The organism is Agrobacterium sp. DE0009, assembly GCF_007680755.1.
Taxonomy (GTDB): Bacteria; Pseudomonadota; Alphaproteobacteria; order Rhizobiales; family Rhizobiaceae; genus Agrobacterium; species Agrobacterium tumefaciens_B.
Map to the genome: position 1 here is coordinate 1 of NZ_VEIU01000012.1, position 57,671 is coordinate 57,671.

Here is a 57,671-nt window from a genome sequence, read left to right on the forward strand (position 1 = left end):
ATAAATCCATCACCTCAAACAAGTCAACACACCCACCGTCAAAAAACTGACATTTTTAGCAAATCATTGAAATGTAATGATAGTTTCGGGTTCGACCTAAAATACGGCCGGGAAACCGCCGATAACATCGCGTCTGGTCCTGTATCGGGAAACATGTAATAGCATCCTACAGGAGTTTTAGAGCCATGAGGGCGTCTGACGCCCTATAGAGACAAGAATTGGAGAGCCCGTGCGCATTCTCGATGAAGCCGTCATTCCCGAGCTGCCGAAATATTACCGTGGCAAAGTGCGCGAGAATTACGACCTGCCAGACGGCAATCGCATTATTATTTCCACCGACCGCCTGAGCGCCTTTGATCGAATCCTCACATGCATCCCTTACAAGGGACAGGTCCTGACGCAGACCGCGCGCTACTGGTTTGACCGGACGATGGACATTTGCCCCAATCATGTTGTCAGCTATCCGGACCCCAATGTCGTCATCGGCAAGCGGCTCGATATCCTGCCGGTCGAGATCGTCGTGCGCGGTTATCTCGCCGGCACGACCGGCACCTCCATCCTTACCCTTTATAAGAAGGGTGAACGACAGATGTACGGCATGAGCCTCCCTGACGGGATGAAGGACAATCAGATTTTGCCAGAGCCGGTCATCACACCAACGAGCAAGGCATTTGACGGCGGCCATGACGAGCCGCTGACGCCGGCCGAGATCGTGGGGAAAAAACTCCTGACCCAGGAGCAATGGGACAAGCTGTCCCGCTACGCGCTGGACCTCTTCAAACGTGGACAGGAGATTGCCGCAAAGCAGGGTCTCATTCTCGTCGACACGAAATATGAATTCGGCACCGATGAAAACGGCAACATCATCCTGGCTGACGAAATCCATACGCCGGACAGCAGCCGCTACTGGATGGCCGACAGCTATGACGAGAGCTTTCGGAGTGGCACCCGCCCGGCAAGCTTCGACAAGGACTTCGTCAGAGCCTGGGTCGCCGAGCGCTGCGATCCCTATAAGGACGACATTCCCGAAATCCCGCAAGATCTCGTCCTCCAGACCTCCAGGGTCTACATTGATGCTTACGAGCGCATCACCGGGCAGAGCTTCGTTCCCGATGACAGCGGTGAAACGCCGCTTGCAAGAGTACGTCGGAACCTGGAGCCGTTTTTCCCCGGAGTCTGACCGTGAGCAAGATGATCGAACACGCGAGCAAGGTAGACAGGAAGAATGACCGTCCTGTCAAACGCCGGCCTCGCCGTTCCGCCGAGGAGACCCGGCGGGACATTTTAGCAAAAGCGGAAGAGCTTTTCCGCGAGCGTGGCTTCAACGCCGTGGCGATTGCCGATATTGCCGCAGCGCTCAGCATGTCTCCTGCCAATGTCTTCAAGAATTTCAGCTCGAAGAACGCCCTCGTCGACGCGCTTGGTTTCGAACAGATCGGCGTTTTCGAACGGCAGATCTGTCCGCTCGACAAAAGTCACCTGCCGCTGGAGAGGCTGCGCCATCTCGCGCACAACCTGATGGAACAGCACCATCAGGATCTCAATAAAAATCCCTACGTCTTCGAGATGATCCTGATGACCGCCAAGCAGGATATGAAATGCGGCGATTATTATAAAACCGTCATCGTGAAACTGCTGGCCGAAATCATAGAGGATGGCGTTGAGGCTGGAACCTACGCAGCAACCGACGCTCTTTCTCTTGGCGAAACCGTGCTGCATGCGCTGACCAGCGTCATCCATCCCGTCCTCATCGCCCGGGAAGATATCGGCAATTTAGCAACACGTTGTGATCAACTCGTCGATCTGATCGATGCGGGATTACGCAATCCACTTGCTAAGTGACGATTCCCAATTTACGTCACCTTCTCGCAATTGCTTGCGAAGCGCATTAGCCTGCGCTTCTATGCGCTTGGCGGTTCGGACGAAATGAGCGAATCGGGTCCCTGTTAAGGCCTTCGCCTGTCACGTCGGTCCTCGGACGCGCATCCGCCGAGCGACATTGCGCTTATAGTTGAATGCGATCAGGACGCAGGGAAGAACGATGAGCCGACGTATTTTACCCCTATTTGCTTCTCTGTGTGTCACCGCGCTTCTGGCCGGATGCAGCGATGGCGGAGAAAGCAATCAGGCGCCCGGCCAGGGTGCCGCGCGTCCGCCGTCTCCCGTCAGCGTCATCGTGATGAAGAACAGCGAATATCCGCTGACCACGGTGCTGCCAGGCCGCGCCAGCGCGTTCCAGACCGCGGAGATCCGCCCACGCGTCACTGGCATCATCCGCGAAATCCCTTTCAAGGAGGGCAGCGAGGTCAAGCAGGGCGACGTTCTCTACCAGATCGAGGACAATACCTATCTGGCGGAAGTGGCGCAGGCCAAGGCCAATGTGGCAAAGGCCGAGGCAAGCATTCCGAGCGCCGAGGCAAATCTTGCCCGCTATGAGCGGCTGGTCAACAGCGGCGCAACGCAGATCGAATATGAAAATGCCAAGGTAACGCTGCTGCAGGCGCAGGCGGATGTGGCCCAGACGAAGGCGGCGCTGGAAACGGCGGAGATCAATCTCGATCTCACCAAGGTCCGCGCACCTTTCGACGGCATTACCAGCGCTACCGCCTTCAGTATCGGCAACGTGGTGACCGCAAACCAGACGACGGCGCTGACCACGCTACGCCGCATCGATCCGATCTACATCGACCTGATGGAGTCCAGCATCAACCTGCTGCGTCTGAAAAAGGCGATCTCGTCCGGTCAGCTTGGTGGCGACACGAAGGAGACAGGCATTCATCTGACGCTGGAAGACGGCACCGAATACAAACACGACGGCAAGATCGACATGTCGGACATGGCGGTGAGCGAAACGACGGGCACCTTCTCCATCCGCGCCCTGTTCGAAAACCCTGACGATCTTCTGCTGCCCGGCACCTATGTTCGCGCCACACTGACGATCGGTAAGGAAAAAGGCTTCCGCATTCCGCAGCGCGCGGCGAGCCGCAACGCCAATGGTGACCTGACCGCAAAGTTCGTATCGGCGGAAAACAAGGTGGAGACCCGCACCTTCCCGTCCAGCCAGCAGTCTGGCAACGCCTGGCTGGTGACGGAAAATGTCAAGGATGGCGACAAGCTCATCGTTGATGGCTTCCAGTGGATCGCCGATGGCGCGACCGTGGCACCGGTCGAAGTAACCATCGACGATCGCGGTATCGTCGTTCTGCCGCAGCAAGCTCCGCCTGCCGCCGCCCCAACGAAATAAGCATGAGCAGCAAACCCTCGGTCGAAGCTCGCACAAGGTAAGGCAGGACTGCCATGGCCCATTTCTTCATCCGGCGCCCCGTTTTTGCATGGGTTATTGCCATCGTCATCATGCTGGGCGGTGCCCTTGCGATCTGGACCCTGTCCATTTCGCAATATCCGGACATCGCGCCAACGACGGTTCGTGTCAGCGCCACCTATAACGGCGCCAGTGCCGAAACCGTCGAAAAATCGGTGACGACCATCATCGAGGACGGCATGACCGGTCTCGATGACCTCACCTATATGACCTCGTCATCCTCGACGGGAAGCGCCGAAGTGACGCTGACCTTCGGCAACAGCATCCTGCCTGACATCGCGCAGGTTCAGGTACAGAACAAGCTCCAGCTCGTTCAGTCGCAGCTGCCCGATACCGTGCAGCAGCGCGGCATCCAGGTCAGCCGCTCGACATCGAGCATCCTCATGGTCGGCGCGCTCATTTCCACCGATGGCAAGCGCAACTCGGCCGACCTTGGCGACGTCTTCTCCTCCCGCGTCGAAGACCAGATCAAGCGTCTCGAAGGTGTCGGCAGCATCAACGTGTTCGGTTCGGAATATGCCATGCGTATCTGGCTGGACCCGTTCAAGCTCAACAAGTACCAGCTGACCACGGCCGACGTCACCGGCGCCATCGAAAGCCAGAACACCCAGGTTTCCGTCGGCTCTCTCGGTGCTGTGCCCGCGGTCAAGGGTCAGCAGCTGAATGTTACGGTCACGGCACAGAGCCAGCTCACCACCGTTGCTGACTTCGAAAAGGTCATTCTGAAAGTCGAGAAAGACGGTGCGACCGTTCGCCTGAGTGACGTCGCGCGTATAGAGATCGGCCAGGAAACCTATGGCGGCGATTCCCGCTCCAATGGCCGTCCTTCGGCCGGCTTTGCGGTCAACCTCGCGACAGGCGCAAATGCGCTCGACACCGCGGCCCGCGTCAAAGCGGCTTTGACCAATGTCGAAGGTTCCCTGCCCGAAGGCGTCTCGATCGAGTATCCCTACGACACGACCCCCTTCGTCAAGCTGTCTATCGAAAAGGTGGTCCACACACTGATCGAAGCGATCATCCTCGTCTTCGTCGTGTTGCTGGTCTTCCTCCAGAACCTCAGGGCCACCTTCATTCCGATGATCGCCGTGCCGGTCGTGCTTCTCGGCACCTTCGGTGTTCTGGCACTCACCGGATATTCCATCAACACGCTGACCATGTTTGCCATGGTTCTGGCCATCGGCCTCCTCGTCGACGACGCTATCGTTGTCGTTGAAAACGTCGAGCGCATCATGTCGGAAGAGGGTCTGTCACCGGTCGAGGCGACCGAGAAGTCGATGGGCGAAATCACTGGTGCAATCATCGGCATCGCACTCGTCCTGACCGCCGTCTTCATTCCGATGGCTTTCTTCGGCGGGTCGACGGGCATCATCTATCGCCAGTTCTCGATCACCATCGTGTCGGCGATGCTGCTTTCGGCCGTTGTCGCCATCGTGCTGACGCCGGCGCTGTGCGCCACCATGCTGAAGCCGATCGACCACCACAAGAAGCAGCGCGGGCCGGGTGCGTGGTTCAATCGAGGCTTCGGCAGAACGACGGATGGCTATGTCTCCACCATCGGCTATCTCCTGAAACGCCCGTTGCGCGTCATGATCATCTTTGCGGTCGTCATCGGTGGCTGCGTCTGGTTTTTCAGCAAGCTGCCAAGCTCGTTCCTGCCACAGGAAGACCAGGGCGTGCTCCTGACCATCATCCAGACCCCGACGGGTTCGAACATCGAACGCACCAATGAGGTGGTAAAACAGGTCGAAAGCTACTTCCGCGAAAAAGAAGCCGCCAATGTCGAATCGGTGTTTGGCGTGCTTGGCTTCAGCTTCAGCGGTTCCGGCCAAAACAACGCCATCGTCTTCACCAAGCTCAAGGATTTCGAGGAACGCACGGCGCCGGAGCAACATGCCGGGGCCATCGTTCAACGCGCCATGGGCACCTTCTTCGGTTTCCGCGATGCGCAGGTCTTCCCGCTTCTGCCGCCGGCCATTCAGGGCATGGGCACGTCGAGCGGTTTCTCGATGTATCTGGTGGATAGCGGCCGAAACGGCACCGATGCCCTGACGGCCTCATCGAAAGAACTGATCGCGCTTGCCACAGGCAATCCGAAGATCAGCTCGCTCAGAAGCGACAGCCAGGACAATGAAACCCAGATGAAGATCGTTCTCGATCAGGAAAAAATGGGTGCCATGGGGGTCGACCTGTCCTCCGTGAACCTCATGCTGTCGACGATCTTTGCGGGGCGCGATGTCAATGACTTCACGCTCAATGGCGAGTTGAAGCCCGTCTATGTCCAGGGTGACGCCCCCTATCGTATGCAGCCCGACGATCTGAAGTTCTGGTATGCCCGCAACACCAATGGCGAGATGGTGCCTTTCTCTTCCTTTAGCGAAGTCAAATGGATCAATGCCCCGCCATCGCTGGCGCGCTTCAACGGCACGGGGGCGATCTCGCTGGAGGGCACTGCCGGAGCGGGCGTCGCCTCGGGCGACGCAATGGACGAAATGGAGCGTCTGACAGCGAGCCTGCCGGGTGGTTACACGGTGGCCTGGCAGGGCATTTCCTATCAGGAACGCCTCTCGGGTTCGCAGGCGCCGATGCTCTACGCGCTGTCGGTGCTGATCGTCTTCCTGTGCCTTGCCGCCCTTTATGAAAGCTGGTCGATCCCGTTCTCGGTCATCATGGCCGTTCCGGTGGGTGTTCTCGGTGCTTTGACGGCGGCGCATTTCTTCGGTCAATCGAACGACGTCTACTTCAAAGTCGGCCTTCTGACCACGATCGGGCTTGCGGCAAAGAACGCGATTCTGATCGTCGAATTCGCCAAGGAGAGGCAGGAGCACGGACTGAGCCTGATGGAAGCGACGCTGGAGGCGGCAAAGCTGCGCCTGCGCCCGATCATCATGACCTCGCTCGCCTTCATCCTCGGTGTCGTGCCTCTCGCCATTGCAACCGGAGCGGGTTCAGCTGCGCAAAATGCAATCGGCATTGGCGTCCTGGGTGGTATGCTTTCTGCAACACTGCTCGGAATTTTCTTCGTTCCGTCCTTTTTCGTCATCATTCGCCGCCTTTCAAGGCGTTAACAAAACAAAAATGGGCTGTGCCAACCGTTAATACGCTGCTAGAAATATCGCCGATTTGGCAAGTGCACGTTTCTACGGCATATCGACCGCGCAGCCCATTTGTCAGCCACGCTCGGTAAGCCAACCTAAGAATTGGGAAAATTACATGCTGTCTATTCGCGCTATCGCTCCCCTGACAATGCTGCTGCTTGCAGGCTGTGTCGTCGGGCCCGACCAAAAGACACCGGAAATCCAGTTGCCGGGCAAGTTCGCGGAAGGCGGCAAGACCAGCAACGGTGACATCAGCAGCGTCGCGTGGTGGACCGCATTCAACGACAGCCGCCTTAATGGCTATGTCGCGACCGGCCTTCAACAGAACCTGACCGTGATGCAGGCTATCGAGCGCATCAATCAGGCGCAGGCAAATGTCATCATCGCCGGCGCCGGTGCGCTTCCGAGCCTGAATGCCCAGGGGCAGCATACGACCAGCCAGACATCTGGCAGCCTGCGCGATGTGCCGGTGACGAACACCTCGTCCGGCGGCCTCAGCGTTTCCTGGCTGCTCGATCTTTTCGGCCGCTACCAGCGTGCCCGGGAAAGCGCCAGCGCAGATCTTGATGCCGCATACTCGACCGTTGATGTTCAGCGTCTGACGCTGATCTCTGCGGTGGCGTCAGCCTATATTGACGTTCGTTATTATCAGGAGCGACTGGCGATTGCCCGCCAGAACCTCGGTTCGCGTCGCGAGACGCTGGATCTGACGAAGCTGCAGCTTGAAGCTGGTGCTGCCTCCCGTCTCGACGTGGTTCAGTCCGAGGGTCTCGTCAATTCGACCCTGTCTGAAATTCCGGGACTGGAAACCAATTTCCGCAAGGCCGCCCATCGCATCGCGACCCTGCTGGGCATGCCGGCATCGTCGCTCATTACGGAATTGCAGAAGGGCGCTCGTCAGCCGGTTGCCCGCAGCATCCCGCGCACAGGCATCCCCGCTGACCTCATCCGCAACCGACCGGATATTCGCGTTGCCGAGCGCAATCTTGCCGCGGCGGTCGCTGCCATCGGTGTAGCTGAAGCGCAGCTTTATCCAAGCATCGAACTCAGCGGCTCGATCACGCCGAGCTATAGCTTCATCAGTGGTGGCAGCCGCGGCTCGGCCAACAGCTGGTCCTTTGGCCCGTCGCTGGTTCTGCCCATTCTGGACGGTGGTCGCCTGCGCGCCAATGTCGACATTGCGAACTCGCAGGCACGCGAGCAATACCTTGCCTGGAAGGCGACGGTTCTGAACGCGGTCGAAGAGGTTGAAAACGCTCTTGCCGCCGTCAACCGCGACCAGCGCACCGCAGACGCCCTTCGCAGGACCGTGGCTTCCTATCGTGAAGCACTTCAGCTTTCGACGGCAAGCTACCGCGATGGCGCTTCGTCCCTGCTCGACGTTCTGGACGCGCAGCGCCAGGTTTCCACTGCGCAGGCGAGCCTTGCTCAGGCCGTACAGCAGACGGCCCAGGATTATGTCGCCCTCAGCATCGCGCTCGGTGGCGGTTATGCTGTCGGCCAGACGACGGCTCCCAACAGGGGCGGCCCGACCATTGCCGCTGCCGCCGTTGCCAAGGGCATGTGACAGCATCCAAAATGACAAACAAAAAGCCCGCGTCTCGACGCGGGCTTTTTTATTGCGGACATAAAAAGCACCCGTCATCAGGTGCTTTTTATGTCATCAGCCGTCAGGCTCAGTTCTTGGCGCGCTCGACGTAGGAATTGTCTTCCGTCGCGATGACCACGCGGATGCCGGCATCGATATGCGGCGGTACCATGGTGCGAATGCCGTTGGAAAGAATTGCCGGCTTGTAGGACGACGAAGCCGTCTGGCCCTTCACGACCGGCTCGGTTTCCATGATCTCGAGCGTGACGTGACGCGGCAGTTCGACCGCCAGCGGATTGCCTTCGTGGATCGAGAGAACGCAGGTCATGCCTTCCTGCAGATAAGCCTTCTGGTCACCCATCGTCTCGGCATCGACCACGACCTGATCGTAGTTTTCGGGGTTCATGAAGTGGAAGCCTTCGCCGTCTTCATATAGGAACTGGAAGTTCAGGTCCTCAACGAAGGCGCGCTCGACCTGTTCGGTGGTGCGCCAGCGCTCGGAGACCTTCACGCCGTCGACGATGCGGCGCATATCTACCTGGGTGACCGGCGTGCCCTTGCCGGGGTGAAAGTTCTGCGCGGTGAGAACGACGTAAAGCTTGCCGTCGACGTCCAGAACATTGCCCTTGCGGACGGATGAGGCGATAACCTTGACCATATGACTTCCTTGTAACTCGATGAAATGCGTCGTAAAGGACTGCACGGCAGCACCTGCCCCGGCAGACGTTTTGTCTGTTTTCTGGGGCGCAACTACCTTAAATCCGCACGAATTGCCAGCCTTCTACAGCAATTCGCGGAAGAGTGCCTAGCGGTTTTCCGCCCGGGCCTGCTTTAAATGACCCGATCAGGCGCTTTGCGGGCCATGTCCTGACGATCGAGCGCCGCATGGAAGACGGAAAAGAACTGAACATGCGCGAAAGCAACGAAACAATGTCGCCATGGTGGACGCCCGACGTCCATGCCGATCGCCGCGCGTTTCTGCTTGGTCGCAATCGTATCCAGTCCGCCTTCCGAAACTATTTTACTGACGAGGATTTCCTGGAGGTGGATACTGCGACATTGCAGATCTCGCCCGGCAACGAGGCGCATCTGCATGCTTTTGCCACGCGAGCCCTGACCCCGGCGGGCGACGCCGTGCCGCTTTATCTCCACACCTCGCCGGAGTTTGCCTGCAAGAAGTTGCTTGCAGCCGGCGAAACACGCATTTCCTGCTTCGCCCATGTCTACAGAAATCGAGAACGAGGCCCCCTCCACCACCCGGAATTCACCATGCTGGAATGGTATCGTGTGGGCGAAACCTATGAGAGCCTGATGAGGGACAGCGCCAATCTTCTGGCATTGGCAGCGGAAACCGCAGGCACGAAGACGTTCACCTATCGCGGTCGCAGCGTCGACCCCTTTCTCGAACCGGAGCGGATAAGCGTCGCCGAAGCCTTTCTGCGCTATGCGGGCGTCGATCTTCTGGCCACCATCGACCAAAACGGCGAGACCGACAGCCGCCAGCTTGCCGCGCGTTTGACCGATGCCGGCATTCGCGTGGCTGAGGACGATACCTGGGCCGATATGTTCAGCCGCGTCATTGTCGAGCGGATCGAGCCCGAACTGGGCTTCGGCAGGGCGACGATCCTCGACGAATATCCTACCTGTGAGGCGGCCCTCGCCCGCAGGTCGCCGAAAGACGGCCGCGTCGCGGAACGTTTCGAGCTTTACGCCTGCGGTGTTGAACTGGCCAACGCATTCGGCGAATTGACCGACGCCAACGAGCAGAGACGGCGTTTCGACATGGAGATGGCGGAGAAACAGCGGGTTTACGGCGAAACCTATCCGCTGGACGATGATTTTCTGGCGGCACTCGCAATCATGCCGCCCGCAAGCGGCATCGCACTCGGCTTCGACCGGCTTGTCATGCTGGCAACCGGCGCGCCCCGCATCGATCTCGTCATGTGGGCACCCGTTGCGGATTATGGCCGATGAAGCATTCGGAAGCCATCAAGACACCGGAGGCGTTGCTCGAAGCCGGCCTGATAAAGGCCGGAGCGCTTGATGATCTGCGCGCTGTGACAGAGCGTTACGCGCTTGCGATAACGCCAACAATAGCAGCGCTGGTAGATGACAGCGATCCTGACGATCCGATAGCCCGGCAATTCGTTCCCGACGTTGCGGAACTCGTTCACCTTCCCGAAGAACGCGACGACCCGATTGGCGACCACGCGCATAGCCCGGTCCACGGCATCGTCCACCGCTATCCCGACCGCGTCCTGCTGAAGGCGGTGCATGTCTGCCCGGTCTATTGCCGTTTCTGCTTCCGCCGTGAAATGGTTGGGCCGCAGGGCAATGGCATGATGAGCCCGGAGGAACTCGACGCCGCATTCGGCTACATAAGCGCGAGCCCCTCCATCTGGGAGGTCATCCTGACAGGTGGCGATCCACTCGTTCTTTCCGCACGGCGTTTGTCGGAGCTGATGAAGCGCCTCAAAGACATCCCACATGTTAAAATTGTCCGCTTCCACACGCGCGTTCCAGTGGTTGACCCCGGTCGAATCGACGCGGCATTGATCGATGCGCTGAAAGCCAGCGGCAAGACGACCTACGTCGCGCTGCACGCCAACCACGCCCGTGAGCTGAGCGAGGCGGCGCGACAAGCCTCGGCACGGCTGATCGACGCCGGTATCGCCATGGTGAGCCAGACGGTGCTGTTAAAAGGCGTCAACGACGATCCCGCCGTTCTCGCTGACCTGATGCGCGCCTTCGTCGAGGCACGGATCAAGCCCTATTATCTTCATCATCCCGATCTCGCACCGGGCACCAGCCATTTCCGGCTGACGATCGAGGAAGGCCAGCGAATCGTTTCCGCTTTGCGCGGCCATGTCTCCGGTCTATGTCAGCCGACCTATGTTCTTGACATCCCCGGGGGTCACGGCAAGGCAGCAATTGGCCGAAATGCGGCAGCAAAGACTCGCGATGGCTGTTATGCCGTTTCAGACTTCAACGGCAACGATCATATTTACCCGCCACGAACGACAGACATCGATTAAAAAATGACATACCGGCCCTGCGCCGCAAGGCTTTTGAGGGTTCAGGCATGTGGAAACAAAAATTTCACATTTCCGCCCCTGTCCTGTCATCATAAAGAAAAATATTCTACCTATAACAATCAGCATTGATTTTAACGCTGGTCTGGATTATCAGTGTGGGACTGGAGAACGAGTCTCCTGATTCTGGGCCAACACCAACACAGGGAGTGTGTCATGTCAAAACATAGTGCCATTAACGCAATCCTTGGTCTTGAGTCCTGGAATGCTGGATTTAAATCCACGTGTTCCCGCTGCTGTCGAATGTGACCTGACGGTCACAATTTTCAGAAAATCTGTTCGACAACATGCTGTGTGAAGTAGCCACAGCGGGAGTATACCTATGCAAAAGCAAGTAATTGAATTCGCTGGCGAACCCGTCGGCATCGTCATACCGGACAACGACCGGCTGAAGTTTATCGCGGTGAAGTTCCACGTCCACGACCTGGACGAACAGAAGTTCGACAGTGCCGACGACGTGCGGATCGCCATCCGTGATCTCGTGCGTAACCGGAACCTGGCCGCAGTTGCCTGATGCGGCTTGCGTTCCAGCTTCTCATCGAAACGCAGAAAACAGAGTGCGCCCGATATTGAAGCCGCATGACCGGCCGATGGCGCACTCTTTTATTGCCTGAGATTATAGCTGCGCCGCCTGTCGCGCGCATATCCTCGGATGGCTTCACCCGAAAGCCTTACAGAATTATCCCTTGAGCCACTGATGGCGCTGGCGCCTTAAAACGCCGTGAAAGTCAGCGTTGTCAGGGACCGCACGATCCCCGGAATATTGACGATGTTCTGGTTGATGAACTTGCCTATGTCCTCTTCCTGCGGCAGGTAGATTTTCAGCAGCAGATCATACTCGCCGCTCGTCGAGTAAAGTTCCGAAACCAGTTCGGTCTTATAAATGGCATCGGCGACATCGTAGGTCTTGCCGGGTTCGCATTGAAGCTGAACAAAAATGGGCTTCACGGACATCTCCCGTATTGAACGTGCAGTGTGTGGCGCCGTCCGCCACCTGTCATGAGGCACTATTGGCTCAGCCGCGCGCCTCTTGCAAGACCGACACCGCGTTGACGGTGAAAACTCTTCAGCTGCCGCTACCTGCCGATTGCCGCTTGGGAAACGATCCAGTCCCGAAAACTGTCGAGCGGCGGATAGCCTGCACGATCAGGCATGCAGGCGAGATAATAGGCTTCTTCGCTCTCCACTTGCCCGGCAACTGCCGCGACGAGGCGACCGCTCTCGATTTCTTCCTCAATCATGAAAGAGGGGATGAGAGACGCCCCGACGCCGGCGCTCGCCGCTTCCGCTATCGTCGTGAATTGGTCGAACAACATGCCATGCACATTGTCAAAATCCACATCGTGGCTGCGAAACCATTGCTCCCAGGCATCGGGGCGGGTCGTCATGTGCAAAAGCGGCACATGCAGGAGATTTTCCGGGCGCGTAAGCCCGTGACGTTCCTTAAACGCCGGGCTGCACACCGGAATAACTTTTTCATGCATCAGGAAAATCAGCTCTGTGCCCGGCCAGTGCGGCAGCCCGAAGTGGATCGCCGCATCGACCGTGTCAGTACGGAAATCGAAGAGTGACGCCCGCGTCAGCAGATTGACCGAAACCCCGGGATGCCGGGCGATGAAATCAGGAAGCCGCGGCACGAGCCAACGGGTTCCGAAACTCGGGAGGACGCCGAGATTGAGCGTGCCGCCATCCGGATTGGCGCGCAGGTTGAGCGAGGCCGTCGATATGCGCCGCAACGCCTCGCGGATGTCGCGCGCATATCCCTCTCCCGCCCGTGTCAGCCGGATCGTCTGACGCTCGCGCAGGAACAGCGCGACGCCGAGCTGCTCTTCCAGGGCGAGGATCTGTCGGCTCACGGCACCCTGCGTCAGGCCGAGTTCTCTCGCCGCTGCAGTGACGCTGCCGGTGCGCGAAGCGGCCTCGAAGGCGGCGAGCAGCGAAAGCGACGGCAGAAAACGGCGGGGTGGCAGCACCATATTCCCTCGCGGAATGAACTCTTGACGATATGTCGATATTCAACAGACGCCGCGGCTTGTAAAGTCTCATTAACAAGGGCTTGTCACCCATACGGAAACCAAATGAACTTGCCCGCACCATGGTGGAACGATGTATAACGACCCCCGCTCCCACGGTCTCTGGGAAAAGACCGCGCCGCAACCGCCCGTAACACCCGCCTTGCAAGGCGAATCCGTTGCCGATGTCGTCGTCATCGGTGGTGGTTTCACCGGACAATCCGCCGCCCTTCATCTGGCCGAAAAAGGTGTCGACGTCGTTCTCCTGGAAGCAAAAGAGATCGGCTTCGGGGGCGCCGGGCGCAATGTCGGGCTCATCAATGGTGGCATGTGGGTCATGCCCAAAGAATTGCCCGGCGTGCTGGGTTCAACCTATGGCGAACGTCTTCTCGGCCTGCTGGGCAATGCGCCGCTTCTTGTCCGAGAACTGGTGGAAAGACACGACATCGCCTGCGAAATCGAGAAGAACGGTACGCTTCATTGCGCTGTCGGCGAAAAGGGACTTGCTGAAATCCACGAGCGCTGTGCGCAGTGGGCCGCGAGGGGCGCGCCGGTGCGTGTTCTGGATGCCGAGGAGACAGCGAGACGAATCGGCAGCACCGCGTATTCCGGCGCCCTTCTCGACACGCGGGCAGGCACGATCCAGCCGCTCGCCTATGTTCGGGGCCTTGCCGCAGCTGCCCGGAAGAATGGTGCGCGTCTGCATACCGATAGCCCGGTGATCGCCACCGAGCGCAGCCATGGAAAATGGCTGGTCAAAACCGAGCAAGGCTCGGTAACTGCCAACTGGATCGTTGTTGCCACGGAAGCCTACAGCACCGGTCCATGGCGGATCGTCCGCGATGAGCAGACCTACCTTCCCTATTTCAATTTCGCCACCAGACCGCTTGGCGACAACCTGCGAAAGAGTATCTTGCCGGGGTGTGAGGGTTGCTGGGACACGAAGGAAATTCTCTCCTCCTTCCGGATGGACAAAGCCGGCCGGTTGGTCTTCGGCAGTGTCGGCGCCCTGCGCGGCACCGGCGCCGCCATTCATCGCGCCTGGGCAAAACGATCGCTGAAGCGGCTTTTTCCGCAACTTGGTGAGACTGAGTTCGAATGTGAATGGTATGGCAAGATCGGCATGACCGACAACGCCGTGCCGCGCTTCCACAAATTCGCGGACAATGTCATCGGATTCTCCGGCTACAATGGCCGCGGCATCGCGCCCGGCACGGCATTTGGCAAGGTGCTCGCGCAACATATTCTCGGTGAGATCGGCGAAGCCGAAATGCCCCTGCCTTTGACAGAGCCGAAAGCACAGGCCTTGCGAGCGGTGAAGGAAGCCTATTACGAAGCCGGCGCGCAGATCGCTCATTTCGCCGGCGAGCGTTTTTGATCCTTAACAGGTTCGACCATATGCAGCGCAAGGGATTCTTCAGCAGCTAGTGGTTCGCCCGAACCTCTGCGATCGTCACGCCCTTTTTACGCGATGTATCCATGAAAATATAATGCTTGCCCTTTCGCCATATCGATATATTCATACGAATATCACGTATCGAGGACACGCATCATGAGACCTTCGCGCCGCAGCTTTTTCAAAACCATTGTCGTGGCTACGTCCTTCTCCATCGCAGCGTCCTTTGTGAGCGTTCCAGCTTATGCCGCCGAAAAAGTGACCGTGTTTGCCGCGGCGAGCATGAAAAACGCCCTCGACGCCATCAACGCGGAATGGGCGAAGGACAGCGGCAACGAGGTCATCGTCTCCTATGCCGCGAGTTCCGCGCTCGCCAAGCAGATCGAGCAGGGTGCGCCGGCCGACATCTTCATTTCCGCCGACCTTGCCTGGATGGACTATGTTGCCGAAAAGAAGCTGATCAACGCTGACAGCCGCTCCAATCTTCTCGGCAACCGCATCGTTCTCGTCGCCCCGGCAGACAAGGCAAAGCCAGTCGAAATCAAGCAGGGCTTCGATCTTGCCGCTCTGATGGGCGACGGCCGTCTGGCCATGGGCGCAGTCGACTCCGTGCCGGCAGGCAAATACGGCAAGGCCGCTCTGGAAAAACTCGGGGTCTGGTCCTCGGTCGAACAAAAGGTCGCCGGTGCGGAAAGCGTGCGTGCCGCGCTGCTGCTCGTCTCTCGCGGCGAAGCCCCCTATGGCATCGTCTACCAGACCGATGCCGCCGCCGATCCGGGCGTGAAGATCGTCGGCGCCTTCCCGGAAGACAGCCATCCGCCGATCATCTACCCGGTCGCCATTCTTTCGGAAGCCAAGTCCCCGGCAGCAAAGGCCTATCTTGATTTCCTGAAGTCGGCCAAGGCAACGCCCTTCTTCGAAAAGCAAGGCTTTACCGTTTTGAAATAAACTGCCTTTCGTGAGCCCAGCATATTGGCCGCGAGAGATGACGTTTGCAGGACACGGACATTGCATTGGTGGACACTCAGCCCTGAAGAATGGACGGCGATCCGGCTCAGCCTGTGGGTCTCCTCCATCGCCATGCTTGCCAGCCTGCCTTTCGGTATTGCGGTCGCCGTGGCGTTGGCGCGCGGCCGCTTCTGGGGAAAGTCGCTGCTGAACGGCATCGTTCACCTGCCACTCATTCTGCCGCCCGTCGTCACAGGTTATCTTCTGCTCGTCCTGTTCGGCCGCAGGGGCGCGATCGGACAATTTCTCGACAGCTGGTTCGGTCTCGTCTTTTCGTTTCGCTGGACGGGAGCAGCGCTCGCTTGCGCCGTCATGGCTTTTCCGCTGATGGTGCGCTCCATCCGCCTTTCCGTCGAAGCGGTGGACCGCAAACTGGAGGAGGCAGCGGAAACCTTGGGCGCAAGTCCGCTCTGGGTCTTCCTCACGGTTACGCTTCCCCTCACATTGCCCGGCATCATCGCCGGCATGATTCTCGCTTTCGCAAAGGCGATGGGCGAATTCGGCGCGACTATCACCTTCGTTTCCAACATCCCAGGTGAAACGCAGACGCTCTCAGCCGCCATCTATACCTTCACCCAGGTTCCGGGCGGAGACGCCGGCGCATTGCGGCTGACCGTCGTCTCCGTCGTGATCTCCATGCTCGCCCTGCTCGTCTCGGAGTTTCTGGCGCGCATCATCGGCAAACGGGTGAGCATGGAATGACCCTTTCAGTCACCACCCGCCATCGCCTCGGGTCATTCGAGCTCAATGCGTCCTTCACCTCAGAAGGCGGCGTTACCGCCCTGTTCGGTCGGTCCGGTTCTGGCAAGACGTCGATCATCCGCATCATCGCTGGCCTTCTGCGGCCGGACGAAGGTGAAGTCACGTTGGATGGGGAGGTTTTTGCCAACAGCAGAAAGCGGCTGTTTCTGCCGGCCCATAGACGCCGGTTCGGCTATGTTTTTCAAGAGCCGCGGCTCTTTCCCCATCTCAGCGTTGCGCAAAATCTGCAGTACGGCAAATGGTTCACCAAAGACAAATCCAAGGTGGCGCAGGAAGGTCCTGTCGTCGACATGCTCGGCATTCGCCATTTGTTGCATCGACGTCCGGACAAACTCTCGGGCGGTGAAAAACAGCGTATCGCTATCGGCCGCGCCCTGCTTTCTTCTCCAAGGCTGCTGCTGATGGACGAACCGCTTGCCTCTCTGGACGAGCAGCGGAAGGCCGAGATTATTCCCTATCTCGAACGGCTGCGCGACGAGACAAAAATCCCCATCATCTATGTCAGCCATTCCATCCAGGAGGTCGCCCGCCTTGCAGACCGCATCATCGTGATGAAAGACGGCAAGGTGGAAGCGCAGGGCATAGCGGCAGACGTGCTGGCGAGACCGGATTTCAGCACCCACCTCGAAAGGCGCGAGGCAGGCAGCATTCTCTCCGGGCAGATTGAGAGCTTCGACGAGCGGCATGAACTCGCCGCCGTACGGTTAAAGACCATGCTGCTTCATGTTCCGGCAAAAAAGGGAATGTCCGGCAGCCCCGCGCGGGTTTTGATACCGGCACGCGATGTGATGCTGGCAACCGTCAAACCCGAGGGGCTTAGCGCCCTCAACATTCTCGAAGGCCACGTCGCGACGGTCTCTCTCAGCGAAGACGGCATGATGACGGTTCAGGTGGATTGCGGCGGCGATCTCATACAGTCGCGCATCACAGCCCTCTCCCATGAGCGGCTGCAACTGGAACCGGGAAAACCGGTGCATTTGATCATAAAGTCGGCGGCTCTCAATCCCTATTGACGGCCGCATCGGGATTGCGGTTTTTCTCCAGCCAGTCAATATCCGCGCGCAACGCGTCGGCGATCCGCTTTTCCATGCCACGATACCGATCCAGCAACTCGGTTCCGAAAGCCGTCAGCGACGCGCCGCCACCCTGTTTTCCACCGCGTTGTGATTCGATGACCGGCTGCGCGAACATACGGTTGAGCGCATCCACCAACAACCATGCGCGACGATAGGACATATCCATTGCCCGCCCGGCGGCGGAAATGGACCCGGTTTCGGCAATGAGCGCCATCAACTCGATTTTGCCATGCCCGAGACGGTCCCCGGGTGGAAAGTCGATACGGAAAACGGGTTTCAGGGGGGAGCGGGCTTCACTCATCGGTCGACCTCAGCCCATGAAGATCACGATAGGCTTTTTGCGCCCCCTCCACCGGCAGGGCTGTCGCCTCATAGACGCCGCGCGCCACTGCCCTCGCCATGGTGAGCGTGGCGAGGTGGCAAAGCTCGGCGAAACGAATGCCGCCTTCGAGCGGTTTTTCCCCGGTCGCCGCTGCAAACATGGTGTCGCCGTCACTCGGCAAATGGGCGGGAAGCACGGCGCGGGCCAGCCCGTCATGCGCCATAATGGAAAGGCGATGCGCCTGCGCTTTCGTGAGTACGGCATCCGTCACGACCGCGCCAATGGTCGTTGCCGTGAGGTTGACGCCCTTCAGGCGCAAGGCGGTATCGTCCGGTTCAAAGCTTTGCGGAAACCCGCTTCCGCCAAACTCCCCAGACACTTCAAACGGCGCCGACCAGAAGTGGCGGCTCGCGCCAAGGGTTGCCGAGCCAAGCGCGTTGACGGCGACAATAGCTGCCACTTTATAACCGCTGGAACTGATAGCACTTGCCGAGCCGAGCCCTCCCTTGAAGGTCGCGGTCGTCGCCCCGGTTCCGGCGCCGACCGTCCCGAGTTCGAAAGGCGCCGCACGCGCCGCCTTGAAAGCGGCATATCCCATCTCGCGATAGGGCGAATGCACTCCCCAATTTTTGTCGCCGCCGTTCAGCAGATCCATGAGGATCGCCTGTGGCGCGATGGGTACGCGGGTAGAACCCACCTGAAGTCCGCGGCCGATCTCCCGCAGCCCGGCCTGAACACCGCCTGCCGCATCCAACCCAAAGGCCGAGCCGCCCGACAGCACGAAGGCATCCACCGTTTCCACCGTCATCGCCGGATCGAGCAGGCCGATATCACGCCCGCCCGGCGCGCCGCCCAAAACAGAACCCGAGGCAATGACCGGCTTTTCGAAAACAATCGCCGTCACCCCGGAGCCAAGGGAAAGATCGGTGACATTGCCGACCGAAACACCTGAAATATCCGTCAGAAGATTGGTGAGTAGCGTCATACCGTTTCCCTTTTCTCCCGGTATCTCGCCACCATCTGACGCTGTCAACGCCAAACGTCACGTGCTTGATGTCGACCCCGAACGATAATCAGGAAAAAACCGCTGTCCCAATAACAGGTGTCGAAGGAACGGCCATATCCCGTGGCTCCAGCGGAGTGGCGAGGTATGCCTGATGGCCGGCCTCAATTGCGCGGGCGAAAGCCTTGGCCATGCCGACCGGGTCTCCTGCACCCGCCACCGCCGTGTTCAAGAGAACGGCATCGTAGCCAAGCTCCATGACAGTGACGGCGTGAGACGGCCGACCAATGCCGGCATCGACAATCAGAGGCACATCAGGAAAACGCGCCCGCATCGACTTCAGCGCCATCAGATTGAGCGGCCCCATGGCGCTGCCGATTGGCGCGCACCAGGGCATCAGCACCTGGCATCCCGCCTCCAGCAGCTTTTCCGCCACGACCAGGTCATCGGTCGTATAAGGAAACACCTCGAACCCTTCATCACAGAGGATTTTCGCGGCTTCGACAAGCGCAAAGACATCAGGCTGCAGCGTGTCGTGATGACCGATGACCTCCAGCTTGATCCAGTTGGTACGAAAAACCTCGCGCGCCATCTTTGCCGTCAGCACCGCTTCCTTGGCGGTGTGGCACCCGGCGGTGTTGGGCAGGATATGGCGGTCCAATTCGCGTATCAGCTCGAAAAACTGGCCGCCCTTCTTAGCCCCCGCCATTTCCCGGCGCAGCGAAATCGTCAGAATATCCGTATCGCTCGCCCGAACCGCATCCGCGAGCACGGCGGGCGATGGATAGCGCGCCGTGCCGAGGAGAAGGCGGGAAGATACCGCGCGGCCATAAAGCGTGAGCATGGTCTCAACCTCCCTGCATCGGCGAGAGGATTTCGACACGGTCGAAAGCTCTCAGCACGTAGCTGGCGCGTTCTTCCGAATGCACCAGATCGCCATTGACCGCCGTTGCCAGCCACTCGCCTTCGTAATCGAGGCGGGCAAGCAGACCAGCCAGCGTTTCAGCGGCGATATCAAGCTCGTCGCCGTTGACCAGAAGTTTCATGATCCCGTTCCTTATGAGATAGATTTTAGCAAATAATCCGCGCGACCTGCCGCGCCATCGCGGGCGAGAGCAGAAAACCGTGTCGGTGCGCGCCGTTTATGCAGATGGTCCGACCATCCTCCGTGACTTTGGGAAGATTGTCGGGATAGGCGGGACGCACGCCCGTGCCGGTCTCGATGATGCCCGCTTCCGCAAAGGCCGGATGCACGGCATAGGCGGCATTGAGACATTCCATCATCGAGCGGGCCGAAATGGCGCCCGCATCCTCCGTCTCGATCATCGTCGCACCCACCATGAAACGCCCCGGCTCGCGCGGCACGATGTAAAGCGGAATGCGCGGATGCAGCAGGCGGACGGGACGGGAAAGCGAAACCTCCGACGTGGCGAGGTAGAGCATCTCTCCCCGCACGCCGCGAAGGTTGGGAATTTCTCCCACTGCCGCAGATCCGGTGCAATCTACCACTCGGTCGAACCGCTGTTCATCCACCGAAACGCCCATATGAAACAGCACCCCCATTCCGCAAAGCTGCTCGTAGAGTGACTGCAGTGCAAGGCGCGGATCGAGATGCCCCTCATCCGCAAAGTAGAGCCCTGATCGGAAGCGACCGGCAAGATCGGGCTCCAGATCGGCGATTTCGGCCTCATTCACCGAGCGATAGCCGCTCGTCCTGGATGCGAAACGAGAAAGCTCCGCTTTGTCACGAGCGGGCGCGATGACCAGCGTTCCGTTGCGAACCACCAGACCGGGTGTCGCGTCATCCCACCAGCCAAGCGCGGCCTTGCCCAGCGTCAGAACCCGTTCTTCCGCGCTTTCGCGCTCACACCAGGGCGCCAGCATGCCGCCCGCATAAAACGACGCCCCGCGAAAAGGCGCGGCAGCGCGCTCAGACACCGCGACAACAACGCCCCTCCGCGCCAGTTCGAAGGCCGCCGTCAAACCGGCGACCCCCGTTCCCTTGACGAGAACACGCATTTACTCGGCGCTCGCGGGAGTCGGAAGCGGCATGTAAAGCTCGCCGCCTTCCTTGAAACGTGCGGCCATGGCCTCCAGCCCCTCCTTCTGCGCCTCAGCGCGGATATCGTGGGAAATGCGCATAGAGCAGAATTTCGGTCCGCACATGGAGCAGAAATGCGCGACCTTATGCGCTTCCTTCGGCAGGGTCTCATCGTGGAAGGACCGCGCCGTATCGGGATCGAGCGACAGGTTGAACTGATCCTCCCAGCGGAACTCAAACCTTGCGCGGGACAGCGCGTCGTCCCGCACCTGTGCGGCGGGATGGCCCTTGGCGAGATCGGCGGCGTGGGCGGCGATCTTATAGGTGATGACACCGACCTTCACGTCGTTACGATCAGGCAGGCCAAGATGTTCCTTCGGCGTAACATAGCAGAGCATCGCGGTACCGAACCAGCCGATCATCGCCGCGCCGATGCCGGATGTGATGTGATCGTAACCCGGCGCAATGTCCGTGGTCAGCGGTCCCAGCGTATAGAAGGGCGCCTCACCGCAGGTCTTCAGCTGTTTGTCCATATTCTCCTTGATCTTGTGCATCGGTACATGGCCGGGGCCTTCGATCATCACCTGGCAATCCTTGGCCCAGGCGACCTGCGTCAACTCGCCCAGCGTTTCCAGCTCGGCGAACTGCGCAGCGTCATTGGCGTCGGCGATCGAGCCGGGACGCAGGCCATCGCCCAGTGAGAAGGAGACATCGTAAGCACGGCAGATGTCGCAAATCTCCTCGAAATGCTCATAGAGGAAGCTTTCCTTGTGGTGATGCAGACACCACTTGGCCATGATCGAGCCGCCGCGCGAAACGATGCCCGTGACACGGTTAACGGTCAGCGGAATGTAGTGCAGCCGCACGCCGGCATGGATGGTGAAATAATCCACGCCCTGCTCCGCCTGCTCGATCAGCGTATCGCGAAACACCTCCCAGGTGAGATCCTCGGCAATGCCGTTGACCTTCTCCAGCGCCTGATAAAGCGGCACGGTTCCGATCGGCACCGGCGAATTGCGGATGATCCATTCGCGGATATTGTGAATGTTGCGGCCAGTCGACAGGTCCATGACGGTATCCGCACCCCAGCGGATCGCCCACACCATCTTCTCAACCTCTTCCGCCATGGAGGAGGTGACGGCGGAATTGCCGATATTGGCGTTGATCTTGACGAGAAAATTGCGGCCGATGATCATCGGCTCAAGTTCCGGGTGATTGATGTTCGCAGGGATAATGGCGCGGCCGGCCGCCACCTCCTGACGCACGAACTCCGCCGTGACATAATCAGGAATATGCGCGCCGAAACTCTCGCCGTCACGAGCGAGCTTCTCCTTCGCTGCCTCGCGCCCGAGATTTTCGCGAATGGCGATGAATTCCATTTCCGGCGTGATAATGCCGGCCCTGGCATAGGCAAGTTGCGTCACCGCCTTGCCCGCGGTTGCTCTCAGCGGCTGATGACGCACGGCAAATTCAGGCGTCAGGCGCTCGCCGGTAGCAAAACCGTTGTCCTCCGGCTTGACGTGCCGTCCCTCATAAGCCTCGACATCGCCGCGTGCGACGATCCACTCGTGGCGCAGGCGCGGCAGACCTTTTTCGATCAGGACAGGATGGGAGGGATCGGTATAGGGACCCGAGGAATCATAGACAGTGACCGGCGGTTCGCCGGCCGTCGGGTGCACGGCGATCTCGCGCATCGGCACGCGGATTTGCGGATGCAAAACGCCCGGCTTGTGGATTTTCGCGGAAGCGGCATGCGGCCCGGTTGTGACGGAAAGAGGGATGGTCTTGGCAGCGATATTCATCTTGAGGCTCCAAAGTTTGACAGTGGAGACCCAGTTCGAGCCGGAATGATGGAAAATACCTGGGTGCCGACACGAAACGCCATGCGCCCGCCCGCCTTCAGGTCTTTGCACCGTCCCTACGCCAGTATGAACTGGATCAGGTTCAACGGGTCACTGCGCATGAAAGCAGAATCTCAGCCCCTTGACGGGACACCCCTGGTGAATGGCGACAGGAAAAAACACCCCCGGCCTTTTGTCAAGACCACGATCCGCGCTTGGCAAAGATGCCCAAATGGCGCATTCTTCCGTTAGTTGCAATTAACCTATTGGCTTAGGCGAATATTATCGTTTGCGTCGTAACGATAAGCACAAACCATCCTGATGTGAGATTCATGGGAGATACGTCTGAATGAACGCGACTATACGTGAAATACTGGCGAAATTCGGCCAGCTTCCAAGCCCCGTCGATACGATTGCAGATGACGCCGATCTTTACGCGGCTGGCCTTTCTTCCTTTGCTTCCGTGCAATTGATGCTGGGAATAGAAGAGGCATTCGACATCGAGTTTCCGGATAACCTGCTGAACCGCAAGTCATTTGCCAGCATCAAGGCCATTGAAGACACCGTTAAGCTTATTCTGGATGGTAAAGAGGCAGCCTGATGAACGTGACCGTCGCGCCGCAGGATAACACGCTGTCCGCGCGCGCGGGCCGTGTCGCAATCGTAGCAGCCAAGCATGCGGATGACGTCGATGTTGCCGGTCGGTTTCCACAGGAAGCCATCGACGCATTGCGTACAGAGCGATTGCTCGGCATCCAGATACCCTCTCCTCTCGGCGGCGAAGGCGCGAGCCTTCAGGAGATCGCCAATATCTGTGCCCGGCTCGGCCAGGCCTGTTCAGCGACGGCGATGATCTTCGCCATGCACCACATCAAACTTTCCAGTCTCGTGGAACACGGGGTGGACAGCGCCTGGCACACCAGCTTCATGCGCCGGGTGGCCGGTGAGCAACTGCTGCTCGCCTCGGCCACCACTGAAGGCGGCATCGGCGGCAACCTGCGCAATTCGATCTGCGCGATTGAGGTCGAAGGCGACAGCTGCCAGCTGGAAAAGGATGCGACCGTTATCTCCTATGGCAGCAATGCCGACGCGATCCTCATCACCTCGCGCGCCCACAAGGAGGCAGCGCCCGCCGATCAGGTGATGACCGTCTTCCTGAAAAACCAGTACACGCTCGAAAAAACCCATACCTGGGACACGCTCGGCATGCGCGGCACCTGTTCGGACGGCTTCCTGTTTCGCGGGCAAGCGCCGGCAGCACAGATTTTCCCCAAGCCCTTCGCGGAAATCGCTGCACAATCCATGCTTGCAAGTTCGCATCTGCTGTGGAGCGCCGTCTGGTACGGTATTGCCTCCGACGCGGTGCTGCGCGCCCAGTCCTTCGTCAGGGCCGCAGCCCGCAAGTCGCCCGGCACCGCCCCTCCCGGCGCTATTCGCCTTGCGGAGGTTTCCAGCAAGCTGCAGGTGGTGAAGTCCAACGTCATCGCTGGCGTCAAGGCCTATGAGGACACCAAGAGCGACCCGGAAAAGCTGATGTCCATGGCTTTTGCCGTCGCCATGAACAACGTGAAAATCTGCTCTTCGGAAACCATTCTTGAAATCATCGATCACGCCATGCTGGTCTGCGGCATCATGGGCTACAAGAACGGCACGCCCTATAGCCTTGGCCGACACCTGCGCGACGCGCATTCCGCCCGCCTGATGATTTCCAACGACCGCATTCTCGGCAATTCCGCCAACCTCCTGCTGGTTCACAAGCAGGACACGAGCCTTTTGGGATAAGACCATGGACATGCAAACATCGTTCCTCGATCGACTGTTCGAAGAAGGCCTGCTGATTGAAACGGGTGTGGATGGTCTTTATGGCCGTAGTGGCCAGTTTGAGGACGTCATTGCCGCATTCGAGCGGCTGATCGACCGAACCGGTGGTGCCGACGGTGCCGAGGCCATCCGTTTTCCGCCCGGCATCAACCGCGCATATTTCGAAAAAAGCGGTTACATGAAGAGCTTCCCGCAGCTTGCCGGCACGGTCCATTCCTTCTGCGGCTGCGAACTGGATCATGTCAGCCTGCTGAAAACCATGGATGAGGGAGGCGATTGGACCAAGGACCAGAAAGCAACCGACATCGTGCTGACGCCAGCAGCCTGCTATCCGCTTTACCCGACAATCGCCAAGCGCGGCGCGCTTCCCGCCGGCGGCGGTCTCTATGACATCCAGTCCTATTGCTTCCGCCACGAGCCCTCCAGAGACCCCGCGCGCCAGCAGCTTTTCCGCATGCGCGAATATGTTTGCATGGGCACCGAGGCGAACGTCACCGAATTCCGCCAGACCTGGATGGATCGCGGCGTGGAGATGATGAAGGCGCTCGGCCTTGAGGTCACCATCGATATCGCCAACGATCCCTTCTTCGGCCGCGCCGGCAAGATGCTCGCCAACAACCAGCGCGACCAGAACCTGAAATTCGAACTGCTGATCCCCGTGACATCAACGACCAACCCGACGGCCTGCATGAGCTTCAATTACCATCAGGATGCCTTCGGCCAGAAATGGGGCCTCAATCTCGCAAACGGCGAGGTCGCGCATACTGCCTGCGTCGGCTTCGGGCTTGAGCGCATCGCGCTCGCACTGTTTGCCCATCACGGCCTGGACGTGAAGGCATGGCCTGCGCCTGTCCGGGAAACGCTCTGGGGCTGATCATTCATGCGGCAGATTTTTCCCGGTCTCGACCCAAGAAACTATGTGCAGCATCCGCTCCATTCCTCCGAGAGAATGTGGCCGGAGACCAATTGCTACATCGATTTGTGGATCGAGGTGCTGGCCTCGAAGGGCTTGGCCCCGGAAGCCATGTTCGGGTTCACCCTGACGCAGGATTTCGAAGGCGACCAGTTCACCTTTTTCAAGGTGCCGTTGGAGGATCTGGAGGCGATTTATGGCGTCCGCGCCACCGAGCTTGCGATCTTCGACACAGTGGAAAACCACATCGAGGCGCAACTGGAACGCGGCCGCATTTGCCTCATCGAGATGGACAGCTTCTACATGCCCGACACCCATGGAGTGGGCTACCGGAAAGAACACGGCAAGACCACCATCGCCATCAACCGGCTTGATCTCGACAAGCGGGAGCTGGACTACTTCCACAATGCCGGCTTCTTCCACCTCTCTGGCGAAGACTTCGACGGGTTGTTCCAGCATCATCTCACGGAGACGGACCCGCCCTTCCTGCCCTATACGGAATTTGCGAAATTCGCGGACAATAATCCTTCGCCGGCGCATAGTCGAAAGACTGCCCAACGGCTGCTGAATTTTCATTTCACAAGGCGGCCCTCGACCAATCCGGTAAGGGCATTCGCAAAGGTATTTCCGACCCAGGTTGAAAAGGTCGCCGACCGGCCTTTCGGTTTTTTCCACAAATATGCCTTTAACACGCTGCGCCAGCTTGGCGCCAATTTCGAATTGTTGGCAAGCCATCTCGAGTGGCTGGATAAGGACGACTATGCAGCAGCGAGGGACCACGCCCTGCGCATAGCCGAAGTCGCCAAGACCGTGCAGTTCCAGCTCGCGCGCGCCGTCACGCGCCGCAAGTTCGATGCGCTGGCTTCAGTGCTCGATCCGGCCGCCGATGCCTGGGATGGCCTGATGAAATGCCTTGGCAAAAAACTGACCGATGCCAGCGAGGCAGCGTGAGGATTTACCTGCCGGGCGAAAGCGAAGAGCTGCTGAGCGAGGGCTGGACGCTGACGCTGACATCGGCCGATGCCTTTGAGACCCCATCCGATATTCCCGCGTCGATCGAAAGCCTTCATGTCTCCGTTCCAGGGACCGTGGCGCAAGCCTTGGAAACGGCCGGAAAATTCGACCGCCTTGCTCCACATCCCCTCAATGACATGGATGCCTGGTATCGGCTGACGATGATTTCAGGCACCCGTGAACGGGCCACCCTTCGCTTCGATGGTCTTTCCACCATCGCTGAAATCTTCCTGAACGGTGAGTTGATTGCCGCTGGCCAAAGTATGTTCGAAAGGCTGGAAGTGCCCGTCGAACTGACAGGCGCCGACGAGCTTGCGATCTGCTTCCGGGCGCTTGCCCCCCGGCTTGAGAAAACCGGTCCCCGCGCCCGCTGGCGGCCGCAGATGATGAATAGCCAGGGGTTGCGGCTGGTCCGCACCACCGCGCTGGGTTACATGCCTGGCTGGTGCCCGGAAATCCACGCCGCCGGTCCGTGGCGGCCCATCAGCCTGATACGGCAGAACGCCGTACTCTCAACGCTCCAGTCTTCGCTCCAGGACGACGGAACGGGAATACTCCGCATCACACTGCAAACGCAACGCCCGATAGAAACGGCAAAGCTCGTCTGCGCCGGTTGCAGCGTCGATCTCTCTGCGGACGAAAGCGGCAAGCTTTCGGGAGAACTGCGGCTGCCCGAGGTCGAACGTTGGTGGCCGCACACTCACGCCCAACCGGCTTTGCATGACGTTATCGTCGAGCTGGATGGCACACAACATCATCTCGGCCGAACCGGTTTCCGGCAGATCGAAATCGATCGGGGCGACGACGGCAATGGTTTTGGCCTGAAGGTCAACGGTCAACCCATCTTCTGCCGAGGCGCGGTCTGGACGACGGCCGACATTGTACGCCTCCCCGGCACGAGGCAGGATTATGAGCCCTGGCTCAGGAAAGCAGCCGAGGCAGGCATGAACATGATCCGCATCGGCGGAACCATGGCCTATGAGACGCCGGATTTTTTCGCGCTTTGCGACGAACTCGGCATCATGGTCTGGCAGGATGCGATGCTCGCCAATTTCGACTATCCGGCAAAAGACGAGAGCCTGCGCCAGCATATCGTCACGGAAATCGCGCAGTTCCTGGAAGCCACCGCACTTTCCCCATCGCTTGCCGTTTTCTGCGGCGGCAGTGAAATATATCAGCAGGGCGCGATGCTCGGCCTGCCGGAACAGATATGGAAGGGAATGCTGACCGAGGACGTGCTGCCAAGCCTCCTCGCAGAAAAACGGCCGGACGCAGCCTATGTTGCAAACTCGCCCTCCGGCGGTGCATTGCCTTTCTTCCCCAATGCCGGCGTTGGCCACTATTACGGCGTCGGCGCATATTGCCGGCCGCTGGAAGATGCCCGCCGGGCAAATCTGCGCTTTGCCGGCGAATGTCTCGCCTTCTCCAACATCCCCGAACAGCAGACGTTGGACAGATATCTTCCCGGCGTCGCCGTGCATGATGCACGGTGGAAGGCGCGCACACCGCGCGACCGTGGCGCCTCCTGGGATTTCGAGGATGTCCGCGATCACTATCTGAAGCTGCTTTATGACGTTGAACCTGATGTCCTGCGCCGCGAAGACGGCGGCCTTTATCTCGACATGTCCCGGGCCGCGACGGCAGAGGTCATGGAGGCGACTTTCGCCGAATGGCGGCGCAGCGGTTCCTCCTGTCAGGGCGCTCTGGTCTGGACATTGCAGGACCTCGTTCCCGGTGCGGGCTGGGGCATCATCGATGCCTTGGGCAGGCCGAAGTCGGTGTGGCACGCCCTGAAAAGGGCATTTCGCCCCATTCAGGTCAATCTGCTCGATGAAGGCACCAATGGGCTCGATATTCAACTCATCAACGAGACCGGCAAGGCCGTCGAGGCCATGCTCGAACTAACCTGCCTGCGGGAGGGCACCCAGCCCGTCGTTCATGCCAAGCGGTCGATTACGCTGCTACCGCGACAGAGCGAGACCGTTGCTGCGACCGACCTGTTCGGCGCCTTCTTCGACACGACCTATGCCTATCGCTTCGGCCCGCCGTCCCATGACGTCACGGTTGCCAGACTTCGCGATGTCGCGACCGGACAGATCCTTGCCGATGCATTCCATTTTCCGCTCGGCCGCAAGAAGGCGCTGCATGCCGCAAACATTCAGGTCACGCTCAGTGAGACGAGCGGCAGCTGGCACATCGACATCGGAACAGACAGGCTGGCGCAATCCGTCCACATTGCGGCGGACGGTTACCACGCCAGCGAAAACTGGTTCCACCTCGCCCCGGGCGAAACCAGAAGAATAGGCCTCGTGCCGGATATAGCGACAGTCGGAAGCCCTCCATCAGGAGAGGTGATGTCACTGGGCTCCAGCCGCCGGTTTTCCTTCTAGGGCGAGCCGCCTCACCGCATCAATGAACGTTGCCTTGGCTTCCGGCGTCGACAGGTTGTGGTCGGCGTCGGGAATGATCGTCAGCGATACATTCTGATAGACGGATAGCCCCCTGCCATCGGCATTGAAATAATACTGGAAGTGCTCCAGACCGTCATCGTTTTCGCTGTAGAGCAGATGAACGGCGGTATTGTTCGCTTTCAATCTGTCGAAAGCACCATAAACGGCGCGCCCTTCCTCGCTGCCCCGGCGGAAAAGCCTCGCGGTTTTTGTCGAAAGTCGCTTGAGCGTCGCCTTGACGATGTTCAGCCCGGCGCTCACCACGTCGACGTCGCCGCTGATGAGGCGCTTGAACGTCGCACCCTGTCGAAAACGCTGGCTGTATTCCCCAAAGGACCGGGGCCGCTTATGCAGCGCCTCGTCCACAGAGCGGCCCTTGCGCCAATGGAAAACAACCGGATTGACGGATACCACAGCGCTGATCCGGTCATCGGCAATCGCGCCGTTGAAGGCGAGATAAGCACCGCTGCACCGTCCCGCCGCAATGATCGGCCCATTGGACCGCTTGCTGAGAAAATCGAGCGCGGCAGACACATCGTCATTCTGCGCGACATCGTAAAGAACCTGCTCGGGCACATTTTTGACGGGAGGGCTGTCAGCAATATTGGCCGCGTCGAAGCGAAGCGATGCCACACCCTCCGTCGCGAGGGCGCGGGCCATCTGCACGGAGAGCCTGCCCCACCCCGCGTGGCGATCATAAGCAGCGCCAAGCAGGAGAACCGAGGATACCGCTTCGCCATTTTCAGGCCCGCAAAAGACGCCGAAGAGTCGACCGCCTTCGCCAAATTGTACCGGTTGCTCGATGAAACCCCGACCGAGTTGTGGCGCATTGAGCACGATGTCTTCACCGACTTGGAAAGTGCTCGAAACATGGGCCTGAGACAGAATCCAGTTAACCAGCCGGTTCACCACATCGCCAGATATTTTTGAAAGCGTCGGGCTTGAGACAAGATCATCGTAGCCTGCAAAAGCGGCCTCCTCCACCGAACCGCCGATAGCCCGAAGATGCCTTGCGAAATCCGCATCGGTCACACGACCGGGTCGCGAAAGGACCAGAAGTGCACCTGCCGGAGCGGTGGTCAGATTGGAAAGATTGGTCTTCCTGATCGCATCCGCTACACCCATGGGCATAACCATGCCGGCGATTGAGCCGGCGTCGGTCATTCGTTGCTGAGGCAAAAGACCCAAACCGTCATCGATCATGGATGACCACATCGCCACCTCACGCAGATACGCGCGGCCGGAAACGACGGGTCCCAAAAGCGCCATCGCGCTTACGTCGGCCGAGGTGGCAAACGCCTCTGATGCGATCATGCAGCCTAGTCCCTGCGCCACAACCACGACCTTGGCGCATCCCGAAATGCGTTTCAGATGAGTCAGCGCCGCGCGCGCGTCAGCAATCCAGTCTGCCGCGCGGCCCGCATCGTCAGGATCAAGGGCATCACCCGCGCCAAGATAGTCGAAGCGCAGGCTTGCAACGCCGCGCGCCGACAGCCTCTCGGCCAGAACACGCTGGAACTTGCGGCTGCACAGCTCCTCCATACCCCAGGGACTGACGAAAAGAACAGCGTGGTCCTGCCTCACATCCCCGGGGGCGGGATGAAAAATTCCGGTCAGCCCGCCAAAAGACACGGGATGCGCAACCGCCCCATCCGCAGCGACGCCCGAGAGCAACAATGAATCGAAAGAACGGTCGCTGCCTGCATGCTCTGAAATATCTATCGCCATCGACCTTGCCATCGTTGCGCCAGTGTCCGGCTCAACCGTTACGGGATCATCATATCGGAGCATCACAGTGCCTGTTCTACAATAAAAACAACAATATTAGCGAAATCTAAAAATACAGTCTCATTTATATCGCCTACGCCCGCATGTTGCAAAAGCAAACGCAGGAAAGGCACAGAAGTCACGCCAGTTCCGCTATTTTGCTCGAAACCGCTTGAATATGCTGATAAATAGCGAGTCTCATTCCCATTTGCAGGAGGAGGTTGCGCCCCCCGCCACCGGATCGTCTAGACACCGCGCAAACCAACACGCCGGGCCTCGCCCGACAGGTCATAGAAGTTTTACATGGAACAAAGCCTTACGCGTTATATCTGGTCGCACACAAAGCGGCAGCAGCTTTTTATTCTGCTGATCGTGGCCCTGTCCATGATCCCCTATTTCCTGGCATTCGACCTGCCCAAACAGATCGTTAACGGTCCTATTCAGGGCGACGGGTTCGAAGGCGCGAATGCAACGCAGCTCTTCATGCATCTCACGGTGGATATTCCCTATTGGGGCACCGTGACCTTGTTTCCGGGCCTTGAGCTCAACCGCATGTCGATGCTGATGGCGCTCAGCCTCACGTTCCTTGCGCTTGTCATCATCAACGGCCTCTTCAAATATTACATCAACACCTACAAGGGCCGGCTTGGTGAACGGCTTCTGCGGCGTATCCGCTTTGAGCTCATCGACAAGATTTTGCGGTTCCCGCCTTCCCACTTCAAGCGGGTCAAGGGAGCGGAAATCTCCAGCATGGTGAAGGACGAGGTGGAGCCGCTCGGCGGCTTTACCGGCGACGCCTTCGTCCAGCCGGCGCTTCTCGGCGGTCAGGCGCTGTCCGCGCTGTTCTTCATTCTCGTCCAGAATTTCTGGCTGGGCCTGATCGCAGCTTTCATGGCGGCGATCCAGGTCGGCATCATTCCGAAAATGCGCCGCCGCCTGATCGAACTCGGCCGCCAGCGGCAGCTGAGTGCGCGTCAGCTTGCCGGACGCATCGGCGAAATGGTTGACGGTATCGGCACGATCCATGCCTATGACACGTCCAATTACGAGCGCGCGGATGCTTCCCATCGCCTCGGCGATATCTTCAAGATCCGCTACGATCTCTACCAGTGGAAGTTTCTGGTCAAGTTCATCAATAACTTCCTTGCCCAGCTTACCCCCTTTTTCTTCTATGCGCTCGGAGGCTATCTCACCCTCAAAGGCAGCCTCGACGTCGGCCAGCTCGTCGCCGTCATCAATGCCTATAAGGAACTTCCCGGCCCTCTGAAGGAACTGATCGACTGGGATCAGGCCCGGCAGGACGTGCAGGTGAAATACGAGCAGGTCTTCGAACAGTTCGATGCGCCGAACATGATCGATGAGAAGGTGCAGAAACTCTCGCCGGGCGCCGTCGCGGCCATCAGCGCACCGCTCGTCGTCGCCAATCTGACGCTGGAAGACGATAGCGGCAGCCGCCTTCTGGAGCAGGCTTCGCTGAAGATCGAGCCGGGCGAGGTGATCGCGATCGTCGGCGGGTCCGGAGCCGAGGCGCTTGCGGATGCGATCGGCCGCACGCTCTGGCCGATATCGGGCAAGATCAGCCTCAATGACGTCGACATCCTAGAACTGCCGGAATCGCTGACGGGGCGACGGATTTCCTACGTGTCGTCGGACAGCTATTTCTTCCACGCCAGCCTGAAGGATAATCTGCTTTACGGCCTGAAACACGCGCCTCTCTCGGACAAGGAGTATGAGGGCGCCGCACTGGAACACCGCAAGTGGGAAATCCGAGAGGCGAAGATGGCGGGAAATCCGCTGATCGATATCAACAGTGAATGGATCGACTACGCCTCGAGCCCCGCAGGTGACGGCCGCCCGGAAAATCTGATCCAGGCCATTCTAGACGTACTCGACAGCGTCGAACTCTCCCAGGATATTCTGGAGTTTGCCCTGCGCTCCTCAATCGATCCTCTAACGGACCTGCATCTTGCCGCCCGTATCGTGGAGCTGCGGCATGTGCTGCGTGCCGAACTGGAAAAGGAAAACCTGAGCGGCCTTATCGCTCCCTTCGAACTGGAGAGCTACAATAGCGAGGCGACGGTCGGTGAAAACTTGCTGTTCGGCACCATGCGCGACTCGTCGCAATCCATCAGGACCGTTATCGAAAGCGATTATTTCCGCTCGCTGATGCGTGAAACGGGGCTCGTCAAAACCCTGTTCGAAATGGGGTACACGATTGCGGAAAACATCGTGGAAATCTTCGCCGACCTGCCGGGAGACCACCCGTTCTTCCAGCAGCTGACTTTCATGACGCCGGATGACATTCCGGTCTATCAGCAGATGCTGCAACGTCTTCAGAGCCGCAGTTTCGACGAGGCCAATGAAAACGAAAAACGGGCGATGCTGCGGCTCAGCTTCTTCTACATCGAACCTCGCCAGCGTTTTGGTCTTCTGACGCCTGAGATCATGAACAGGATTGTCGAGGTCCGGCACATGTTCCATGAGAACCTGCCCGACAGCCTGAAAAACGTGATCGAAATTTACGATCCAACCAAATACATGAGCGCGACCAGCCTTCTGGACAACATCCTCTTCGGCAAGGTCAGCCACCGTTACACCGACGCCTCGCGCCGCATCACCCGGATCGTGGCCGATGTGATGCGCAAACAGGGCGTTTACGAGCGGGTGCTGGCCGTCGGTCTCGATTTCAACCTCGGCGCCGGTGGCAAGCGGCTCGGACCACTCCAGCGCCAGAAGCTAAATCTTGCAAGGGCGCTTATCCGCAAATCCGACTACTACGTCTTCAACCGCCCTCTCCCGGGGCTCGACCCAAGACAGCAGGAAGAAATCGTCGAACGCGTCATCACACTCCTGAAACAGAACAACAATAATCCGGCGATCATCTGGGTTCTGTCGAACGCGCATCTGTCACGCCTGTTCGAGCGGATCATCGTTGTGCACCAGGGGTCGATAACGGCTGACGGAAGTTTCGAGACTTTGGCCGAGGAAAACGGTACATTCAAGGAAATGGTCGCGACATAACGTAAACAATGTGGCCGAGGTGGAACAGGAACAGGGTAAGACAATGCTGTTTAAAGACGAAATTCAGATGCTGAAGCGGGTTCCGTTTTTTTCGGAAATGGAGCCATCGAAACTCAAGCTGCTGGCATTCGCATCAGACCGGGTCTCCTATCACGCTGGCGATACACTGTTCCGCCAGGGCGATGTGGGCGATGCCGCCTATGTTCTTCTTACCGGCAAGGTGGATGTCCTGGTCGATTCCCCGTCTGGCACCCTGAAGGTCGCCGAAATGACCGGAAACGCCATCGTCGGCGAAATCGCCATCCTGTGCGACAGCGTCAGAACAGCGACCATTCGTGCCTCCACCAATGTGGAAGCCCTGCGCATCGGCAAGGAGCAGTTCTTCAAACTGATGTCGGACTTCCCCGATATCACGATCAAGGTCATGCGCGTTCTTGCCGAACGCCTCACCCAGACCACGGCAGAACTCAGCAAAGCGCGTACCACCTCCAAAACATGAATGGCATATCTGTGCTACCGGACGCGGCGACATTGGAAAAATAAATGTCGTACTATTGCAATATAAATGAAATGCTGACTGAATAAGGGGAAAGGCGGCCGCTCCAACGAGGGCGGATATAAGAATCTATAGAGACAACGGGCTTCATGGGAGGAAAGCGTGCAAGTTTCCGTTGTTATTGGGGTGTGCCATGGCGTTCAATTCCGACACAACACGTCGGGAAAGTAATAGGAATTTTCGGGTAAAGATCTGGGGTGCGCGGGGAACGCTTCCCGTTTCAGGTGAAAACTTCCGAAAATACGGCGGGAATACCATCTGCATCGAGGTGAGATGCGGTGATCACGTTCTGTTGTTCGATGCAGGTTCGGGCCTTCATCCGGCGGGTCTTGCCCTGCGCGCCGAAGGCGTTACCGACGTCAACCTGTTCTTTTCCCACTGTCACTACGATCACATCGTTGGCTTTCCCTATTTTAAACCCTTCTATAACAGCGCCAATGACGTTGCCATCTGGTCGGGCCACCTCTGCGGCTCCATGACAACGAGGGAAATGCTCAAAGACTTCATGAGCCCCCCCTGGTTCCCGGTCCCACTGGAGATTTGCTGCGCGAAGATGGCGACGCGGGACTTCCTGCCGGGCGATGTGCTTGATGTTCATCCCGGACTCTCGATCAGAACCGGCATGCTCAATCATCCCGGCAACGCCGTTGGGTACCGTCTGGACTGGGAAGGAAAGTCGCTGGCCATCATCACCGATACGGAGCATGAGCCGGGACAAATCGACGAAAACGTGCTCGAACTGATCAGGGACGTCGATCTCTTTCTCTACGACGCCATGTTTACAGATGAGGAAATGGGTCTTTACCGCGGTTATGGCCACTCTTCCTGGCAACAGGCGATCCGTCTTGCCAAACTTGCCGATGCCAAGAATGTCGGCTTCATCCACCACGCGCCCAGCCGCAGCGACGAGGAACTGGATACTATCGTCAAACTGGCGAAAGCCGAGTTCAGCGGTGCGTTTGCCGCCATGGATGGCCAGATTATCGACATCTAAGCGAGCCAATCTGATATGGCTGTCGCCGGCGCGATAGTTTTCCCGGCACCTATGAAGTAGCTTCATTGGAGCGTGCGATCGAACACGCACAATTGACCGCATGCGATCGATTGCTCCACGATATTGCCACGAGGCGGCCCGCATTAAGGGGCCACCACATCATACTGCATTTTGATTCCATGCCGTGAAGGCTATCTGACGGGACTTGCATGATCCGTTTCTTTTCAGAAACCAATTTGAGACGTGCCCGGATCCTCTCCGGCCTCATCATATTTTCTTTCGTTTTCTCCCATCTTATCAACCACTCCCTCGCGCTCATCTCGATCGACACTGCTGAGCGCGCGCGCAAATGGTTCAGCCTGATCTGGCTCAACCCTGTCAGCAGCCTGCTGTTTTACGGTTCGGTTCTGGTTCACGTCTGTCTCGTGTTGCGCTCGCTCTACCTGCGACAGACACTGCGCATGCCGCTACGGGAAGCGCTGCAGATCGTCTTTGGCCTTTCGATCCCATTCCTGATCATCAGCCACGCGGTCAACATCCGCGTGTCGCATATGATGTATGGCATCGATGTCGGCTATTATTCGGTGGTGCGGCGGCTCTGGATCAACAATCCCATGGGCGGCGCCTGGCAAAGCCTCGCCTTGGTTGTCATCTGGGTCCACGGATGTATCGGCCTTTATTTCTGGCTGCGGTACCGGGACTGGTATCCGCGCATCGCCGGCCTTTTCATGACCGTGGCGGTCATGCTGCCGCTTCTGGCGCTCCTCGGCTTCAGTGATGCCGGCCGCTGGCTTCAGGAAATCGATCAGAAATACGCTCTTCCACCTGGGCTGATGGACAGCACCATCCAGAGAGACGAACTGCCGCTGCAGCGGGAGATGGAGACCCGGATCAGTTTCGTCACCGGCACAATAGAAGCGGTTTTCGCCGGCGCTGTTCTCCTCGTCTTCATGTTGCGTGGGGTGCGCAGTTTTCGCCAGCGATTGACCGCCATCGGCATCAACTACGAACATGGCGCGCAGGCGCGTGTTCCGGCGGGGTTCAGCATTCTCGAAGCGAGCCGGCTTGCGGGCATCCCGCACTACTCCGTCTGCGGCGGCAAGGGACGGTGCTCGACCTGTCGCGTCAAGGTTTTGCATAGCAATGGGCCGCTTCCGCCGCCCGGCGATATCGAACAGACAACGTTACGGCGCATTCATGCCGATTCCGATGTGCGGCTGGGCTGCCAGCTTCGCCCCACCAAAGATCTGGATATCGCGCTTCTGGTCTCACCACCCCAGCAAAGCGACCTGCCGGCAGATGCCCAGCCGGCCAGGCCTGGCCGCGAAGAGGAAATAGCCATCCTCTTCTGCGATATCAGAAACTTTACAACGCTATCCGAAGCAAAGCTTCCTTATGACGTCGTTTTCCTGCTCAACCGCTATTTCACCATCGTCGGCCAGGCTGTGGAACAAGCGGGCGGCCATCTGGACAAATTTATCGGCGACGGCGCCATGGCGCTCTTCGGACTGGGGGACGATGCGGAGAATGGCTGTCGCGATGCCATGAAGGCGGCCGCGACCATTTTGCGCGATATAGCAACGCTTAACGAGGGGCTAGAAAAGCAATTTTCTGTCCGGCTCGAAGTGGTGGTCGGCATTCATTCCGGCCCGAGCATCGTCGGCGTCATGGGATACGGTGCTGCAAAAACGCTGACGGCCATCGGCGATACCGTCAATGTTGCAAGCAGGCTCGAATCCAAAGCCAAGGAATTCGGCGCCGCCATCGTGGTTTCCGAACCTGCCATCATTCAGGCGGGGCAGCCGATTGCCGATCTCAGAAGCGAGCAGATCGTCATTCGCGGCCGTAATTCGCAGATGAAGGTCTTCCTGCTCTCTGCAGAAGAGAGCCAGCGCTATCTATGAGGTAGCGCCGTGCCAGGCATAGGCGACCGCCGGCATCAGATCTTTCTGTAAAGGAAATAGCGGTCCGTCGGCACGCTTTCCGGCACCGGCAACGGCTTCAGCATGGCGTGATCCAGAGGCAACCCGCTGATCGCGACGCCGCCCTTCGCCAGCATGCCGGCCGCAAGATCGGGTAACCATGTAAGGGTCACGGCATCCTTTTCGGGGTACCCCGTACCGATATCGGCGTGCACCATGGCCGCCTCCGCGCCGATAAAGGCTGGGGCGGTTTGCGCAATTTCACCAATCACGAGATCACCCTCCGCTGGAACCGAGGAAGCGTGTGCGCCCATGGCCCTGTCGAAGGCAATGATGCGCCGGTCGGGAAAAAGCTCGCGCAGATGATTGAACGTTCGCCCGTTTCCGAGCCCGATTTCCATGAGCGCCCCCTCGCGCGGCAAATCGAGATCAGCGGCGACATGATTGAGGATGTCCCGCTGCGCGCTCAGCCGTCGAATGAAACTGTCCAGTCTGCTCATGCAATCAGGCCTTGATAATGTGTTTTGCAGCAATATTACGCCGCGCGAAGACATTGCGTGTGTCGATGATCAGCGGTGACCATGTGCTCAGGGCGGCATAGTCGACATCATCGTGGTCGGTTGCCACAAGAACCGCATCGAAGCCGCCAATTGTGGCTCTGTCCCACGCCACCGATTTCATGCCCATGAGATGACTGTATTCACGCGTTTTCGGGATTTCGGCAACGAAAGGATCGAAATAGGCAGCGTCGCCACCGCGCTCCTTGATAATCTCGAGCAGCTTGAGCGAAGGGCTTTCGCGAATGTCGGGCACGTTCTTTTTATAAGCGAGCCCAATCACCAGCACCCTGGAACGGCTGAGCGCCTTGCCGGCATGAATATCGAGCGCTTCGGCAAGCCGGCCGATGACATGCCTCGGCATGCCGGTGTTGATTTCGCCGGCAAGCTCGATGAAGCGTGTGGGCAGCTCGTATTCCCGCGATTTCCAGGTGAGATAGAATGGGTCGATCGGGATACAATGGCCGCCGAGACCCGGACCTGGATAAAAAGGCATGAAACCAAACGGCTTGGTTTTTGCCGCGTCGATGACTTCCCAGATGTCGATACCCATCGCCTCGAAGACGACCTTCAGTTCATTGACGAGGGCGATATTGACGGCACGGAAGACGTTTTCGGTGATTTTCACGGCCTCGGCGGTGGCGTTGGTCGAGACTGGGACGATTTTTTTAACCACCGAGCCGTAAAAAGCCGCCATCAGCTCGCCGGACGCGACCCCATCGCCGGCAACGACCTTGGGGATCGTCGAGGTCTCGAAATCGCGATTGCCGGGGTCTTCACGTTCGGGCGAAAAGCCAAGGAAGAAATCGACGCCAGAAACAAGCCCGGTGCTTTCCAGAATGGTCTTCACCACACCATCAGTCGTTCCAGGATAGGTAGTCGATTCCAGAACTATCAGCTGTCCCTTGCGCAGATGGGCGGCAATGTCCCGACAGGTTTTTTCAACGTAGGAAAGGTCCGGCTCCCGATATCTGGTCAAGGGCGTCGGCACACAAATGGCGATGACGTCGCATTCGGCCAGTCTGGAAAAATCGTTGGTTGCGACGAAACCGTCGTCCTGCCGGACATCGCCGAGCACCTCGTCCGAAACCGCCTCGATATAGCTTCGACCGGCGTCGATCGCCGTGATTTTACCTGGATCGATATCGAAACCCACAACCTTGAAACCGCCACTGGCGATCGTCATGGCAAGCGGCAGGCCGACATAGCCGAGCCCGATCACGCCCGCTTTGGCGCTTTTGTTTTCAATGCTGGAAAGCAGGTTCTTGGAGATGTCTGGGGAAGTCAAAGCGTGTCACGCTCCGCGCATGTGCAAAAGATGCTTCTCAGTTGGGCAAGAATGAGGAGCCTGTCAAGGCTCGGCCCTTTCAAATTCCGGTTGACGCCCAAGCCGTCGACAACGCACAACCATCGCCATGAAGATCGCCTTTTATGCGCCGCTCAAATCGCCCAACCATCCCGTTCCCTCCGGCGACCGGCTGATGGCACGTTTGCTGATGAAGGCGATGACGATGAGTGGCCATGAGGTTTTTGTCGCTTCCGAGCTGCGCAGCTTTCTGAAACAACCGGACGATCCGGCACGGTCATCGCTTGCCGATGAGGCCAGGCTCGAAATCGAAACGATCACGGAGCTATGGCGTCAGGACGGCGCACCGGACCTCTGGTTCTGCTACCATCCCTATTACAAGGCCCCGGATCTGCTCGGACCGGAACTGGTGAAGCGTTTCGGCATCCCCTATGTCACAGCCGAGGCATCCTATTCGCCGAAACGCAACGATGTGGGTTGGCAGGCAGTTCAGGACGCGCTGCTCGCCGCACTGAACGGGGCCGCGGTCAATATCTGCTTTACCGCGCGGGATCGTGAAGGGCTTGTATGCGCTTCCCCGAGCCTGCAATGGGCCATGCTACCACCCTTTATCGACGCCCGGTCGTTTCGCGGCAACGCGCCTCGGCCACAGCCATCAAGGCTCATCACCGTCGCCATGATGCGGGCGGGCGATAAGCTCTCAAGCTATCGTAGCCTGTCCGAAGCGCTCGCTTTATTGCCTGAAACTCTCGGCTGGACGCTGGACATCGTCGGCGACGGCCCGGAACGCACGGCCGTGGAGACTATGTTCAGCGCGTTTCCCGATCACCGCCTCGTCTGGCATGGGGAAAAGAGCCCGACAGACATCGCTGCACTTCTTTCAAGAGCATCCCTCTACGTCTGGCCGGGCCATGGCGAGGCTTATGGTCTCGCCTATCTCGAAGCGCAGGCTGCCGGCCTGCCCGTCGTGGCCGAAAAAGTGGCCGGTGTTCCCGAAGTGGTAAAATCCGGCACAACAGGATTACTGACACCGGAAAATGATACAGCCGCTTATGCCGAGGCGATCAAGACCCTGCTCGGCGATGACAGGCAGCGTGAGGAACTGGCAAAAGCGGCCCGCCAATTCGTCATCAATGAACGATCTCTGGAAAACGCCGCAACGAAGCTGAACCATATCCTTTTGCAGGCAAAGGCACGACGATCATGAGTCTGGAAAAACTTAACGCGGCATTGGATGAATGCCGCCGGCGCGGCATAAAGGCCGATCTCTGGCTCCGGGACGACGATGCGGTGGAACCGACACCGGCACTCGAAACGCTGCTCGATCTCTGCGCCGACTTCAGCGTTCCAGTGACGCTCGCGGTCATTCCCGAAAAGACGACGGAGAAACTCGCACGCCATCTTGAGGCTTCGCATATCGCGAAGGTTGCCGTCCACGGTTGGTCGCACACGAACTATGCCAGCGAAAAAGAAAAGAAGCAGGAACTCGGATCACATCGTGAGGCAGCTTTAGTGCTTGACGAATTGCAGTCCGGGCTTGAAAAGCTGCACGATCTGCATGGCAGCCGTTTCGTGCCAATGCTCGTGCCACCATGGAACCGCATCGACGCCGGTATCGTGGAAAGGCTGGCGGGTCTTGGCTACCGCGCCCTCTCCGTTTTCGGTCCGGAGAAACCCGGTCTTCCGCCACGCCTGAACACCCATGTTGACGTGATTGACTGGCACGGTAGCCGAGGTGGTCGCGACGCTGATGTGCTATTCGCAGAAACCGCCGCCCGTATTCAGAGCGCAGCCGAAAGCGGCGCAACGACCGGGATCCTTGCCCATCATCTCGTCCATGATGGCGCGGTTTGGGATTTCCTGAGACGGCTTTTCGAGGTCACCTGCGGTCATCCGGCCGCCCGCTGGCGGTCTTCGAAGGACCTCATCGACAACCTCTCACCATGATTTCCAGGCGATGAGCATGCCGCTCGCCGCGTTCGAAAGTGTGCGTCTGATCGCCTCGACCTCTTCAAAGGGCGCGCGATCCTGAAGAGACGCGGCGACGAAACCCGCCGGCGCAAGGCTGATGCTTCCCGCTCGCGCTGTGATGGTGAAGATCAGCGGGCCTGTGGACCACCAGGCCGGCGCACGCGGCATGTCCCTCAAAATCCCTGGAAATGACTCGAGCATCTTGCGGAAGACCGGATGGCCAACAGGTGTAGCAATGAAGGAATTGGCAAGCAGCGTGCTGCCCTGCCCCGTGTCGCGCGGCGTTTTTTCATCGAACACCGTCAACCCCACCAGAGGGAGAAAGGCGTCAAAGCTCACATCGTCGCTGGCCGGATACCAGTCGCAGTCAAGATAGATCCCGCCAAAACGCTCCAGCAGGATGTAACGGGCAACATCCACCGCGCCCGGATAATCGCCTTCATCCAGCATCGCCTTAAAGGCGCCGTTCGATAAAACCCCTTCCCGCTCCAGATCGGCCTCGCGCCAGAGGCGATAGTCATAGCCGTGCTTCGCAGCGTGCGCCGCCCACGCCCCAACCGACACGGGGGGCGCTTTGTTTCCGATCCATATCTGGTGGATACATCTTGGCACAGGCTCGCGGCTTTTGAGGCTGATCAAGCGGCGCTCCTCCGTGGAAAACCGCGCATATTTCTCCAACGCCTGCGGCGGCGGAACCAGCGTATATTGATACCCGATCCTGGCGACCAGATCACCTTCGGCCTTGGCAAGCCGCAACCTTGCCGCATGCAGCCGGCGCGGCAGGCCAAGCACGGTCTGCTCCCCCATCAGGTGCGCATCTTTTGCTGCAACGAGTGATAGGAGAAGCGCATGCGCTTCCGCATATTGGCCATCAGTTTGCAACTGACGGGCTTTCTCCAGCTGGCCGTCGTAATATTTCTTATCGGGCATGGATCCTCGTCCAGAAAGGCTCGTTAACTTATGGTCAAACAAAAGGCATGAGGCAGGCACCGCATTTCGGAAGCCGGCTTTGAATTTGCTAAACAATTCATTGTTTCAGAGGCATAGACAGACAACAAGCCCTACGATAACGTGAATTTAAGCCCTCCTGAGCAATTGTCACAAGGCAACGATAGAGAGACGGCAAGGAACACTTTGGCATGAGCGCTGGCGCAGATTTGCTCCGTATCGAAAATCTGCGGGTCTCATTTTCTCTCATGGGCGGCACCATCGATGCCGTCAGGGACACCAGCCTTCGCATTCTTCCGGGAAAAGTAACAGCCTTGGTGGGCGAATCCGGCTCAGGCAAGTCGGTCATCGGCCAGACGATCATGGGGATTCATCCCAAGACGGCGCGAGTGAGCGGCCGCGTGCTCTTTACCGATCCAGAAAATGCCGCCGCCGGCCCCGTCGATCTCTTGCAATTGCCGAAGGATGGACGGGAAATCCGCTCGATCCGCGGCAATCGCATCGGCCTTATCTTTCAGGAGCCCATGACCTCCTTTTCGCCGCTGCACACAATCGGCAACCAGATCGATGAAGCGCTTCGCATTCACAGCATCCTGTCACCGGCAGAGCGTGCTGAAAAAATGTACGAGACCCTCGACCTCGTCGGCTTTTCAAATCCCAAGAAGGTCGTGAACATGTATCCGTTCGAACTGTCGGGCGGCATGCGACAGCGCGCGATGATCGCCATGGCGCTCATCTGTCGTCCGGCACTTCTCATCGCCGATGAGCCGACGACCGCGCTTGATGTGACGATACAGGCGCAGATTCTGAAACTGCTGCGCGATCTTCAGAGCCGGCTCAACATGAGCATGCTGCTCATCACCCACGATCTGGGCGTGGTGGCAAACATCGCCGACGAGGTTGCCGTGATCTATCAGGGCGAAATCATGGAAGCCGGCACCGTCGACGACATTTTCAAGGCGCCTGCCCACCCTTATCTGAAGGGGCTGATGGCGGCTGTGCCTCACTTCGACATGAAGCCGGGCGAAAGGCTGAAGGCGCTGCGTGAAATCAACATCGACCACGAAAGTCTGGTCGGCAAGAAGACCGCCGCGGTTAACAAGACCCCCGGCCCGCTGCTGACGGTAGACAATATCAGCAAGACCTTCACGACCCGCAAATCGAGCTGGTTCCGCAAAGGCGCTGCCAATGCGACCAAGGCTGTGGATAGCGTCAGTTTCGAAATCCGCCGTGGCGAATGTCTCGGCCTGGTCGGCGAAAGCGGCAGCGGCAAAACAACCGTCAGCAAAATCCTGATGCGCGCGGTTCGTCCCGATGAGGGCTCGATAACTTTCCATCGGAAGGAAGGCGATATCGATGTGCTCAATGCCAAGGACGGTGAACTGAAAGAGCTGCGCTCGAAGATACAGATGGTCTTCCAGGACCCGATTTCCTCGCTCTCGCCGCGCATGACCATCGGCAACATTCTGAGCGAACCGCTTGAAATCCATGGACGCGGCGACGCCAAATACCGGGCGGAAAAAGTTCGTGGTCTGGTCAGGGCGATCGGCCTTGGCGAAAGCGCACTGAACCGTTATCCGCACAGCTTCTCCGGTGGCCAGCGGCAGCGTATCGGTATTGCCAGGGCGCTGGCACTCGGACCGGAACTGCTGATCTGCGATGAACCCGTTTCTGCCCTCGACGTGTCCGTGCAGGCACAAATCCTCAATCTACTGAAGGACTTGCAGCAGGATCTCGGGCTGACCTATCTCTTCATCTCGCACAATCTGGCGGTCGTGGACTATATGGCGGACCGTGTAGCTGTCATGTGTGAAGGCCGTATCGTGGAGCTGGCGCCGCGCGAGAGCCTGATGCGCGCTCCCGTCCACCCCTATACAAAATCGCTGCTCGCAGCCGTGCCCTTCCCCGATCTCGATCGCCCGCTTGATTTTAGCACCATCGGCAAAATCAGCGCGACGGGCAAATTCGACTGGGGCAAACAATTCCGGGATGACGGCGACGGCCAGATGGTTTCAGCCGACCTCGGCGAGGGTCATTTCGTGCTGGCCAACGGCAATGCCGATATCAGGGAGCTTCGCCCTTGATCACGCGTCGCACCACCCTTGCCCTTCTGGCCTCCGTTTTTATGCCGGCCTTTGCGCGCGCCGCTTATGTTGATCCTGACTACTTCAAGGAAAAGCGCGAGAAAGGCGAATTACCGGGCGTCGCCGACCGGCTGCCGAAAAACCCGCGTGTGATCGACGTGAAAGCGCTCGGTCGTGAGCCCGGAAAACACGGCGGAACGGTGCGCATGCTGATCGGTGGGCAGCGAGATATCCGCCTGATGCCCATCAGCAACTATGCCCGGCTGGTCGGATATGATGAGAAATTCGAGCTGCATCCGGATATCCTCGAAAGCTACGAGGTCCAGGAAGAGCGCATTTTCACCTTCAAGCTGCGTGAGGGCCACAAATGGTCCGATGGCAGCGATTTCACGTCAGAGGATTTTCGCTATTTCTGGGAGGATGTCGCTCTTAATAAGGAAATCCACAAGGGTGGCCCGCCAATCGAGCTTCTCGTCAACAACAAGCCACCCCAGATCGAGGTGATCGACAAGCTGACCGTGCGTTACAGCTGGGATGGCCCGAACCCGGATTTTCTGGCGAAGCTTGCGGCAGCGTCGCCGGCGCGGCTGTTCTTGCCAGCCGCGTACATGAAGCAGTTCCACGTCAAATATCAGACGCCGGAAAACCTCGCCAAGCTCATCAAGAAAAACAAGGCGGATGACTGGAGCGGTCTGCACATCAAGATGTCGCGGCAGGTGCGCCCGGAAAACCCTGCTCTGCCAACGCTTGACGCCTGGCGCAACACCACCGCACCACCGGCCGAACAATTCGTCTTCGAACGCAATCCCTATTACCACCGCGTCGATGAAAACGGGCTGCAACTGCCCTATCTCGACCGCTTCCTGCTGAACGTCACTTCGTCCGATATCATTTCCGCCAAGACAGCCTCGGGCGATAGCGACCTGCAATATTTCGGCCTCGATTTTGCCGATTACACGTTCCTGAAGGACGCGGAGAAGCGTTTTCCCCTGAAGGTTAATCTCTACAAGCGCTCCCAGGGCTCGCGCATCGCGCTCCTGCCAAATCTCAACTGCGCCGATCCGGTCTGGCGAAGCACGTTCCAGGACGTGCGTGTGCGCCGTGCTCTGTCGCTTGCCATCAACCGGCACGAAATCAACATGGTCTGCTTTTACGGGCTCGCCAAGGAAAGCGCCGACACCGTTCTACCGGAAAGCCCGCTTTACCGGCAGGAATTTGCGGACGCCTGGAGCGCCTTTGACCGCGCAGCGGCAAACAGATTGCTCGATGAGGTCGGTCTCGACAAACGCGACGATGCCGGCCTTCGTCTTCTGCCGGACGGCCGCCCGGCTTACATTATCGTCGAGACCACGGGCGAAAGCACGCTGGAAACCGACGTGATGGAGCTGGTCACGGACCACTGGCGGCATATCGGCATCGCGGTTTCCGTTCGTCCTACCCAGCGTGATGTTTTCCGAAAGCGCGCCATGGGCGGCGAGGTCTTGATGTCGGTGTGGATGGGGATGGATAATGGCGTGCCCACGGCCGACATGCTGCCGTCAGGGCTTGCCCCCACAGGCGACGACCAGCTTCAATGGCCGGTCTGGGGCATTCACTATCTCTCGGGCGGCCGCGAGGGTAAGGAGCCCGACCTGAAGGAAGCCGCCCATCTGCTCGATCTCCTGAAGACCTGGCGCAGAAGCGTGACAGAGGAAGAACGCGAGGCGATCTGGCTGGAAATGCTTGGCGTTTACACCCAGCAGGTCTTTTCCATCGGCATTGTCAACGGCGCGCTGCAACCGGTTGTCCATGTGAAGCGCATGCGAAACGTGCCGGACAAGGCGCTTTTCGGTTATGAACCGACATCGTATCTCGGCGTCTACATGCCGGATACGTTCTGGTATGACGGAGAGGCCTGATATGCTGCGGTATATTTTAAAGCGCATCCTCGTCATGATCCCAACACTGATCCTGATTTCGATGCTTGTCTTCACCATCATCGAGCTGCCGCCGGGTGACTATTTCGAAAGTTATGTCGCCGAGTTGCGCGCCATGGGCGAGACGGCGAACCTTGCTGAAATCGAGGAGTTGCGCGCCCGCTATGGTTTCGACCAGCCTGCACCGATCCGCTACTTCCGCTGGGCGACGGGTATGTTGGTCGGCGATTTCGGATATTCCTTCGAATATCAGCTGCCCGTCAGCGATGTCGTGGGCGACCGCCTCTGGCTGACGGTGCTCGTGTCCTTCCTGACGATCATCGTCACGTGGCTCATTGCCTTCCCGATCGGCATCTATTCCGCCACCCACAAATACAGCTGGGGCGATTATGGCCTCACCTTCCTCGGCCTGCTCGGCATCGCCATTCCAAACTTCATGTTGGCGTTGATCCTGATGTATTTCGCCAACATCTGGTTCGGCATCTCCATCGGCCACCTGATGGACCGGGAGTACCTCAATCAGGCGATGAGCTGGGCGAAGTTCAAGTCGATCCTCGAGCATATCTGGATACCGGTGCTCATCATCGGCACGGCGGGCACCGCCGGCATGATCCGTCGGCTGCGCGCCAACCTTCTGGATGAGCTGCAGAAACAATATGTGGTGACCGCTCGCGCCAAGGGTCTGCACCCCTTCAAGGTGCTGACCAAATATCCGCTACGCATGGCTCTCAACTTCTTCATCTCGGATATCGGCTCTATCCTGCCCGCCATTATATCGGGAGCGGAAATCACAGCGGTCGTCCTGTCGCTGGAAACAACCGGCCCGATGCTGATCAGGGCGTTGCAGAGTCAGGACATGTATCTGGCCGGCTCGTTCCTGATGTTCCTTGCCTTCCTGACGGTCATCGGCGTTCTGGTTTCGGACATAGCCCTTGCCATACTCGATCCCCGAATCCGCTTTGGAGGTGGTAACGTCAAATGACTTCATCCATCCCGAAGCCCGGCGACGCCCTTCCCCATTATGTCTCGACAGCGCCTTTCGATCCTTCTCTGATCGAACCCAACACATCGGGCATGGCCGCCTTCAGCAAGGCGTCGCAGCTGCGCCTGATGTGGTGGCAGTTCCGCCAGCACAAGATTGCCGTCTGGTCCGGCGCTTTTCTGCTGGTGCTTTATCTGTCCATCCTCATCTGCGAATTCCTTGCGCCCTATAATCTGCACACCCGCAACATCGATCATATCTACGCGCCGCCGCAGTCCATTCATCTCTTCAACGACGGAAAATTTGTCGGGCCCTTCGTTTATGGCCGCGAGATGACGCTCAACATGGATAATCTGCGGCGCGTCTACCGCGACGTGCCAACGGATATCCAGCCGCTGCGCTTCTTCTGCAAGGGTGACACCTATCGTTTCTGGGGCCTGTTTGAAGGCAGAACCCACTTCGTCTGCCCGGCCGAAGGCGGAGAAATGTTCCTGCTTGGCACCGACCGGCTCGGCCGTGACGTGCTTTCCCGCATCATCTACGGCGCGCGCATTTCGTTGACTATCGGCCTTCTCGGCGTCGCGATGAGCTTCGTTCTCGGCATTGTGATCGGTGGTCTCGCGGGATATCGCGGCGGCACATTCGACCTGATCGTCCAGCGCATCATCGAGGTGCTGCAATCCATTCCGAGCATTCCGCTCTGGCTGGCGCTCGCCGCAATCATGCCGGTGACCTGGAGCCCCATCCTCGTCTATCTCGGCATCACCATTATTCTCGGCATGCTGGACTGGACGGGCCTTGCGCGCGCCGTGCGTTCCAAACTGCTGGCGCTTCGCGAAGAAGACTATGTTTTGTCAGCACAATTGATGGGCGCCGGAACTTCGCGCATCATTGGCCGACACCTCATTCCCGGCTTCATGTCACATCTCATCGCTTCGGCGACGCTCACCATTCCCGGCATGATCCTCGGCGAGACTGCGTTGAGCTTCCTCGGCCTCGGTCTTCGGCCACCGATCACAAGTTGGGGAATTCTGCTCACGGAGGCGCGCAGCGTCAGCGTCATTGCGCTATATCCGTGGCTTCTCATCCCGACGATCCCGGTCGTTCTCGTCATCCTGGCCTTTAATTTCTTCGGCGACGGACTACGTGATGCGGCGGACCCCTTCAGATAAAATGGAATACACCTTGATCTATTGCCCTTCAGCCATCGCCTTTTTTGTGGAAGGCAAAAAGAGGTGTGGCCCATGAGCTCCCGTTTGAACGACGCGCGCATTCTCATGTACAGCCATGATTCCTTCGGTCTCGGCCATCTGCGGCGCTGTCGCACGATCGCGCACGCGCTGGTGGAGGACTATCGCGGCCTGAACGTTCTCATCATTTCAGGCGCCACCATTGCCGGTGCATTCGATTACCGCGCCCGCGTCGATTTCGTGAAAATCCCGAGCGTCATCAAGCTCCGCAATGGTGAATACACCTCGATGGACAGGCACATCGATCTTCAGGAAACGCTGAAGATGCGCCGCTCCATCATCTATCATACCGCCGAAAGCTTTAAGCCTGACATCTTCATCGTCGACAAGGAGCCCATGGGCTTGCGCGGCGAGGTGGAAGAGACGCTCGCCTATCTCAAGGGACAGGGCACCAAGCTCGTCATCGGCCTGCGCGACGTCATGGATGCGCCGCAGCTGCTCGAGGCCGAGTGGAAGCGCAACAATGTCATGAACAAGATCGGCAAGCTCTATGACCATGTCTGGGTCTATGGTCCGCCTGATTTTCACGATCCGCTGACGGGGCTCGACGTTCCGAAGACCGTTCGCGACAAGATGGATTTCGTCGGCTTTCTCCAGCGATCCAAGACGCAGGCCGAGACAGTGGCTCACCGGCCGGAAGGCGATTATCTTCTCATCACCACCGGCGGCGGTGGCGACGGCAGTGAATTGATCGACGACGTCATCAACGCCTATCACCATGACCCAGAACTGACCCACAAGGCGCTCGTCGTGCTTGGCCCCTATATGCCGGCAGATCAGCGCCAGCGCTTCATGAGCAGCGTCGCCGATATCCCGCATATCGAGATCATCGAATTCGACAACCGCATGGAAGACCTCGTCGCTGGTGCGCAGGCCGTTGTATCGATGGGCGGCTACAATACTGTTTGCGAGATATTATCCTTCGATAAGCCCGCCCTCGTTGTGCCCCGCACGGTACCGCGGGAAGAACAGCTGATCCGCGCCAGTCGTGCATCCGAGCTTGGTCTTTTCGACATGCTGCTGCCGGAAGATGCCGAAAACCCGGCAAAAATGGCGGCAGCGCTAAAGGCCCTGCCCAATCGCGCGCCGCCTTCGGTCAGCGCGCGCGGCTTGAAGCTCGACGGTCTCGAAAACATCTCCCGCAGAATTGCCGAATGGCTGCCGCCCGAGGGTGAGAGATCACAGATGACGCTGAGCGCCTGATGTCGGCTCGGCACCAATTTTTAGAGACACGCACGCTGTGACTGATACGAAAAAAATCGTGGTGCTCCTGAAGGGCTACCCGCGCCTGTCTGAGACGTTCATCGCCCAGGAACTTCTGGGGCTGGAAAAGGCGGGGCTGGAACTCGAACTCGTGTCGATGCGCCGGCCGACGGATAAGAAGCGTCATCCTGTCCACGATGAAATCCGGGCGCCCGTCACATATCTGCCGGAATATCTGCATGAAGAGCCTTTGCGGGTCCTGAAAGCGCTCTGGGCCTGCCGCAAGAAGCGCGGTTTCAGCAGAGCGCTTCGCCGTTTTTTCAGCGACCTGCCGCATGATTTCAGCCGCAACCGCTTCCGCCGCTTTGGGCAGGCCGCGGTGCTCGCGCATGAATGGCCAGAGGATGCCGAATGGCTGCATGTCCATTTCATCCACACGCCCGCGTCGGTCGCAGCCTATACCCATCTCATCACGGACGTGCCGTGGACGATTTCGGCGCACGCAAAGGACATCTGGACCTCCGGCGACCGCGACCTTGCGGCCAAGCTGCAAAGCGCCCGCTGGGCCGTTACCTGCACCGCTGGTGGCTTTCAGCACCTGCAGACTCTTTCCGGGGCGCGGCAAAATGTGCATCTAAGCTATCACGGTCTCGATCTCACCCGATTTCCGCATTTCGAAACGCCCCGCCCAGCGCGGGACGGATCCAATCCGGATGACCCCGTTCGGATTTTGAGCGTCGGTCGGGCAGTGAAGAAAAAGGGCATCGATATTCTGCTGCGGGCACTCGCTTCGCTTCCCCATGGCATCCATTGGCGCTTCACCCATATCGGCGGCGGTGACGAACTGACCCCACTGAAAAGACTGGCCGACGAACTCGGCATCGCCGACAGGATCGTCTGGACCGGCGCCATGGACCAGAAGCAGGTGCTGGAGAATTATCGGGAAGCCGACCTCTTTGCGCTGGCCTGCCGCATCACCAGCGATGGCGATCGCGACGGTCTACCCAATGTGCTGGTCGAGGCAGCGAGCCAGGCGCTGACCTGCGTTTCCACCAATATTTCAGGCATTCCGGAGTTCTTCGTCAATGGCGAAAACGGTCTGCTGACGGAGCCGGAAAATCCGGCAGCCTTTGCGGAAGCGCTGCGCAGCGCGATCACCGATCCGCAACTGCGCCAACGTCTGGGCGCTGCCGCCGAAAACCGCGTGCGAACCGCCTTCGATCATCGCACCAGTATCGCGGAATTGAAGGCTCTGTTCGAGACCGAGTGGGAAAAGACACAATGACCGAGATGGAAAAACGTCCCTGTGTTTTCTTTTACGTCCAGCATCTTCTCGGCATCGGCCATATTGCCCGCGCCAGCCGCATCGCCAATGCTCTGCAGGCGGATGGCTTTGACGTTGTTCTCGTCACCGGCGGTACTCCAGTTCCGGGTTTTCCGGGTGAAGGCATCCGCCATGTGGAGTTGCCGCCGATCGCCGTGAGTGACGGCAGCTTTTCCGGCCTTGTCGACAGTGCCGGTAAGCCGGTTGACGACGCCTTCAAGAACCTCAGAACCGACATGCTGATCGGCGCCTATCACGGCGCGAAACCCGATATCGTCATCATCGAGGCTTTCCCCTTCGGCCGCAGACAGGTGCGCTTCGAATTGCTGCCGCTGCTGGACGAGATTGAAGACAGCGAACCGCGCCCGCTCGTCATGACATCGCTGCGTGATATCCTGCAGGAAAAGATCAAGCCGGGCCGGGACGAAGAGACCGTTTCTCTGGTGAAGAAACATTTCGACGCCGTGCTGGTGCACGGTGATCCCGATTTCGCCCGACTGGAAGATACATTCCCCCTCGCCGACGAGATCAGCCAGCGCATTGTCTATACCGGGCTCGTCGCCCCGCTGCCACCGCCGGAGCCGGTGGAAAAATTCGATATCGTCGTTTCCGCAGGTGGTGGTGCTGTCGGTGCAGCGCTCATCCGGGCAGCGCGTGAGGCCGTCCCGTTGCTCCCTGGCATCAAAAGCTGGTGCCTCGTCACCGGCCCGAACATGCCGCAGGTGGATTTCGATGCGATCTCCGCTGAAGCGCCGGACAATGTCTCCGTCTTCCGCTTCCGCAAGGATTTCGCCAGTCTTCTGGCAGGCGCGCGGCTTTCAGTCTCGCAGGCGGGCTACAACACCGTTTGCGACATCCTCCAGGCGAAATGCCGCTCGCTTCTTATCCCCTTCGCGGCCGGGGGCGAGACGGAGCAGAGCGCCCGCGCGGAACGGTTGGCGCGGCTCGGGCTGGCGCAGGTGCTGGAGGAAAAAAACATCTCTGGACAGTCCATGGCCGACGCCATCGAGGCAGCTCTGGCGCTGCCGGAACCGGGCAAGGTTCACCTCGATCTCGATGGCGCCGCCGGCACCGCTAGAGCGCTACGCCGCCTTTATGACGAGAGGTGAGAATTGCCTTTAATTGGCGCACGGCGGCTTCGTCCGTCGCCTTCCGCCCTGCACCGGTGAAACCAAGCTTCGCCACCATGCTTTCCGGATCATAGGATGGCATGGCGGAACAGGAAGCGTGGATTTCCGTGATCGGAAAGCGATCCAGCAAGGCCTGAACGCTTTGCGGGCGCACACCGGCACCCGGCATGATGACGATGCGGCCCTTGGCGACATCCGATAGACGCGCCAAAGTCTCGATGCCCTCCAGCGCCGAGCGCGCACCGCCTGAGGTGAGGACGCGAGGAAAACCGAGCGAGATAGCAGCCTCCAGAGCCTCCTCCATATCGGGCGCGACATCGAAAGCGCGGTGAAGCGTCATGTCCAGCCCATCCGCGTGGCGGCGCAATTCTTCAAGCAACAGCATATCAAGCGAGCCATCGGCACGCGATGCGCCGATCACCACGCCGGAAAGCCCTGCCACGCGTGCCGCATCGATATCGCGCTTCATCACGTCGGCCTCGTCGCGCGTGAACACGAAATCGCCGGCGCGCGGCCGGATCATCACGCTCACCGGCAGTCCATAGGTCGCCGCCCGCTGCATGAACCCTGCCGATGGGGTGACCCCGCCGCCCGAAAGCGCGGCACAAAGTTCGATACGGTCTGCCCCGCCCCTCACGGCCGCTTCCAGACCCGCCACATCGTCCACGCAAATTTCGAGAATCATAGGTACCTCTTTCATCCGGGTGGCCGTTACCTGCGGCGGCCGGTCCCATCAAGCGTGTAGAGCATATAAACGCCGCCCAAACCGACGATCGCACCGAGTATCGACGTGCCGGAATAGCTGGTGACCAGCGTCCCCAAAGCAAAAATGAGAGCGCCGAGACCAGCCCCAAGGAAGATGTTTACGGCGATCAGCGAGCTTCCGAGCCCCGGCCGGTCTGCGATCAACTCCTGAAGATAGGTGATGGGAATGCTGATGATGGCGGCTGCACCCAGCGCGCTGATGAGGGTTTGCGCGTAAATGTGCCATGGCGCGGTCGCGAGCCCCTGCAGGACAAGGTATATCGCGTAAAGTACCGAGCCAGCCGCAAGCGTGAGCGTTTGCGGCATCTTCTTCTCGATCCAGCCCCAAAAGAGAATGAAAACGATTTCCAGCGCGGCAACGATACCAGCGACAATGCCGATATCTGCGACCGTACCCCTTGCCTGTCCGGTGATGATGAGCGAGCGGATAGAGTCGTTCAGATGCAGCATGGAGCAGATCAGCGCGATGGCGATGATCCGCAACAGCACCCGCCGCGATCCGATTTCCGAAAGCGAAGCCATAAAGCCGAAGCGCGCCTCCGTATTGACCACCGCCGGCGTCGCCGCGCGTGGCAAGCAGAAAGCAACCAACAGGAAGCAGACAAGCGCGCAGATGCCTGAGAACAGGAAGGCCAGAAGCATATTGCCGGAGTTCACCAGGAAAATGCCGACGATACCTGGCACCAGAACCCAGGACAGGGAGATGGTGGCGCGCATGATCGAATTCACCGCGATCATGTCGCCGGTCGAAAGGTTGCGTGCGTCCGCGCGCACATGCGCGAAGATCAGCGAATTCATCGCCCCGAAAATCGGAAGCAGAAGGAGCTTGGCGCTGACGAAAGCCGTGGCGTTGCCGACCAGATAGACCAGAAGATAACCGCTAACGCCGAAAAGCGCGATGAACAGCATGGGTTTACGATATTCTCCCAGCCTGTCGGCCACGATCCCCATCAACACGCTGGCACTGACGTTGATGATGGCGGCAAACAGCATCAGCATCGAATAGACGCTGTTGCTGAGCCCGATTTCGCGAATACCGATGACTGCCTGATAGGGGGCAGTCGCGGCATTCGAGAAGCCAAAAAACAGGATGGCGAGCGCCCCGATGCGGATCGACGGATTGTTGATGACGATGGAAAGAGCCGATGGCATGGGAATTCGCCTGGATGTGATCCGGCTTTGCCGGATCGGGGTAAACTATCGGAGCGCCGTCATCGCCAGCGGGCCGACAGAACGGGTGTGGGTGAATAATCGAAATCCGGCTTCCATGGGTAAAAATCGCCGTCCCGGCGGCGATTGGGAAGATTTTCGATATCCTGATTGATGACGCCTTCCGTCAACGCCATGAAGTTGGGATTGGCAATAGGCGCAAGCTCCGGTGAAAGATAACCGGACTTGACGACCAGTAGCCGCATCTCCTTTGGATTAAAGCCAAGACGGGTGAAATCGGAAATCATGTGATAGGGCCTGCGACGTGCCGCCAGAATGACCGTGATGCCGCCGATGGCGACCACCGCCTGCCGTTGGTCAGCAGCACCTGGATCGTCCAGTTTCACAACACGGGCCTCGACGTTCACGGACGGGCTCTGCGGATCGAGACTGCCGCCGATCTTCAGGAAAAGCGCAGCACCTTCGCCAGCAGCAAAACAAGCGTCAACAGCCGGCCGGTCGGTTATGCCGCCCAGCAACGCACCCTGCCAGTTGCGCTCAATCAGCGCCGCCAGTACATCGGCGCGGTCGCCCACTCCGCCGCCCGTCGGGTTATCGCCGGAGTCGGCAAGAATGATCGGCCGTGTGGCGGTCCTTTCGGCAATCCCCAGGATGGTGTCGAGCGGCTCCGTCACCGGACCAAAACGAAAATCCTGCCGTGCATCCCAGTAGGATTGCGCAATTTCGGTGGCGATAGCCTTTGCCGCCGCCTTGTCGGTCCCCGTCACCACCGCGCAAGCGGTCGCCCTCGGCTCGTCGGCCCAGACGTAACCGATCATGAAATTCGCATCCCACACGCCGGACCGTGCATCGTAATCCGGCAGGGCGGCATAAAGGTTTTTGGCAGGCTCGTCTTCCGTGGACGTCTTTTCGCCCGGCAGCAGAACCGGAATTTTCGCCCAGGCCACGCCGGGCTTTTCTCCCGTCTTCAGAGCCTTGATCAGCATCGTCCAGGCACGCACCATCGTTTCGCGTACGTCGATATGCGGGGCTGTGCGATAGGCGGCGAAAATATCCAGCTGATCGATGATGGTCTGGCTGACATTGCCATGCAAATCGTAGCTCGCCGCGACAACAACATCCGGGCCAACCAAAGCTCGGGCACTGGAAATCCAGTCGCCTTCCGCATCATCCATGCCCTCGACATTCATCGCGCCATGCATGGCGAGATAAAGCCCGTCCAGCGGCAATGCGGTCTTCAGACGCTCGAGGAATTCGTCCTTGAACGCCTCATAGGCGGCGCGTGAAATCGGGCCGCCCGGCACCGCCCGCGCATGCAGCAGCGGCAGCAGTTCCGCCCCGCCCTCGCCAAGGAAATTGAAATATTCCGCCTCCAGAAGATCTACGCCGCGAAAGACGCGAAAATCCTCCTGCACCATCAACACGGGGGAATAGGTGCTGCACTCGGTATGAATACCGCCAATGGCAATGCGCATCCCACCCTCCTCAATAAACCGGGTTCAACGGAACGATGGCTGCAAAACGCAGCCAGTCCTTTTGCGCCTTCGGTGTCCACGCCGCCTCGGCAATGGCCGGAAGCCTTGGGAAAACGAGGTGGTTGAAATAGGCGCGGTTGAGGAAATGTTCGGACCAGATGCAGGCCTGAACGCCTTTCATCCTTTCCTTCAGTTCGTCGGGAAACTCGCCAACGGCCTCATACCCGTAGGTATGCGACGGCGGAACGGTGCCAGCCCAGCTTGCCCCCGGCTCCTGCCAGGCCTCATCCTGCACCATGTCGAGATAATAGGCCTGACCTGGCGTCATCACCACGTTATAACCCTGCTTTGCCAGCTCAAGCCCGACCTCCGGCTTTTGCCACGCCATCAACAATGTTCCCGACGGATCGACGCCGCCGCCGTGAGAAACCTCATCCCAGCCGGCAAGCTGGCGGCCGCGCTCATGCAGCATGGCCTGGACGCGCTTCATGAAGTAGGACTGAATACCGAAAGTGCCATCGAGCCCTTCCTTCTCCATGAGACCCCTCGCAAGCGGCGAGGCCAGCCACGATCCGTCCGCAACCTCGTCACCGCCGATATGGATCAGCCGTGACGGAAAGAGTTCAACCATCTCGTCAAAGATCTTGCCGAGGAATTCGTAAGTCTGCTCGATCGCGGGGTTAAGTGCATTGTTCGGGTATCCCTGCACGGAACGGTAGCTGTCAGGTGCTTCCTGCCCATCCGTCAGCTCCGGATAGGCAACCAAAGCCGCCGTGCTATGACCGGGAATATCGACCTCCGGCACGACCTCGACATTCAATGCCGCCGCATGCGCCACCACAAGACGCACATCGTCCTGCGTGTAAAAACCGGAAACCGGCTCCGCCCCATTGCCGAGCTGTGGCAGGAGCGGCGCATCCGGGCCACGCGTCGCCCCGACCGTCGTGAGCAGCGGATAGACCTTGATTTCCAGACGCCATGCCTCATCGTCCGTCAGATGCCAGTGGAAGCGGTTCATACGCAGCCATGCGAGAATATCGATCAGCCGTAGCACATCGTCTGTCGGATAAAACTGACGCGAAACATCGAGATGGCAGCCGCGCCAGCTATAGCGCGGCGCATCGACGATGGTGCCCGAGGCTGGGAACCGGAATTTCGGATCGACGCGCGCGCCATGCAGCAGCTGCGCCAGAACCGTCAGACCATATTGCAGACCGGCAGCAGCCGAATATTCGACTGTCACAGCGTCGCTGGAGAAGGAAATGCGGTAACCTTCCGCTTCCAGCCCGCTATGCCGCTTGAAATGCAGTGGTTTTCCTTCATGCACCGGCGCAAGGCTGAAAGGCACATGCCCGACGGCAAAGAGCCTGCGGAACAGCGACAGCACGGTTTCCACCGCAAGCACTTCTTCGGCTCCCGCATCTTCCGTCGGGAAGAGCGCGACGGGAAAGCCCTCGCCGGGCTCGGCGTCGATTTCGGCGGGCCAGGGCTGAATGGCGAAGGGCAGATCGAGCTTGCCTTCGGGAAGCAGCACCGGCGCCGGTTCGCTGTGACGGCCATCCAGCATCAAGTCACCCACATCCACGGCGCGATGCGTGCCATCGGCAAGGCTGATGTAAGCAGACTTTGCCCCATCCGTGCGGTGCCTCGCCGGTCGCAGCAGGCCATTGACGGTAAAGCGCCAGGATTGTCCGGCTTCCAGCACGAAGCCGACCGGCGGCGCAAATTCATGGAAATTGGCATTTCGGCGCAGGTAAACCGCGTTGTCGCAAACCGGCTTGTCCACCGTCCGCGTCAGCGACGTGTAAACGATGCGGAAATCCGTCAACGGCTCACGCGACAGATTGACCAGGGTGAAAGTGAAGCCGCCAGATGCGGAGTCGGCAAGCGGATGCCAGGAATTTTCGAGACGATACTGTGCGAGCGCCATGATGCTCCCCTTTATTGCGCATTAAACCCGTTGGAGGGTTTTGATCAGTAGTGTTCGGATTGCGAAAACGTCCGCGCCAGCGGCGCCTGCCCGGCCGTCAGGCCACAATCGACCGGCAGGCACACGCCGCTGATGGCAGCAGCCTGAGGACCCGACAGAAAAGCGACCGCATTTGCGACATCTTCGGGCTTGACGATCCGTTGCAGCGGGTACCAATGCTGCGCTTCCTCAAATACCCTGGGATTGGTAGCGGCACGGGCCTCCCACGCCTGTGTGCGCACCGTGCCGGGCGCAACGGCGTTGGCGCGAATGCCGAACTTGCCATATTCAACCGCGATCAGTTTCGTCAGATGGATCAAGCCGGCCTTCGCCGCGCTGTAAGCCGGATGACCGAAGACTGCCATGCCGTTCACGGAGGTGATGTTGACCACAGAGCCCTGCGTGCGCTTCAACGCTTCCTCGAATGCCCTGAAGCAGAGAAACGGCGCTTCCAGATTGAGCGCATTGTCCTTGCGCCAGATTTCGGGCGTCGTGTCATGCAGGCTGACGGCTCTTGCAGCACCCGCATTGTTAACGAGGGTGGCGACATCACCCAGTTCGGCGACTTCAGCCGCCAGCCTTGCAAGATCCTGCGGATCCGTAAC

The 57,671-nt window shown here is 59.0% G+C and carries 48 protein-coding genes and 1 riboswitch (1 of these 49 running past the window's edge); of the genes, 30 read left to right on the top strand and 18 right to left on the bottom strand.

Going from position 1 to position 57,671, the window contains the following annotated elements; genetic code table 11:
• Positions 1–229: 229 nt before the first annotated feature.
• From FS804_RS23530 to FS804_RS23550, 5 genes are all read left to right on the top strand, one after another.
• Positions 230–1,180 (top strand): phosphoribosylaminoimidazolesuccinocarboxamide synthase, encoded by a 951-nt coding sequence (locus tag FS804_RS23530; protein WP_144579213.1) that lies wholly within the window; start codon positions 230–232, stop codon positions 1,178–1,180.
• Positions 1,181–1,191: 11 nt separating this feature from the next.
• Positions 1,192–1,842: a TetR family transcriptional regulator gene (locus FS804_RS23535; protein ID WP_371417904.1), complete on the top strand. Its 651-nt coding sequence runs from the start codon at positions 1,192–1,194 to the stop codon at positions 1,840–1,842.
• A 199-nt stretch (positions 1,843–2,041) separates the two neighbouring features.
• Entirely contained in the window at positions 2,042–3,244 is a 1,203-nt protein-coding gene (locus FS804_RS23540) for an efflux RND transporter periplasmic adaptor subunit (protein ID WP_063948470.1), read from the top strand.
• A 53-nt stretch (positions 3,245–3,297) separates the two neighbouring features.
• Positions 3,298–6,387: an efflux RND transporter permease subunit gene (locus FS804_RS23545; RefSeq protein ID WP_063948468.1), complete on the top strand. Its 3,090-nt coding sequence runs from the start codon at positions 3,298–3,300 to the stop codon at positions 6,385–6,387.
• A 145-nt stretch (positions 6,388–6,532) separates the two neighbouring features.
• The gene (locus FS804_RS23550) at positions 6,533–7,984 is read left to right on the top strand and encodes an efflux transporter outer membrane subunit (RefSeq protein WP_144579215.1); all 1,452 of its coding nucleotides are present in this window, start codon (positions 6,533–6,535) and stop codon (positions 7,982–7,984) included.
• Positions 7,985–8,093: 109 nt separating this feature from the next.
• Here FS804_RS23550 and efp read toward each other — a convergent pair whose 3' ends face one another.
• Positions 8,094–8,663 carry an elongation factor P gene (gene efp / locus FS804_RS23555; protein ID WP_063948464.1) on the bottom strand — a complete coding sequence of 190 codons (570 nt, stop codon included), beginning with the start codon at positions 8,661–8,663 and terminating at the stop codon, positions 8,094–8,096.
• A gap of 251 nt (positions 8,664–8,914) precedes the next feature.
• Between efp and epmA the strand changes: the two genes are divergently transcribed.
• From epmA to FS804_RS23570, 3 genes are all read left to right on the top strand, one after another.
• Positions 8,915–9,979 (top strand): EF-P lysine aminoacylase EpmA, encoded by a 1,065-nt coding sequence (gene epmA / locus FS804_RS23560; RefSeq protein ID WP_144579250.1) that lies wholly within the window; start codon positions 8,915–8,917, stop codon positions 9,977–9,979.
• On the top strand, positions 9,976–11,040 hold the full coding sequence (locus FS804_RS23565; protein WP_144579216.1) for a lysine-2,3-aminomutase-like protein: 1,065 nt from the start codon (positions 9,976–9,978) through the stop codon (positions 11,038–11,040). The genes epmA and FS804_RS23565 overlap by 4 nt, the downstream gene beginning before the upstream one ends.
• A 379-nt stretch (positions 11,041–11,419) precedes the next feature.
• Positions 11,420–11,611: a hypothetical protein gene (locus tag FS804_RS23570; RefSeq protein WP_003492264.1), complete on the top strand. Its 192-nt coding sequence runs from the start codon at positions 11,420–11,422 to the stop codon at positions 11,609–11,611.
• 197 nt (positions 11,612–11,808) lie between these two features.
• Here FS804_RS23570 and FS804_RS23575 read toward each other — a convergent pair whose 3' ends face one another.
• The gene (locus FS804_RS23575) at positions 11,809–12,045 is read right to left on the bottom strand and encodes an Lrp/AsnC ligand binding domain-containing protein (RefSeq protein ID WP_003521320.1); all 237 of its coding nucleotides are present in this window, start codon (positions 12,043–12,045) and stop codon (positions 11,809–11,811) included.
• Between the two features lie 128 nt (positions 12,046–12,173).
• Complete coding sequence (locus FS804_RS23580; protein ID WP_063948457.1) at positions 12,174–13,073, bottom strand: LysR family transcriptional regulator; 900 nt, start codon at positions 13,071–13,073, stop codon at positions 12,174–12,176.
• Between the two features lie 130 nt (positions 13,074–13,203).
• Between FS804_RS23580 and FS804_RS23585 the strand changes: the two genes are divergently transcribed.
• The 4 genes from FS804_RS23585 (at position 13,204) to modC (ending at position 17,288) form a co-directional block, all read left to right on the top strand.
• A complete protein-coding gene (locus tag FS804_RS23585; protein ID WP_144579217.1) occupies positions 13,204–14,487 on the top strand; it encodes an FAD-binding oxidoreductase in 1,284 nt (427 codons plus the stop codon).
• 174 nt (positions 14,488–14,661) lie between these two features.
• On the top strand, positions 14,662–15,453 hold the full coding sequence (gene modA / locus FS804_RS23590) for a molybdate ABC transporter substrate-binding protein (RefSeq protein WP_144579218.1): 792 nt from the start codon (positions 14,662–14,664) through the stop codon (positions 15,451–15,453).
• A 60-nt stretch (positions 15,454–15,513) separates the two neighbouring features.
• Positions 15,514–16,215 (top strand): molybdate ABC transporter permease subunit, encoded by a 702-nt coding sequence (modB, locus tag FS804_RS23595; RefSeq protein WP_144579219.1) that lies wholly within the window; start codon positions 15,514–15,516, stop codon positions 16,213–16,215.
• A complete protein-coding gene (gene modC / locus FS804_RS23600; RefSeq protein WP_144579220.1) occupies positions 16,212–17,288 on the top strand; it encodes a molybdenum ABC transporter ATP-binding protein in 1,077 nt (358 codons plus the stop codon). Before modB ends, modC begins: the two co-directional genes overlap by 4 nt.
• Here the strand turns inward: modC and FS804_RS23605 are convergent.
• The 6 genes from FS804_RS23605 to thiC form a co-directional block, all read right to left on the bottom strand.
• Entirely contained in the window at positions 17,275–17,652 is a 378-nt protein-coding gene (locus FS804_RS23605; protein WP_144579221.1) for a winged helix-turn-helix domain-containing protein, read from the bottom strand. The genes modC and FS804_RS23605 overlap by 14 nt on opposite strands.
• Positions 17,645–18,658, bottom strand: coding sequence for a P1 family peptidase (locus tag FS804_RS23610; RefSeq protein WP_144579222.1), 1,014 nt, complete (start codon positions 18,656–18,658; stop codon positions 17,645–17,647). Before FS804_RS23610 ends, FS804_RS23605 begins: the two co-directional genes overlap by 8 nt.
• A gap of 88 nt (positions 18,659–18,746) precedes the next feature.
• Entirely contained in the window at positions 18,747–19,520 is a 774-nt protein-coding gene (locus tag FS804_RS23615) for a thiazole synthase (protein ID WP_144579223.1), read from the bottom strand.
• A gap of 4 nt (positions 19,521–19,524) precedes the next feature.
• Positions 19,525–19,722, bottom strand: coding sequence for a sulfur carrier protein ThiS (gene thiS / locus FS804_RS23620; RefSeq protein ID WP_144579224.1), 198 nt, complete (start codon positions 19,720–19,722; stop codon positions 19,525–19,527).
• Between the two features lie 25 nt (positions 19,723–19,747).
• Entirely contained in the window at positions 19,748–20,695 is a 948-nt protein-coding gene (gene thiO, locus FS804_RS23625; protein ID WP_144579225.1) for a glycine oxidase ThiO, read from the bottom strand.
• Positions 20,696–22,519 carry a phosphomethylpyrimidine synthase ThiC gene (gene thiC / locus FS804_RS23630; RefSeq protein WP_144579226.1) on the bottom strand — a complete coding sequence of 608 codons (1,824 nt, stop codon included), beginning with the start codon at positions 22,517–22,519 and terminating at the stop codon, positions 20,696–20,698.
• Positions 22,520–22,614: 95 nt separating this feature from the next.
• Positions 22,615–22,726, bottom strand: a riboswitch (TPP riboswitch).
• A 181-nt stretch (positions 22,727–22,907) separates the two neighbouring features.
• Here thiC and FS804_RS23635 point away from each other — a divergent pair.
• Genes FS804_RS23635 through FS804_RS23655 form a run of 5 tightly spaced genes read left to right on the top strand, consistent with a single transcriptional unit; the run spans position 22,908 to position 28,696 of the window.
• Positions 22,908–23,159 (top strand): acyl carrier protein, encoded by a 252-nt coding sequence (locus tag FS804_RS23635; protein WP_063948438.1) that lies wholly within the window; start codon positions 22,908–22,910, stop codon positions 23,157–23,159.
• Positions 23,159–24,340: an acyl-CoA dehydrogenase family protein gene (locus tag FS804_RS23640; RefSeq protein WP_144579227.1), complete on the top strand. Its 1,182-nt coding sequence runs from the start codon at positions 23,159–23,161 to the stop codon at positions 24,338–24,340. Before FS804_RS23635 ends, FS804_RS23640 begins: the two co-directional genes overlap by 1 nt.
• Before the next feature lie 4 nt (positions 24,341–24,344).
• Positions 24,345–25,253 carry an amino acid--[acyl-carrier-protein] ligase gene (locus FS804_RS23645; protein ID WP_144579228.1) on the top strand — a complete coding sequence of 303 codons (909 nt, stop codon included), beginning with the start codon at positions 24,345–24,347 and terminating at the stop codon, positions 25,251–25,253.
• A 6-nt stretch (positions 25,254–25,259) separates the two neighbouring features.
• A complete protein-coding gene (locus FS804_RS23650; RefSeq protein ID WP_144579229.1) occupies positions 25,260–26,243 on the top strand; it encodes a DUF1839 family protein in 984 nt (327 codons plus the stop codon).
• The gene (locus tag FS804_RS23655; protein ID WP_144579230.1) at positions 26,240–28,696 is read left to right on the top strand and encodes a glycoside hydrolase family 2 protein; all 2,457 of its coding nucleotides are present in this window, start codon (positions 26,240–26,242) and stop codon (positions 28,694–28,696) included. The genes FS804_RS23650 and FS804_RS23655 overlap by 4 nt, the downstream gene beginning before the upstream one ends.
• Here the strand turns inward: FS804_RS23655 and FS804_RS23660 are convergent.
• Positions 28,664–30,484, bottom strand: a complete 1,821-nt coding sequence (locus FS804_RS23660; RefSeq protein WP_186376976.1) for an alpha/beta fold hydrolase — start codon at positions 30,482–30,484, stop codon at positions 28,664–28,666. The two genes, FS804_RS23655 and FS804_RS23660, sit on opposite strands and share 33 nt — an antisense overlap.
• A gap of 342 nt (positions 30,485–30,826) precedes the next feature.
• On the opposite strand from FS804_RS23660, the gene FS804_RS23665 reads away from it, so the two are divergent.
• The 4 genes from FS804_RS23665 (at position 30,827) to FS804_RS23680 (ending at position 36,998) form a co-directional block, all read left to right on the top strand.
• Entirely contained in the window at positions 30,827–33,544 is a 2,718-nt protein-coding gene (locus tag FS804_RS23665; protein WP_063948426.1) for an ABC transporter ATP-binding protein, read from the top strand.
• 43 nt (positions 33,545–33,587) lie between these two features.
• On the top strand, positions 33,588–34,043 hold the full coding sequence (locus FS804_RS23670; protein ID WP_063948480.1) for a cyclic nucleotide-binding domain-containing protein: 456 nt from the start codon (positions 33,588–33,590) through the stop codon (positions 34,041–34,043).
• A gap of 190 nt (positions 34,044–34,233) precedes the next feature.
• Positions 34,234–35,094: an MBL fold metallo-hydrolase gene (locus tag FS804_RS23675; protein WP_144579231.1), complete on the top strand. Its 861-nt coding sequence runs from the start codon at positions 34,234–34,236 to the stop codon at positions 35,092–35,094.
• 209 nt (positions 35,095–35,303) lie between these two features.
• Positions 35,304–36,998 carry an adenylate/guanylate cyclase domain-containing protein gene (locus tag FS804_RS23680; protein WP_144579232.1) on the top strand — a complete coding sequence of 565 codons (1,695 nt, stop codon included), beginning with the start codon at positions 35,304–35,306 and terminating at the stop codon, positions 36,996–36,998.
• Positions 36,999–37,033: 35 nt separating this feature from the next.
• Here the strand turns inward: FS804_RS23680 and FS804_RS23685 are convergent, their stop codons facing one another.
• Together FS804_RS23685 and FS804_RS23690 are read right to left on the bottom strand one after the other, a co-directional pair.
• A complete protein-coding gene (locus FS804_RS23685; RefSeq protein ID WP_063948420.1) occupies positions 37,034–37,516 on the bottom strand; it encodes a class I SAM-dependent methyltransferase in 483 nt (160 codons plus the stop codon).
• A 4-nt stretch (positions 37,517–37,520) separates the two neighbouring features.
• Complete coding sequence (locus FS804_RS23690) at positions 37,521–38,861, bottom strand: nucleotide sugar dehydrogenase (protein ID WP_186376972.1); 1,341 nt, start codon at positions 38,859–38,861, stop codon at positions 37,521–37,523.
• A gap of 127 nt (positions 38,862–38,988) precedes the next feature.
• Here FS804_RS23690 and FS804_RS23695 point away from each other — a divergent pair, with 127 nt between their 5' ends.
• Both FS804_RS23695 and FS804_RS23700 read left to right on the top strand, forming a co-directional pair.
• Positions 38,989–40,086, top strand: a complete 1,098-nt coding sequence (locus FS804_RS23695) for a glycosyltransferase family 4 protein (protein WP_144579233.1) — start codon at positions 38,989–38,991, stop codon at positions 40,084–40,086.
• Positions 40,083–40,826, top strand: coding sequence for a polysaccharide deacetylase family protein (locus FS804_RS23700; protein ID WP_144579234.1), 744 nt, complete (start codon positions 40,083–40,085; stop codon positions 40,824–40,826). Before FS804_RS23695 ends, FS804_RS23700 begins: the two co-directional genes overlap by 4 nt.
• Here the strand turns inward: FS804_RS23700 and FS804_RS23705 are convergent.
• Positions 40,818–41,780 carry a glycosyltransferase family 32 protein gene (locus tag FS804_RS23705; RefSeq protein WP_186376973.1) on the bottom strand — a complete coding sequence of 321 codons (963 nt, stop codon included), beginning with the start codon at positions 41,778–41,780 and terminating at the stop codon, positions 40,818–40,820. The genes FS804_RS23700 and FS804_RS23705 overlap by 9 nt on opposite strands.
• Positions 41,781–41,989: 209 nt before the next feature.
• Here FS804_RS23705 and FS804_RS23710 point away from each other — a divergent pair, with 209 nt between their 5' ends.
• The 7 genes from FS804_RS23710 (at position 41,990) to FS804_RS23740 (ending at position 51,666) form a co-directional block, all read left to right on the top strand.
• Positions 41,990–43,882: an ABC transporter ATP-binding protein gene (locus FS804_RS23710; protein ID WP_144579235.1), complete on the top strand. Its 1,893-nt coding sequence runs from the start codon at positions 41,990–41,992 to the stop codon at positions 43,880–43,882.
• Positions 43,879–45,780: an ABC transporter substrate-binding protein gene (locus FS804_RS23715; RefSeq protein WP_063948407.1), complete on the top strand. Its 1,902-nt coding sequence runs from the start codon at positions 43,879–43,881 to the stop codon at positions 45,778–45,780. The genes FS804_RS23710 and FS804_RS23715 overlap by 4 nt, the downstream gene beginning before the upstream one ends.
• Position 45,781: 1 nt before the next feature.
• A complete protein-coding gene (locus tag FS804_RS23720; RefSeq protein ID WP_144579236.1) occupies positions 45,782–46,780 on the top strand; it encodes an ABC transporter permease in 999 nt (332 codons plus the stop codon).
• Positions 46,777–47,952, top strand: a complete 1,176-nt coding sequence (locus tag FS804_RS23725; RefSeq protein WP_144579237.1) for an ABC transporter permease — start codon at positions 46,777–46,779, stop codon at positions 47,950–47,952. The genes FS804_RS23720 and FS804_RS23725 overlap by 4 nt, the downstream gene beginning before the upstream one ends.
• A gap of 72 nt (positions 47,953–48,024) precedes the next feature.
• A complete protein-coding gene (locus FS804_RS23730) occupies positions 48,025–49,233 on the top strand; it encodes a glycosyltransferase family protein (protein WP_063948401.1) in 1,209 nt (402 codons plus the stop codon).
• Between the two features lie 37 nt (positions 49,234–49,270).
• On the top strand, positions 49,271–50,518 hold the full coding sequence (locus tag FS804_RS23735; protein ID WP_186376974.1) for a glycosyltransferase: 1,248 nt from the start codon (positions 49,271–49,273) through the stop codon (positions 50,516–50,518).
• On the top strand, positions 50,515–51,666 hold the full coding sequence (locus FS804_RS23740) for a glycosyltransferase family protein (RefSeq protein WP_144579238.1): 1,152 nt from the start codon (positions 50,515–50,517) through the stop codon (positions 51,664–51,666). Before FS804_RS23735 ends, FS804_RS23740 begins: the two co-directional genes overlap by 4 nt.
• On the opposite strand, the gene FS804_RS23745 is transcribed toward FS804_RS23740, so the two are convergent.
• The 5 genes in view from FS804_RS23745 to FS804_RS23765 are tightly spaced (at most 59 nt apart) and all read right to left on the bottom strand, a layout consistent with a single transcriptional unit that may run on beyond the window.
• Complete coding sequence (locus tag FS804_RS23745) at positions 51,632–52,372, bottom strand: copper homeostasis protein CutC (protein ID WP_144579239.1); 741 nt, start codon at positions 52,370–52,372, stop codon at positions 51,632–51,634. The genes FS804_RS23740 and FS804_RS23745 overlap by 35 nt on opposite strands.
• Before the next feature lie 26 nt (positions 52,373–52,398).
• Entirely contained in the window at positions 52,399–53,604 is a 1,206-nt protein-coding gene (locus FS804_RS23750; protein WP_063948393.1) for an MFS transporter, read from the bottom strand.
• A gap of 59 nt (positions 53,605–53,663) precedes the next feature.
• The gene (locus tag FS804_RS23755) at positions 53,664–55,097 is read right to left on the bottom strand and encodes a M81 family metallopeptidase (protein WP_144579240.1); all 1,434 of its coding nucleotides are present in this window, start codon (positions 55,095–55,097) and stop codon (positions 53,664–53,666) included.
• 10 nt (positions 55,098–55,107) lie between these two features.
• Complete coding sequence (locus FS804_RS23760; protein ID WP_144579241.1) at positions 55,108–57,027, bottom strand: beta-N-acetylhexosaminidase; 1,920 nt, start codon at positions 57,025–57,027, stop codon at positions 55,108–55,110.
• A gap of 44 nt (positions 57,028–57,071) precedes the next feature.
• A protein-coding gene (locus tag FS804_RS23765) for an SDR family oxidoreductase (RefSeq protein WP_144579242.1) crosses the window boundary here: on the bottom strand, positions 57,072–57,671 show its 3' portion. 183 nt of this gene lie beyond the right edge of the window; 600 of the gene's 783 nt are visible here — the last part of the coding sequence; the start codon falls outside the window, past its right edge — the gene reads right to left on this strand; it ends in the stop codon at positions 57,072–57,074.

Excerpts from the sequence above, each read along its gene's own strand:
- FS804_RS23635 (WP_063948438.1), top strand. The coding sequence starts at position 22,908 with ATGAACGCGACTATACGTGAAATACTGGCGAAATTCGGCCAGCTTCCA.
- FS804_RS23645 (WP_144579228.1), top strand. The coding sequence starts at position 24,345 with ATGGACATGCAAACATCGTTCCTCGATCGACTGTTCGAAGAAGGCCTG.
- FS804_RS23730 (WP_063948401.1), top strand. The coding sequence starts at position 48,025 with ATGAGCTCCCGTTTGAACGACGCGCGCATTCTCATGTACAGCCATGAT.
- FS804_RS23700 (WP_144579234.1), top strand. The coding sequence starts at position 40,083 with ATGAGTCTGGAAAAACTTAACGCGGCATTGGATGAATGCCGCCGGCGC.
- FS804_RS23565 (WP_144579216.1), top strand. The coding sequence starts at position 9,976 with ATGAAGCATTCGGAAGCCATCAAGACACCGGAGGCGTTGCTCGAAGCC.
- FS804_RS23660 (WP_186376976.1), bottom strand. The coding sequence starts at position 30,484 with ATGGCGATAGATATTTCAGAGCATGCAGGCAGCGACCGTTCTTTCGAT.
- FS804_RS23675 (WP_144579231.1), top strand. The coding sequence starts at position 34,234 with ATGGCGTTCAATTCCGACACAACACGTCGGGAAAGTAATAGGAATTTT.
- FS804_RS23665 (WP_063948426.1), top strand. The coding sequence starts at position 30,827 with ATGGAACAAAGCCTTACGCGTTATATCTGGTCGCACACAAAGCGGCAG.
- efp (WP_063948464.1), bottom strand. The coding sequence starts at position 8,663 with ATGGTCAAGGTTATCGCCTCATCCGTCCGCAAGGGCAATGTTCTGGAC.
- thiS (WP_144579224.1), bottom strand. The coding sequence starts at position 19,722 with ATGAAACTTCTGGTCAACGGCGACGAGCTTGATATCGCCGCTGAAACG.
- FS804_RS23720 (WP_144579236.1), top strand. The coding sequence starts at position 45,782 with ATGCTGCGGTATATTTTAAAGCGCATCCTCGTCATGATCCCAACACTG.
- FS804_RS23540 (WP_063948470.1), top strand. The coding sequence starts at position 2,042 with ATGAGCCGACGTATTTTACCCCTATTTGCTTCTCTGTGTGTCACCGCG.
- modC (WP_144579220.1), top strand. The coding sequence starts at position 16,212 with ATGACCCTTTCAGTCACCACCCGCCATCGCCTCGGGTCATTCGAGCTC.
- FS804_RS23740 (WP_144579238.1), top strand. The coding sequence starts at position 50,515 with ATGACCGAGATGGAAAAACGTCCCTGTGTTTTCTTTTACGTCCAGCAT.
- FS804_RS23755 (WP_144579240.1), bottom strand. The coding sequence starts at position 55,097 with ATGCGCATTGCCATTGGCGGTATTCATACCGAGTGCAGCACCTATTCC.
- FS804_RS23695 (WP_144579233.1), top strand. The coding sequence starts at position 38,989 with ATGAAGATCGCCTTTTATGCGCCGCTCAAATCGCCCAACCATCCCGTT.
- FS804_RS23650 (WP_144579229.1), top strand. The coding sequence starts at position 25,260 with ATGCGGCAGATTTTTCCCGGTCTCGACCCAAGAAACTATGTGCAGCAT.
- FS804_RS23670 (WP_063948480.1), top strand. The coding sequence starts at position 33,588 with ATGCTGTTTAAAGACGAAATTCAGATGCTGAAGCGGGTTCCGTTTTTT.
- FS804_RS23760 (WP_144579241.1), bottom strand. The coding sequence starts at position 57,027 with ATGGCGCTCGCACAGTATCGTCTCGAAAATTCCTGGCATCCGCTTGCC.
- FS804_RS23610 (WP_144579222.1), bottom strand. The coding sequence starts at position 18,658 with ATGACGCTACTCACCAATCTTCTGACGGATATTTCAGGTGTTTCGGTC.
- thiO (WP_144579225.1), bottom strand. The coding sequence starts at position 20,695 with ATGCGTGTTCTCGTCAAGGGAACGGGGGTCGCCGGTTTGACGGCGGCC.
- FS804_RS23745 (WP_144579239.1), bottom strand. The coding sequence starts at position 52,372 with ATGATTCTCGAAATTTGCGTGGACGATGTGGCGGGTCTGGAAGCGGCC.
- FS804_RS23545 (WP_063948468.1), top strand. The coding sequence starts at position 3,298 with ATGGCCCATTTCTTCATCCGGCGCCCCGTTTTTGCATGGGTTATTGCC.
- FS804_RS23615 (WP_144579223.1), bottom strand. The coding sequence starts at position 19,520 with ATGCTCACGCTTTATGGCCGCGCGGTATCTTCCCGCCTTCTCCTCGGC.
- modA (WP_144579218.1), top strand. The coding sequence starts at position 14,662 with ATGAGACCTTCGCGCCGCAGCTTTTTCAAAACCATTGTCGTGGCTACG.
- FS804_RS23710 (WP_144579235.1), top strand. The coding sequence starts at position 41,990 with ATGAGCGCTGGCGCAGATTTGCTCCGTATCGAAAATCTGCGGGTCTCA.
- FS804_RS23570 (WP_003492264.1), top strand. The coding sequence starts at position 11,420 with ATGCAAAAGCAAGTAATTGAATTCGCTGGCGAACCCGTCGGCATCGTC.
- thiC (WP_144579226.1), bottom strand. The coding sequence starts at position 22,519 with ATGAATATCGCTGCCAAGACCATCCCTCTTTCCGTCACAACCGGGCCG.
- FS804_RS23535 (WP_371417904.1), top strand. The coding sequence starts at position 1,192 with ATGATCGAACACGCGAGCAAGGTAGACAGGAAGAATGACCGTCCTGTC.
- FS804_RS23550 (WP_144579215.1), top strand. The coding sequence starts at position 6,533 with ATGCTGTCTATTCGCGCTATCGCTCCCCTGACAATGCTGCTGCTTGCA.
- FS804_RS23750 (WP_063948393.1), bottom strand. The coding sequence starts at position 53,604 with ATGCCATCGGCTCTTTCCATCGTCATCAACAATCCGTCGATCCGCATC.
- FS804_RS23605 (WP_144579221.1), bottom strand. The coding sequence starts at position 17,652 with ATGAGTGAAGCCCGCTCCCCCCTGAAACCCGTTTTCCGTATCGACTTT.
- FS804_RS23680 (WP_144579232.1), top strand. The coding sequence starts at position 35,304 with ATGATCCGTTTCTTTTCAGAAACCAATTTGAGACGTGCCCGGATCCTC.
- FS804_RS23685 (WP_063948420.1), bottom strand. The coding sequence starts at position 37,516 with ATGAGCAGACTGGACAGTTTCATTCGACGGCTGAGCGCGCAGCGGGAC.
- FS804_RS23585 (WP_144579217.1), top strand. The coding sequence starts at position 13,204 with ATGTATAACGACCCCCGCTCCCACGGTCTCTGGGAAAAGACCGCGCCG.
- FS804_RS23705 (WP_186376973.1), bottom strand. The coding sequence starts at position 41,780 with ATGCCCGATAAGAAATATTACGACGGCCAGCTGGAGAAAGCCCGTCAG.
- FS804_RS23580 (WP_063948457.1), bottom strand. The coding sequence starts at position 13,073 with ATGGTGCTGCCACCCCGCCGTTTTCTGCCGTCGCTTTCGCTGCTCGCC.
- epmA (WP_144579250.1), top strand. The coding sequence starts at position 8,915 with ATGCGCGAAAGCAACGAAACAATGTCGCCATGGTGGACGCCCGACGTC.
- FS804_RS23725 (WP_144579237.1), top strand. The coding sequence starts at position 46,777 with ATGACTTCATCCATCCCGAAGCCCGGCGACGCCCTTCCCCATTATGTC.
- FS804_RS23640 (WP_144579227.1), top strand. The coding sequence starts at position 23,159 with ATGAACGTGACCGTCGCGCCGCAGGATAACACGCTGTCCGCGCGCGCG.